This is a genomic window from Nocardiopsis sp. FIRDI 009 (assembly GCF_003386285.1).
Taxonomy (GTDB): Bacteria; Actinomycetota; Actinomycetes; order Streptosporangiales; family Streptosporangiaceae; genus Nocardiopsis.
This window is the reverse complement of the sequence record NZ_QPNC01000024.1, coordinates 1-55,358: the sequence shown is the minus strand read 5'-3', so window position 1 is coordinate 55,358 and position 55,358 is coordinate 1. Positions and strand designations below refer to the sequence as shown.

Annotated in this window: 52 protein-coding genes, 1 tRNA gene, 1 other RNA gene and 1 pseudogene (1 of these 55 running past the window's edge); 28 read left to right on the top strand and 27 right to left on the bottom strand. The window is 70.4% G+C overall.

Translation table 11 applies throughout. The features are described from left to right. On the top strand, positions 1 to 204 hold the end of the coding sequence (locus tag DVR05_RS20380; RefSeq protein ID WP_198659270.1) for an NUDIX hydrolase. The gene continues 258 nt to the left of window position 1, outside the view; 204 of the gene's 462 nt are visible here — the last part of the coding sequence; the start codon falls outside the window, past its left edge; its stop codon occupies positions 202 to 204. A 38-nt stretch (positions 205 to 242) separates the two neighbouring features. Continuing rightward, positions 243 to 764: a flavoprotein gene (locus DVR05_RS20375; protein ID WP_369974563.1), complete on the top strand. Its 522-nt coding sequence runs from the start codon at positions 243 to 245 to the stop codon at positions 762 to 764. A gap of 135 nt (positions 765 to 899) precedes the next feature. On the opposite strand, the gene DVR05_RS20370 is transcribed toward DVR05_RS20375, so the two are convergent. The 3 genes from DVR05_RS20370 to DVR05_RS20360 all read right to left on the bottom strand — a co-directional run bounded on the left by DVR05_RS20370 (position 900) and on the right by DVR05_RS20360 (position 4,378). Beyond that, complete coding sequence (locus tag DVR05_RS20370; protein WP_116247504.1) at positions 900 to 1,775, bottom strand: SLATT domain-containing protein; 876 nt, start codon at positions 1,773 to 1,775, stop codon at positions 900 to 902. A 933-nt stretch (positions 1,776 to 2,708) separates the two neighbouring features. Beyond that, positions 2,709 to 3,464 carry a hypothetical protein gene (locus DVR05_RS20365; RefSeq protein ID WP_116247503.1) on the bottom strand — a complete coding sequence of 252 codons (756 nt, stop codon included), beginning with the start codon at positions 3,462 to 3,464 and terminating at the stop codon, positions 2,709 to 2,711. Next, positions 3,461 to 4,378: an ABC transporter ATP-binding protein gene (locus DVR05_RS20360; RefSeq protein ID WP_116247502.1), complete on the bottom strand. Its 918-nt coding sequence runs from the start codon at positions 4,376 to 4,378 to the stop codon at positions 3,461 to 3,463. Before DVR05_RS20360 ends, DVR05_RS20365 begins: the two co-directional genes overlap by 4 nt. Before the next feature lie 307 nt (positions 4,379 to 4,685). Between DVR05_RS20360 and DVR05_RS20355 the strand changes: the two genes are divergently transcribed. Next, positions 4,686 to 5,375: a response regulator transcription factor gene (locus tag DVR05_RS20355; protein ID WP_255423100.1), complete on the top strand. Its 690-nt coding sequence runs from the start codon at positions 4,686 to 4,688 to the stop codon at positions 5,373 to 5,375. Here the strand turns inward: DVR05_RS20355 and DVR05_RS20350 are convergent. The 8 genes from DVR05_RS20350 to DVR05_RS20320 form a co-directional block, all read right to left on the bottom strand. Then, entirely contained in the window at positions 5,356 to 7,143 is a 1,788-nt protein-coding gene (locus DVR05_RS20350; protein ID WP_116247501.1) for an ABC transporter ATP-binding protein, read from the bottom strand. The genes DVR05_RS20355 and DVR05_RS20350 overlap by 20 nt on opposite strands. After that, positions 7,133 to 8,884, bottom strand: coding sequence for an ABC transporter ATP-binding protein (locus tag DVR05_RS20345; RefSeq protein WP_116247500.1), 1,752 nt, complete (start codon positions 8,882 to 8,884; stop codon positions 7,133 to 7,135). Before DVR05_RS20345 ends, DVR05_RS20350 begins: the two co-directional genes overlap by 11 nt. Before the next feature lie 72 nt (positions 8,885 to 8,956). Next, the gene (locus tag DVR05_RS26715; protein WP_157982487.1) at positions 8,957 to 9,127 is read right to left on the bottom strand and encodes a hypothetical protein; all 171 of its coding nucleotides are present in this window, start codon (positions 9,125 to 9,127) and stop codon (positions 8,957 to 8,959) included. Positions 9,128 to 9,175: 48 nt separating this feature from the next. After that, positions 9,176 to 9,304 (bottom strand): SapB/AmfS family lanthipeptide, encoded by a 129-nt coding sequence (locus DVR05_RS20340; protein WP_116247499.1) that lies wholly within the window; start codon positions 9,302 to 9,304, stop codon positions 9,176 to 9,178. Between the two features lie 86 nt (positions 9,305 to 9,390). Continuing rightward, entirely contained in the window at positions 9,391 to 9,516 is a 126-nt protein-coding gene (locus DVR05_RS20335) for a SapB/AmfS family lanthipeptide (protein WP_116247498.1), read from the bottom strand. 373 nt (positions 9,517 to 9,889) lie between these two features. After that, positions 9,890 to 10,012, bottom strand: a complete 123-nt coding sequence (locus tag DVR05_RS20330; protein WP_116247497.1) for a SapB/AmfS family lanthipeptide — start codon at positions 10,010 to 10,012, stop codon at positions 9,890 to 9,892. Between the two features lie 102 nt (positions 10,013 to 10,114). Beyond that, on the bottom strand, positions 10,115 to 12,715 hold the full coding sequence (gene lanKC / locus DVR05_RS20325; protein WP_116247496.1) for a class III lanthionine synthetase LanKC: 2,601 nt from the start codon (positions 12,713 to 12,715) through the stop codon (positions 10,115 to 10,117). Positions 12,716 to 12,993: 278 nt separating this feature from the next. Next, entirely contained in the window at positions 12,994 to 14,253 is a 1,260-nt protein-coding gene (locus DVR05_RS20320; protein ID WP_198659261.1) for a sensor histidine kinase, read from the bottom strand. On the opposite strand from DVR05_RS20320, the gene DVR05_RS27985 reads away from it, so the two are divergent. After that, a complete protein-coding gene (locus tag DVR05_RS27985; protein WP_116247628.1) occupies positions 14,221 to 14,790 on the top strand; it encodes a metalloregulator ArsR/SmtB family transcription factor in 570 nt (189 codons plus the stop codon). The genes DVR05_RS20320 and DVR05_RS27985 overlap by 33 nt on opposite strands. Next, a complete protein-coding gene (locus DVR05_RS20310; RefSeq protein ID WP_116247494.1) occupies positions 14,774 to 15,499 on the top strand; it encodes a hypothetical protein in 726 nt (241 codons plus the stop codon). Before DVR05_RS27985 ends, DVR05_RS20310 begins: the two co-directional genes overlap by 17 nt. An 87-nt stretch (positions 15,500 to 15,586) precedes the next feature. Here the strand turns inward: DVR05_RS20310 and DVR05_RS20305 are convergent, their stop codons facing one another. The 4 genes from DVR05_RS20305 to DVR05_RS20290 form a co-directional block, all read right to left on the bottom strand. Beyond that, complete coding sequence (locus DVR05_RS20305) at positions 15,587 to 16,153, bottom strand: PadR family transcriptional regulator (RefSeq protein ID WP_116247493.1); 567 nt, start codon at positions 16,151 to 16,153, stop codon at positions 15,587 to 15,589. Between the two features lie 20 nt (positions 16,154 to 16,173). After that, on the bottom strand, positions 16,174 to 18,189 hold the full coding sequence (locus tag DVR05_RS20300; protein ID WP_116247492.1) for an NADPH-dependent 2,4-dienoyl-CoA reductase: 2,016 nt from the start codon (positions 18,187 to 18,189) through the stop codon (positions 16,174 to 16,176). Positions 18,190 to 18,305: 116 nt separating this feature from the next. Beyond that, the gene (locus tag DVR05_RS20295; protein ID WP_116247491.1) at positions 18,306 to 19,232 is read right to left on the bottom strand and encodes a PaaX family transcriptional regulator C-terminal domain-containing protein; all 927 of its coding nucleotides are present in this window, start codon (positions 19,230 to 19,232) and stop codon (positions 18,306 to 18,308) included. After that, positions 19,229 to 19,885 carry a GNAT family N-acetyltransferase gene (locus DVR05_RS20290; RefSeq protein ID WP_116247490.1) on the bottom strand — a complete coding sequence of 219 codons (657 nt, stop codon included), beginning with the start codon at positions 19,883 to 19,885 and terminating at the stop codon, positions 19,229 to 19,231. The genes DVR05_RS20295 and DVR05_RS20290 overlap by 4 nt, the downstream gene beginning before the upstream one ends. Positions 19,886 to 19,994: 109 nt before the next feature. On the opposite strand from DVR05_RS20290, the gene DVR05_RS20285 reads away from it, so the two are divergent. Both DVR05_RS20285 and DVR05_RS20280 read left to right on the top strand, forming a co-directional pair. Beyond that, positions 19,995 to 21,044 carry an alpha/beta hydrolase family protein gene (locus DVR05_RS20285; protein ID WP_369974561.1) on the top strand — a complete coding sequence of 350 codons (1,050 nt, stop codon included), beginning with the start codon at positions 19,995 to 19,997 and terminating at the stop codon, positions 21,042 to 21,044. Continuing rightward, entirely contained in the window at positions 21,041 to 22,258 is a 1,218-nt protein-coding gene (locus DVR05_RS20280) for a DUF418 domain-containing protein (RefSeq protein ID WP_116247489.1), read from the top strand. Before DVR05_RS20285 ends, DVR05_RS20280 begins: the two co-directional genes overlap by 4 nt. Positions 22,259 to 22,302: 44 nt before the next feature. On the opposite strand, the gene DVR05_RS20275 is transcribed toward DVR05_RS20280, so the two are convergent. Continuing rightward, complete coding sequence (locus DVR05_RS20275) at positions 22,303 to 22,671, bottom strand: maleylpyruvate isomerase N-terminal domain-containing protein (protein ID WP_116247488.1); 369 nt, start codon at positions 22,669 to 22,671, stop codon at positions 22,303 to 22,305. 203 nt (positions 22,672 to 22,874) lie between these two features. Between DVR05_RS20275 and DVR05_RS20270 the strand changes: the two genes are divergently transcribed. Next, entirely contained in the window at positions 22,875 to 23,261 is a 387-nt protein-coding gene (locus DVR05_RS20270; RefSeq protein ID WP_116247487.1) for a DUF1304 domain-containing protein, read from the top strand. A gap of 210 nt (positions 23,262 to 23,471) precedes the next feature. Here DVR05_RS20270 and DVR05_RS20265 read toward each other — a convergent pair. Next, a tRNA-Ser gene (locus DVR05_RS20265) sits at positions 23,472 to 23,559 on the bottom strand. A gap of 93 nt (positions 23,560 to 23,652) precedes the next feature. Further along, entirely contained in the window at positions 23,653 to 24,999 is a 1,347-nt protein-coding gene (locus DVR05_RS20260; protein WP_116247486.1) for a DUF2252 domain-containing protein, read from the bottom strand. 100 nt (positions 25,000 to 25,099) lie between these two features. On the opposite strand from DVR05_RS20260, the gene ffs reads away from it, so the two are divergent. Together ffs and DVR05_RS20250 are read left to right on the top strand one after the other, a co-directional pair. Then, positions 25,100 to 25,195: signal recognition particle sRNA small type (ffs, locus tag DVR05_RS20255), an RNA gene on the top strand. 105 nt (positions 25,196 to 25,300) lie between these two features. Then, entirely contained in the window at positions 25,301 to 27,448 is a 2,148-nt protein-coding gene (locus DVR05_RS20250; RefSeq protein WP_116247485.1) for a DNA polymerase III subunit gamma and tau, read from the top strand. 45 nt (positions 27,449 to 27,493) lie between these two features. On the opposite strand, the gene DVR05_RS20245 is transcribed toward DVR05_RS20250, so the two are convergent. Beyond that, complete coding sequence (locus DVR05_RS20245) at positions 27,494 to 28,111, bottom strand: TetR/AcrR family transcriptional regulator (RefSeq protein WP_116247484.1); 618 nt, start codon at positions 28,109 to 28,111, stop codon at positions 27,494 to 27,496. A gap of 115 nt (positions 28,112 to 28,226) precedes the next feature. Here DVR05_RS20245 and DVR05_RS20240 point away from each other — a divergent pair, with 115 nt between their 5' ends. Further along, positions 28,227 to 28,424, top strand: a complete 198-nt coding sequence (locus tag DVR05_RS20240) for a DUF6243 family protein (protein ID WP_116247483.1) — start codon at positions 28,227 to 28,229, stop codon at positions 28,422 to 28,424. 91 nt (positions 28,425 to 28,515) lie between these two features. On the opposite strand, the gene DVR05_RS20235 is transcribed toward DVR05_RS20240, so the two are convergent. Continuing rightward, positions 28,516 to 29,661, bottom strand: coding sequence for a methyltransferase domain-containing protein (locus DVR05_RS20235; RefSeq protein WP_116247482.1), 1,146 nt, complete (start codon positions 29,659 to 29,661; stop codon positions 28,516 to 28,518). A 519-nt stretch (positions 29,662 to 30,180) separates the two neighbouring features. On the opposite strand from DVR05_RS20235, the gene DVR05_RS20230 reads away from it, so the two are divergent. The 4 genes from DVR05_RS20230 to DVR05_RS20215 all read left to right on the top strand — a co-directional run bounded on the left by DVR05_RS20230 (position 30,181) and on the right by DVR05_RS20215 (position 33,759). After that, positions 30,181 to 30,528 (top strand): YbaB/EbfC family nucleoid-associated protein, encoded by a 348-nt coding sequence (locus tag DVR05_RS20230; protein WP_116247481.1) that lies wholly within the window; start codon positions 30,181 to 30,183, stop codon positions 30,526 to 30,528. Between the two features lie 123 nt (positions 30,529 to 30,651). Next, positions 30,652 to 31,251, top strand: coding sequence for a recombination mediator RecR (gene recR / locus DVR05_RS20225; protein WP_116247480.1), 600 nt, complete (start codon positions 30,652 to 30,654; stop codon positions 31,249 to 31,251). Positions 31,252 to 31,432: 181 nt separating this feature from the next. Then, the gene (locus DVR05_RS20220; RefSeq protein WP_116247479.1) at positions 31,433 to 32,704 is read left to right on the top strand and encodes an aspartate kinase; all 1,272 of its coding nucleotides are present in this window, start codon (positions 31,433 to 31,435) and stop codon (positions 32,702 to 32,704) included. Next, positions 32,701 to 33,759: an aspartate-semialdehyde dehydrogenase gene (locus tag DVR05_RS20215; protein ID WP_116247478.1), complete on the top strand. Its 1,059-nt coding sequence runs from the start codon at positions 32,701 to 32,703 to the stop codon at positions 33,757 to 33,759. The genes DVR05_RS20220 and DVR05_RS20215 overlap by 4 nt, the downstream gene beginning before the upstream one ends. 85 nt (positions 33,760 to 33,844) lie before the next feature. On the opposite strand, the gene DVR05_RS20210 is transcribed toward DVR05_RS20215, so the two are convergent. After that, positions 33,845 to 34,591: a GntR family transcriptional regulator gene (locus DVR05_RS20210; protein ID WP_116247626.1), complete on the bottom strand. Its 747-nt coding sequence runs from the start codon at positions 34,589 to 34,591 to the stop codon at positions 33,845 to 33,847. Positions 34,592 to 34,932: 341 nt separating this feature from the next. On the opposite strand from DVR05_RS20210, the gene DVR05_RS20205 reads away from it, so the two are divergent. From DVR05_RS20205 to DVR05_RS20200, 3 genes are all read left to right on the top strand, one after another. Continuing rightward, on the top strand, positions 34,933 to 35,277 hold the full coding sequence (locus DVR05_RS20205) for a PLD nuclease N-terminal domain-containing protein (RefSeq protein ID WP_116247477.1): 345 nt from the start codon (positions 34,933 to 34,935) through the stop codon (positions 35,275 to 35,277). Positions 35,278 to 35,396: 119 nt separating this feature from the next. Continuing rightward, positions 35,397 to 35,555, top strand: coding sequence for a DUF5993 family protein (locus DVR05_RS26705; protein WP_157982485.1), 159 nt, complete (start codon positions 35,397 to 35,399; stop codon positions 35,553 to 35,555). 16 nt (positions 35,556 to 35,571) lie between these two features. Beyond that, on the top strand, positions 35,572 to 36,132 hold the full coding sequence (locus tag DVR05_RS20200) for a disulfide bond formation protein B (RefSeq protein ID WP_116247476.1): 561 nt from the start codon (positions 35,572 to 35,574) through the stop codon (positions 36,130 to 36,132). Between the two features lie 139 nt (positions 36,133 to 36,271). Here the strand turns inward: DVR05_RS20200 and DVR05_RS20195 are convergent, their stop codons facing one another. The 4 genes from DVR05_RS20195 to DVR05_RS20180 form a co-directional block, all read right to left on the bottom strand. Beyond that, positions 36,272 to 37,546 carry a dihydrolipoamide acetyltransferase family protein gene (locus DVR05_RS20195; RefSeq protein WP_116247475.1) on the bottom strand — a complete coding sequence of 425 codons (1,275 nt, stop codon included), beginning with the start codon at positions 37,544 to 37,546 and terminating at the stop codon, positions 36,272 to 36,274. A gap of 11 nt (positions 37,547 to 37,557) precedes the next feature. Then, on the bottom strand, positions 37,558 to 38,571 hold the full coding sequence (locus tag DVR05_RS20190; RefSeq protein WP_116247474.1) for an alpha-ketoacid dehydrogenase subunit beta: 1,014 nt from the start codon (positions 38,569 to 38,571) through the stop codon (positions 37,558 to 37,560). Between the two features lie 15 nt (positions 38,572 to 38,586). Continuing rightward, the gene (gene pdhA, locus DVR05_RS20185) at positions 38,587 to 39,690 is read right to left on the bottom strand and encodes a pyruvate dehydrogenase (acetyl-transferring) E1 component subunit alpha (protein WP_116247473.1); all 1,104 of its coding nucleotides are present in this window, start codon (positions 39,688 to 39,690) and stop codon (positions 38,587 to 38,589) included. A 483-nt stretch (positions 39,691 to 40,173) separates the two neighbouring features. Further along, entirely contained in the window at positions 40,174 to 40,857 is a 684-nt protein-coding gene (locus tag DVR05_RS20180; protein ID WP_116247472.1) for a GntR family transcriptional regulator, read from the bottom strand. Between the two features lie 730 nt (positions 40,858 to 41,587). Here DVR05_RS20180 and DVR05_RS20175 point away from each other — a divergent pair. Next, the gene (locus DVR05_RS20175; RefSeq protein WP_116247471.1) at positions 41,588 to 42,349 is read left to right on the top strand and encodes a phosphatase PAP2 family protein; all 762 of its coding nucleotides are present in this window, start codon (positions 41,588 to 41,590) and stop codon (positions 42,347 to 42,349) included. Between the two features lie 77 nt (positions 42,350 to 42,426). On the opposite strand, the gene DVR05_RS20170 is transcribed toward DVR05_RS20175, so the two are convergent. Continuing rightward, on the bottom strand, positions 42,427 to 43,614 hold the full coding sequence (locus DVR05_RS20170) for an FAD-dependent monooxygenase (protein WP_116247470.1): 1,188 nt from the start codon (positions 43,612 to 43,614) through the stop codon (positions 42,427 to 42,429). Between the two features lie 86 nt (positions 43,615 to 43,700). Here DVR05_RS20170 and DVR05_RS20165 point away from each other — a divergent pair, with 86 nt between their 5' ends. The 9 genes and pseudogenes from DVR05_RS20165 to DVR05_RS20125 all read left to right on the top strand — a co-directional run bounded on the left by DVR05_RS20165 (position 43,701) and on the right by DVR05_RS20125 (position 54,885). Next, entirely contained in the window at positions 43,701 to 44,297 is a 597-nt protein-coding gene (locus DVR05_RS20165) for a TetR/AcrR family transcriptional regulator (protein WP_116247469.1), read from the top strand. A gap of 127 nt (positions 44,298 to 44,424) precedes the next feature. Further along, entirely contained in the window at positions 44,425 to 45,837 is a 1,413-nt protein-coding gene (locus DVR05_RS20160; RefSeq protein WP_116247468.1) for a DUF6177 family protein, read from the top strand. Between the two features lie 338 nt (positions 45,838 to 46,175). Then, positions 46,176 to 46,502: a cell envelope biogenesis protein TolA gene (locus DVR05_RS20155; protein ID WP_116247467.1), complete on the top strand. Its 327-nt coding sequence runs from the start codon at positions 46,176 to 46,178 to the stop codon at positions 46,500 to 46,502. Further along, complete coding sequence (locus tag DVR05_RS20150) at positions 46,499 to 46,870, top strand: DUF6507 family protein (protein ID WP_116247466.1); 372 nt, start codon at positions 46,499 to 46,501, stop codon at positions 46,868 to 46,870. The genes DVR05_RS20155 and DVR05_RS20150 overlap by 4 nt, the downstream gene beginning before the upstream one ends. Continuing rightward, entirely contained in the window at positions 46,867 to 49,401 is a 2,535-nt protein-coding gene (locus DVR05_RS20145; RefSeq protein ID WP_116247465.1) for a hypothetical protein, read from the top strand. The genes DVR05_RS20150 and DVR05_RS20145 overlap by 4 nt, the downstream gene beginning before the upstream one ends. After that, positions 49,398 to 49,898, top strand: coding sequence for a hypothetical protein (locus DVR05_RS26700; RefSeq protein WP_157982484.1), 501 nt, complete (start codon positions 49,398 to 49,400; stop codon positions 49,896 to 49,898). The genes DVR05_RS20145 and DVR05_RS26700 overlap by 4 nt, the downstream gene beginning before the upstream one ends. Before the next feature lie 123 nt (positions 49,899 to 50,021). Beyond that, positions 50,022 to 50,784: pseudogene (locus tag DVR05_RS20135) on the top strand (transposase family protein). A 330-nt stretch (positions 50,785 to 51,114) separates the two neighbouring features. Continuing rightward, on the top strand, positions 51,115 to 53,115 hold the full coding sequence (locus tag DVR05_RS20130; protein ID WP_116247463.1) for a heavy metal translocating P-type ATPase: 2,001 nt from the start codon (positions 51,115 to 51,117) through the stop codon (positions 53,113 to 53,115). A 252-nt stretch (positions 53,116 to 53,367) separates the two neighbouring features. Next, positions 53,368 to 54,885, top strand: a complete 1,518-nt coding sequence (locus DVR05_RS20125; RefSeq protein WP_116247462.1) for a cellulose binding domain-containing protein — start codon at positions 53,368 to 53,370, stop codon at positions 54,883 to 54,885. 89 nt (positions 54,886 to 54,974) lie between these two features. Here the strand turns inward: DVR05_RS20125 and DVR05_RS27120 are convergent, their stop codons facing one another. After that, entirely contained in the window at positions 54,975 to 55,136 is a 162-nt protein-coding gene (locus tag DVR05_RS27120; protein WP_198659260.1) for a hypothetical protein, read from the bottom strand. Between the last annotated feature and the right edge of the window lie 222 nt (positions 55,137 to 55,358).

The following is a 55,358-nucleotide window of genomic DNA, read 5'->3' as shown; positions in this document are numbered from 1 at the left end:
ATCGTTGCCCTCGTCTTCCTCTGCAAGCCGTCCGGGGGCGAAGCGCGGGTCACCCCCGAGGCGACCGCAGTCGAATGGCTCACGCCCGACCAGGTCGAAAAGCACATGGGTGAGGTCTACGCCGTGCGGCTTCTGGACGCAGCCACCCCGGGAGTTCCACACGTCCGACATCATGACGGCGTGCATCTCAGCTCACCGAGGTAGAAGCCGAAATCTTGAGCGAACTCCGCACTCTCTACACGGTGGTATGTGCTGCGGGACCAGCTTCGGGGGTCGGCACGCTTGTGCGCTTGGCCAGGAATCGGGGTTGGGTCGTACAGGTGATGGCAACCCCAGCGGCGGTCGCTCACATCGACGTTGAGGCGCTAGAGGAGCAGACAGGCCGCCCGGTTCGGAGCCAGCACCGTGTGCCGGGAGACCTCCGCTCTCCTAAAGCGGATGCCATCATCGCCCCGGCCACATTCAACACCATCAACAAGTTGGCTAACGGTATCGCCGACAACTACGTCTTGGACGTGGCGAACGAGGCGATCGGTCTTGGAGTGCCAACCGTGATCCTGCCCTTCGTTAACTCCGCCTACGCTGCCCGTGCCCCGTTCCGTCGGAGCGTGGAACAGCTACGTGACGAAGGGGTTCCTGTCCTCCTCGGCCCAGGCGCATTCGAACCACACGAGGCAGGTACCGGGGCTGCTCTGCGCAGCGGTTTTCCATGGCAGCTCGCTATGGACCACGTCGAGAAGTCTAGTCCTAGAGCACCTGGCTAGGGGTGCGGATTCCGCCACTCAAGAATGCTCTCCGCGTCCAGGTATACCAGTGAGGAGAAAAAGGTACGGGGCGGCGGTTAATATTATCTACATTGTCCAATTGTCCACTCGAGAAGCAGTCGTCCGCCTGTCGGCCTACGATGAACCTCCTTCGCTGCCTCCAGAAGAACGCGCTTCCGGCCCTTGCTCCATTTGCTGCTCCCTCTTTCGTTGCTCGCTCTTGATTACTTCTGCGCGTTCAGCGAAGTCCTTCAGGCGCTTGATGATCACCTCGTCGGTAATCGATCCGTCGTCGGGATTCCGGTAGGAATTGATTCCAAGTTCGGATGAATTATATTCATACTCCAGGTCATCAGCTGCCCTCTGCATATTAACCCCCCTTTCGCGGAATTTGAAGTATCCGATGATACCAGTGGCGGCGGCAACCAGAAAACTCAGGAAAGCAGCGACCCACTCAAGTCCTTCGAACTGGGCGGAGGCGGTCGTTACTCCGGTGACTAGAAGAGAAAAGATGATAATGAAGGTCTGGAAGTAATTGTGCCTGGTCCTGTATCGCCTAGCTCCTGCCCTGTAGTCATCGATCTCCGCTGCTATGTCCGAGTGGTAGTTCCATAGGGTCTGGACAGATCCACCCACGGAGAGCCTGATTTTTGCGTTCTTCTCGGCGTCCCTGAGCTTCCTCCTGTCTATCCAAAGGGACTTGATTCGGCGATTTCGTCGAAGAATTTCCCAGGCCGACCAAGACAGCGAAGCGAGTGATAGAGCCGCGACGCCCACATTGATCCAAAGGAGCGGAGTCCTAGGGGGATTGAAGAAATTCAAAAACGCCACCACTGCAAGTAGTGGGGGCAGGAGGAAGAATGTGACGTAGGCGTATTTCTTGCCTAGTTCTTCGGCATGGATTTTTCCCTCATTTTCATGCAAGCGAAAGCGAGCATCGGCCAAGTCGTACACTGCGACGCCGATGCCCTCGGATTTCTCTGTAGCGCCTTCTGGTGATTCTATGGTCATGATCGCCCCTCGTCAGCAAAATAGACAGAGACATGTTACGAAAATCCACGTCTCGCGAAACCCCTTTGGCCAGGAGTGGCCAAAGGGTGAAGAGATGACCATGGTCCCAAAGTTGCAAATATTGCCTGGATGCCGACAATCGGTAATACATTGCCGAGTTGGGCTGTATGGGATCAAGGCGACGGCGCGAGCGCTGTCGCGCGGCCCGGCGCCCGTCTCGGGCTGCGGGCTGCCGCCCGGTCCCGAGACGGGCGCCGGGCGGAGCGGAGGACCAGCGTAGGGGCTGATCCGACAGGACCAGTTCCGGCCCCGCGTGGCGCACGGTGGTTGCTGGCGTGTTCGGATCCCGAGGCACCCGATGGCGCGACTCGGACTGTCTGGGGTGACCGGCTCCGGCGCCATCGGGTGCCTCGGACCGATACCGTGGTTGCCGAATACTGGGGCTGAGGAAGCCGTGGCGAGGGCTCCCGGAACGTGCGGCCTACCTGAGGTTAAGGCCCTTGGCGGTCGTGCGGAGCGATGCACATTCAGTGCACATGGCGTCCGGAGGGCGCCGGGAACGTTGGGAACCGATGGGGGTTCCATCCCAGGTCAGCACCGGTTTCCGAGTCCGCGCCGCTGGCAGCCCCCACCCCCCGGTAGGCCAACCCTTCGAGGGTTCAAATCCCTCCTCCACCGCCACCAGCCGTCCCCGGCAGCGCCGGGGGCGGCTTTTTCGTGCCCGGTCGGCGCCGACTCCGGAGCCGAAGACGAGGTGGAGCGGTTCGACCGGTCCCCGGTCGGGGCAGGGGCCCGCGCCCTTCCCCGGACCTCGGAGCCCGGGCGGTTCCGGGCGTTCCAGGGGAAGTCGCGCCACCGCAGTCACCCCCGCCATCGGCTCCACACCGCGGTCAGTGACACGCCCGCGTGCCCGACCCTCCCGGGCCGGTACGGCTAGACCTCCCGCCGGGAGCACAACCAGGCGGAGCCGACCACGCAGGCCACGTCGAGGACCAGCGTGGTCACCAGCCCGGGGACGAAGTCCGCGAGCGTTCCCGAGCCCGGCAGGACGGCCTGAGCCCCCAGGAGCGCCTGTGGTGTCCACTGGGCGAGGGCCGGGATCTGCGCGGCGACCGCCACGGCGACCAGGAAACCGATCGCGACACCCAGGACCGCCAGGACGTTGCGGACCAGCCCGGCGGCGAGCGCGACGACGGCCACGACGAACGTCAGGTAGCCGCACACCAACGCGGTACCGAGCAGGTACTCGCCCAGGGGCAGCGGACCCAGCACCAGGGTCGTGCTCGACCAGGCGCCCAGCGCCCCCACCGTGTAGGCGACGCTCACGGCCGCGGAGGCGACCGCCCAGCGCGGTACCACCAGGTCGCCTGCGCGCCGCACCCGCGTGCGCAGGAACAGGGCCCGCGACGGGCGGCCGTCGAACGCCAGTGCCGTGGCCGCGACCAGGACGGTCGCCACCAGCAGCGGCCCGACAGTGTTGTCCATGAACGTGGTGACCGCGATCCGCGGGGTCGCCTCGGGCGCGGCGGGCGCCGCGCCCATCGGATCCATGGCCGCGATGATCGCGTCGGCGTGCAGCGCCATGAACGGGGAGCCCGCGCCCAGGAGGACCATGAGGGCCGCCGTGATCGCGAAGCCCGGTGTCCGTCGCGTGCGCAGGAGTTCCAGCTGCCACAGGGCGGTGTTCACGCTTCCTCCGCTCGGGTCAGTGAGACGAAGGCCGATTCGAGGTCGGCCCGGTGGGCGGCCATGCCCACCAGGCCGACGCCCGCGTCGGCCAGGACTTTCGGGGCTCCGATCTCCCCGGCTTCGGTCGACGTCGCCTCCAGGAAGAGGCAGTCCTCGTCGACGGGTTCGGCACGGGTCACCCAGTCACACTGAGCGAGGCGGGCGGCCACCAGGCGGGCCCGGCCGCGGGTCCACAGGTGCCAGGCGGGACGCAGGTGCCGTGCCACCAGTTCGGCCACGGGGCCCTGGTGGACGAGGCGTCCGGCGTTCAGTACTGCCACCTCGTCGCACACCCGCTGGACGTCGTCGAGCAGGTGGCTGGAGAACAGGACGGTCTGTCGCCCACCCAGGCTTGAGATGAGGTCCATCAGGTCCCTGCGGCCCTGCGGGTCCAGGCCGGACAGCGGTTCGTCCAGCACGACCAGGTCCGGGTCGCTCACCAGCGCGGCCGCCAGGCCGAGACGCTGTCGCATGCCGCGGGAGAAGGAGCGGTTGCGCCGGTGCGCGGCGCCGGAGAGCCCCACCTGTTCGAGCGTCTGGGCCACCTTCGCCTGCGACACCCGGACACCGCGCAGTCCCGCGCCGAAGGCGACCACCTCGGCCGCGGTCAACCAGGGTTCGAAGTCGGGGACGTCCGGGCACAGGGCCACGCGTTCGGCGTGCACGGTCACGGTCCCGAGGTCCGGTCTGCGCACCCCGCAGAGCAGGGAGATGAGGGTGGTCTTGCCCGCACCGTTGGGGCCGACGAGACCGAACACCCTCCCCGCCCCCACCGTGAGGTCCACGTCGAAGACGCCGACACCGCCCCCGTAGTCCCGGGTGAGCCCGGTGGCGACCACGGCGTCGGCCGTCGTCCGCTGCGCCGTTCGCGTCATCTGCCCTTCTCCTTTCCGGCCGGCGAAACCCCTTCGGAAAAGGGGAGGAAGTCGCGTGTGTGAAGTGCCGGTGGCCCAGATTAGGTTCGGGAAATGGCCGGCGGCATCCACTGGCAGGCACGTTCGGATCATGTGTCTGCGGCACACCCGGCCAGCGCCGCCATGACGGGAGGCATGCCGCTCCCACTGCCCAGCAGGGGATACGCGGTGAGACGGGAGCTAGAATGCACGCGAAATCGGCGCGTTCCATTCGGCGGATGACACCCGTAGGGCCGGCGCCCGTACACCGTTGTGAAACGAGGTTCGTGTGGTTGACGAAACGTCGCCGATTCGGGTTCTGATCGTCGATGACCAGGTCCTCATGCGGGAAGGTCTGCGCAAACTCCTGGAGATCGAACCCGGAATCGTGGTCGAGGGAACGGCGGCCGACGGCCGGGAGGCGCTGGACTCCCTGACGTCCTTCCCGCGGACGGAGGCGGACATCGTCCTGGCCGACGCGCGGATGCCCGTCATGGACGGGGTGACGTTGATCGAGCGGCTGCGCGACGCGCGCCCCGAGCTGCCCGTGGTGGTTCTGACCACCTTCGACGAGGACGAACTGGTCCTCGGGGCGCTGCGGTCGGGGGCGAAGGGCTACCTGCTCAAGGACACCCCGCCGGACCAGCTGGTGGACGCGGTGCGCAGGGCGGCACGAGGCGAGACGGTTCTGGGCAACTCCGCCGCGGAGCGGCTCGTCGCCGCTCTGCGCGAGTCGCCGGCCGAGGACGGCGACGAGGCGCGGGAGTCCGGGACCGGGGGCGCCGAGGAGGGCCTGTTGTCGCAGCGCGAGGAGGAGGTGGCCAGGTTGGTGGGCGACGGTGCCAGCAACCGCGAGATCGCCCGCAGGCTGTTCATCTCGGAGGGGACGGCCAGGAACCACGTGACGAACATCCTGCGCAAGCTGCAACTGCGCGACCGGACCAGGCTGGCGCTGTGGGTCAACCGACAGGGCGGGTGACCCCGGCCTCCCAGCGCCCCACCAGGTCGGCGTACAGGCCGGACACGGACAGCAGCTCCTCGTGGGTGCCCACGAGCGGGCGCGCGCCGTCCAACAGGAGCAGGGTGTCGGCCCGGCGCGCCGAATCGATCCGGTGCGCGATGACGATCAGGGTTCCGCCGCGTTCGCGGAAGGCGGTCTCGGCGCGCGCCTCGTCGGAGGCCGCCAGGTGGCACGTCGCCTCGTCCAGGATCACCAACGGCGCGGGGGAGACGTAGGCGCGGGCGAGGGCGATGAGCTGCTTCTCCCCGGCGGACAGAGCGCCGGGCTCGACTATGGAGTCCAGTCCGCCGAGCCGTGCGGCGAGCTCCCGCGCGCCCACCGCGGTCAGGGCCGAGTCCAACCGGTCGTCCGGGGAGTCCGGGCGCAGGTAGCCGACGTTCTCGCGCAGTGTTCCGGTGAACACGTAGGCCTCCTGGGGCAGCAGGCACACCAGGTCCGTGCGCCGGACGCCCGACGCTGCGGGGTCCGCGCCCCCCACGTGCAGCCGACCCCGGTCCGGCCTGGCCAGCCCCGCCAGCAGGAGCGCCAAGGTCGACTTGCCGATACCGCTGGGTCCGATGACGGCCAGGTGCGCGCCGTGGGGCAGGTCCAGGCACAGATCGTCGAGCACGGGCCGGCTCCTCGCCCCGTAGGCGAAGGTGACGTTCTCGACGGTCACGGAGGCACCGGACTCCCGGCCGCCGGGTGCGGTGGACGGCACCCCCTCCGGACCGTCCCCGCGGGACCGGCCGGGTTCGGGGCAGGTGTCCGCCAGCCGCCGCAGGGTCACGACCAGGGTCAGACCGGATCCCCCGAGGACCTCGGTGAGCAGCCGCATCACCGGCTCGATGTTGCCGGCCAGGTAGCTCACCGCTCCCACCACGACCCCGGCCGTCAGCCCGCCCGAGCCGCCGATGAGCAGCGGTGCCGCTGCCAGCACGCACAGGACGGGCACGTGGGAGCCGAGCGAGGTGAGCGCGCCGCGGACGGCCACGGCCCTGGCCAGCGCCAGGTCGGCCGACCGCTCCGCCAGAACGTCACGGCCCACCGCCTCGGCCACGGGTTCCCACGAGCGCGTCGCGGTGATGTCGCGGCCCCCCGTGAGCGCCTCCCCGACGGAGTGGGCGACCACCTCGTTGGCGATGACGGTCGCGTACCTGCGGCGCACCAGCACCCTCAGGAGCGCCACGAAGAGCACGGCGGCCACCAGTACCGGCGGCAGGGCCACGGCCAGGACCGACGGAGCCAGGGCGAGGAGACCGGCCGTGGTGGCGACGAGGGTGAAGACGAACCTCCGGGCGCCGCTGAGGAGCGTTCCGGTCGTCCGCCGCACCTCCTCCACCTGCTCGGTGATGCGGGCCACCTTCGCGCTGTCGGGGACGCCGTGCGCGGACTCCTCGCTCCGGACCGCAGCAGCGACCACCACGCGGAGCAGGTCGTCGCGGAGCGGTTCGACCACGGTGCCCGTCGCCGACAGGGTGAACCGCGCGGCGGCGGCACCGATGACGTGCACCGCGAACAGGGCGGACAGCCACAGCAGACCCGTTCGGAAGCTCCCCGCGAGGAAACCGTCGTCGATCGCCCTGGCGATGAGGAGTCCGGACAGGGCCATGGGCAGCGCCTCCGCGCACGACCACGCGCCCAGCCGCAGGAGCGCCCTCCGCTGTCGCGCCAGCGACCGGAGCATGAGCGGCCACCCCGGCCGCCCGGGTGTCGGACGCGCGGCGCCGCCCCGGCTAGACCGCATGGTGCACCTCCTCGATGTCCCGGTTCGGCTCGGCGTCGGTGTCCGTGGGGGAGCCGTCCCGGGTGTAGCCGAAGAGTTCCCGGTAGCCGGGGACGCCGAGGAGTTCGGTGTGCGGAGCGAACCCGCGTACGCGCCCGGCCTCCAGCCACAGCACCAGGTCGGCTCGGGCCGCCCGGGACATGCGGTGGACGAGGACGATCCGGGTGCGGTCGGCCAGGGCCTCGTCGAGCACGGAGGTGATCTCGTGCTCGGTGACGCTGTCGAGGCTGGACGTGGCCTCGTCCAGGATCAGCAGCCGTCCCCCGTGCGCCATCGCCCTGGCCAGCCCCAGCCGCTGCAGCTCGCCGCCGGACATGGGCGCCTCCCGCGGGGGCGTGTCGTACCCCCGGGGCAGGCGGCGGACGAAGCCGTCGGCGCGGGCCCGGCGCGCGGCCTCGACCACATCGGGCAGGCCGAGGTCCCCGTTGCCCAGACGGATGCCGTCGGCGATGGAGCGTCCCAGGTGGGCGGGGCGTTCGAAGGCCCACCCCACGGCCGCGCGCAGGGCGTGGGGGGAGAGTTCGGGCAGGGGTACGCCGTCGAGTTCGACGCTTCCGGCGTCCGGGTCACGGAGCCGTCCGGCCAGGGCGCCCAGCAGGGTCTTGCCCGAGCCGGAGCGGCCGACGACCGCCACCACCGCGCCGCCGGGGATCTCCAGGTCCACGTCGGACAGCCACGGCCCGTCCGGTCCCTCGACCCGGACACCGCGGAACCGTACGGCTCCCGGGCCGGGCGGGAGTTCGCGCTCTCCGTACCGCATCACGGGTTCGCGTTCGAGTTCCAGGAGCCGCTGCGCGCCCGCTCGGGCCTGCGCCAACCCCATGAAGACCGACACCTGCTCGAAGATGCCGAGGGCGAGGAGGGTGTAGCCGGAGGCGGCGAGCAGGCTCCCCGGGCTGATACCGCCCCCCGCCAGCACGTACCCCGAGGTCGCCAGCACGAGGATCTGCATGGCGGGGGCGAGGAGACCCGTCTGCCAGCTCACCTTCGCCTGCATGTCCCACATCTCCTCGCCCGCCGAGCGGAGTTCGGGCAGGGGTCGCAGGACGCGCTCCGTCTCCCGGGTCTCCCCGCCGGCCGCACGCACGGACCGGATTCCGGACAGGACCTCCAGCAGGAGGCCGGAGATCCGGCCCTGTGCCGCGAGCTGGCGGTCGAGGACGGGGGTGACCCTCCCCACGAAGACCTTCATGAGCGCGAACGCCACCGGGACACCCACGAGGAAGGCGCCGGCGACCAGCGGATCGACGAGCCACAGCGCGACCAGTGCGCCCACCGAGACCGTGAGCGAGGACAGGAACCGGCCGGGCAGTGGGACCACCGACGCGGCCACCGCCGTCGCGGACGTGATCCGCATGGTCAGGTCCCCGGTGGAGAACCGCTCCCGCCGCGCGGCGCTCAGCCGCAGCAGGTGGCCGAGGAACCGGCGGCGCAGTTCCACGGTGGCGTCGGCGACGCACAGCGGGGCCATCAGCTGGGTGCCCACGTTGGTGAGGACGACGAGGAGGACCGCCGCGCCGAGCCACCACATGGCCCCGGTCCCCTCTCCGACGATGCGCGCGTCGACGGCGTCGGCGATCGCGGAGGGGATCAGCAGCGCTCCGGCGGACCCGGCCAGGGTGAGGAGGGTGAGGCCGAGATTGCGGCCCGGGCTCGCCCGGAGGGCGTGCAGCAGCAGGCGGTCGGCTGATCGGTCGGTCACGGAGGCGGCTCCCCGGGTGGTTCTGCGGGAACGGGCGGGGCGGTCCGCGCCCGGGGCGCGGACCGCCGTCGATCAGGCGCAGGCGACGACGCTGATCGTGCTACCGGTGGCGCACCCGGCGGCGCTGGCGGTGCTCGCCACGCACACGCTGAGGCTGGCCGTGCTGATGATGGTGCTGGCGGCGTCGGCCTGCGCGCGGTCGTTGTAGCCGACCTGCGCCTGGAGGTCGAGGACGAATCCCATGGGGTTTCCTTTCCGGGGTGGACGGGGATGTGATCGGTTTCGGGGTCGTCAGCAGAGGGCGACGCTGGCGGTGGAGAAGCAGCCGAAGCTGCTGATGGTGCTGCCCGGGCTCCAGCTCGCGGGGGCGTCGCCGGACGCGGCGGAGTCCATGGACTGCAGGTCGAGGACGTAGGACATGGTCTTCCTCTCTGTCGGGGGGTGTCCGGGGGCCGGACGGGGTCCCGGGGCGGGGGCGGTGGCCGGGCGCCCGCCCCGGGGAGCGGTCAGCACCAGAAGAAGCTGGTGCCGCTCTGGCAGGCGAAGACGCTCTCGGTGCTGAGGGGGCCGAGCCCCTCCTCACCGGTCGCGTTGTCGCTGTCCAGGCTCTGCAGGTTCAGTACGAAGGACATGTGCCTTCCTCTCCTTGCCGTGGGCGACGGTGTCAGCAGGCGGCGATGCTGGCGTTGCTGAAGCACCCGAACCAGCTCCAGGTGCTGGGCTTGAGCTGGGCCTGGGAACCGAGACGGTCGGGCATCGCCTGCAGGTCGAGGACGAAGGACATCGGGTCTCCTTGGGTCGGGATGTGGCGGCGACCGCGTGGGGCACGGGGCGCCGGCCGGTCACGGAGTGGGGGCGGGTACGACCGTCCCCTCACCTCCTGGGGCCTGTTCCCGGAACGGCCACCCGGGGGTGCCGTTCGGCTGCCCGAACACGGTGGGCACCGCGCCGCGGACGTCCGTCGAGGGCGCCGGCGGGCGTGGTCGAGGCCCCGGAGCACACCGCCTAGCAGGCGATGACCGACGTGCTGCTCAGGCAGAAGATGGGGCTGACGGTGCTCGGCCCCATGGCTTCCACCTCGTTCGCGGCGTCCACCCGCACGGACTGCAGGTCGAGGACGAAGGACATGGCTTTCCTCCTTTCCGTTCTCGGTGTGGGCCGCCTCCGGGTGAGGCGGGTCGATCGGCCTGCCGCTCCGTCGGCCGTTCCCCGGACGGCCGGAGGGAGGCGTCAGTGCCGGGTCAGGAAGGGCAGCATCGGCTGGCGGTCGTCCTTCACCGCCGCGAGGGCGAGGAGGATCCCCGCGCTGCCGGTGCCCAGGTCCATGGACAGGCGCATCAGCTGGTCCCCGGGGAAGGCGACGTTCCCGCGCAGGCCGACCATGTGGCGTCGCAGGTGGTCCCGCTGGGATCGCACGGCGTGCGCCAGGTCGGGGTCGGGCCGGCAGGGATCGCTCAGGTGGGCGAGGAAGGCCATCTGGCCCGCGGTGCCGTGGAAGAGGATCGGGCAGACGCAGAACTCGGGTTCGGCCGCTCTGCGGATGCGCGCCAGCGCCGTCGCGAACTCGGGGTTCTCCCGGTGGCGCAGGTATTCGGTGATGACGACGCCGATCCCCGCCGACCCCGTGCCGACGTAGGGCATGCTGCGCCAACCCTCGTTCGACAGGAGGGTGTCGTCCTCCTCCGAGTGGATGCAGGTCTCCAGGTCGTGCTCGATGGCGAGGGCGGCGTTGTCCAGGTGCGCCTGATCGCCGGTCGCGTCGTAGAGCCGCAGGGAGAGCAGTGCGTGACCCGAGGCGCCGTACAGGAGACCGGCTCTGCGGTGCCTTCCCTGCTCGTCGATCAGCGGCGGCGGGTCCTGCCGCAGCCGGTCGGCGATCGTCTCGGCGTCGCGCTCGGCCTGACGCAGCAGATCGCGGTCGCCGAGGCGGTCGGCGAAGTGCAGGCGGTTGAGGGCCACACCGCTCAGCCCGCCGAAGAGTTCGTGGGACATGGCGACGTTCCCGTCGGCCTGCGCCATGTCCAGGACCTCCTCGGCCTCCGCGCGCCGGCCCAAGTGGTCGAGCGCGTAGGCGATGCCGTGCAGGCCGTCGTAGAAACCGAGCCGGTGCGGGCCCCTGTGTTCGCGGACCCGCCGCATCAGCCAGTCCTCGTGCTCGGGTCGTGTGCCCTGGCCCGCGACCGACATCGCGTACAGCACGCCCGCGGCTCCGTAGGCCATGCCGAGGCCGCCGAAGTCGAACTGGCCCACGTCGCCGGGGAAGAGCCGGTCGGTCCGCTGCGGTGTGGCGCTCGCCCAGACGGCGCGGCCCACCGAGTCCTCCAGAGCCGACCAGTCGGGTCGGCGTTCCTTCCCCCCGACGATGAGTTCGTGGCTGCGCCGCATCTCCGCCGGTGTGCCCGCCCACCCGGACGGGCCGAGGTCGAGGTCGGCGAGAACGGCCCCGCCCCACCCCTCGGGCACGGGGAAACGCTGTTCCACCTCTTCCACCAGCCGCTCCGCGCTGTGGCCGTCCAGGGTGAGCAGGACGGTCACGGGGAGGAACATCGCGAGCTTGATGCAGGCCAGCGCGTAGCGGTCGGCGGCGACGGCGCCCCGTTCGTCGGGTGGGATGAAGCCGGGCGCGCCCATGCCGATCCGCTGTTCGCTGTCGGTGTAGGTGGAGATCTCGAAGTCGACCAGGCAGACCCTGCCGTCCTCACGCAGGAGCACGTTGTTGGGGTGCAGGTCGCCGAAGGCGATGCCCGCCCGGTGCAGTCCCGACACCGCGTCCTCGACCTGTGCGGTCACGTCCAGGGCCCAGGAGGTGTACTCCGCGAGCGCGGCCTCGTTCTGGTGCGGTCTGATCAGCGGCAGGCGGGCCACCATCTCCTTGTTGAGCGTGGTGCCCTCGACGTACTCCTGGACCAGGAAGTGGTGCTCCCACAGTTCGAAGTAGTCGTGGACGTCGACCACCGTCTCGACGTCGGCGAGTCGCTTCAGGAAGTCGTACTCGCGCTTGAGCCGGGTGACCGCGTCCCGGCCGATCTGGTCCAGACCGGCATGGGGACGCGCCTCCTTGAGGACCACTTTGGGCCCGTCGGGGTCGTCGACCCGGGTGGCCAGGTAGATGCCCCCGCCGTTGGAGAAGTGCAGGGCGGAGTCGATGGTGTAGGGGAACCCGTCCGGGGGCGTGCTCCGTGAGCGCTCCTCGACCGCGGGGCGCAGGAACTCGGGGACGGTGACCCAGTCAGGGCAGGTGAAGACGGGGTCGCGCCGGTCCGGGACGAGGTCGCCGTCCGGCGTCTCGATCGCGGGGACGGGTTCGCCGAGTTCGTTGCGGGTGTGGCGTTCGGCGAAGCCGCCGTAGCGGACGTAGAGGGGGCCCTCCTTCCACCGCAGGTCGCTCAGGATGTAGGCCCCGCCGAGTCCGCTGAGCGGCCCCTCCAGGTCCTCCAGGATCCGCTGGAGCTGCGTGTCGTCGGCCGGGTAGACGGTGATGAACTTCCCGCTGCCTCCTCGGTCGGCGTACTTCAGGTTCCGGGAGATGAGTGCGGACTCGCCGACCAGGAACTTGAACGGGATGCCGTGTGCGAAGCAGTACTCGGACGTGATGTCGAGGACTTTCTGCGCGGATTCACGATTGGCCGAGACATGGACCTTCCAGCCCTGATCGCGGAGCGCCGAATCCTTCCGCAGAAAGTTGAACCAAGGGCCTCTGACCGCGGTGACCCAACCTTCGGGAACCGGTATGGAGGACTGATGGTAACCGCCGCGATCGGCGTTCCATCGGTTCGGCTCGTCGTAGAAGAGTCTGTCCGCCAGACAGTACTCGAAATATCTGAGCTTCATCGTCCGCCCTGGTGGTCGGGGGTCCTGTTGGCCGAGCGTCACTCTAGGGGGATTTGTCGTTCTCGGTCAATTGAATTAATCGGGGGCGAAAGTCCACATCAGGCCAGCCGTCCCCCTTGTGGGCGGGCGTTGTTTCTGCCATTCATTATTGTTCGTGAATCATGAAAATATCCATTCGTGCACGGCCCGTCACACGGCGCTCGTCCGCGAGGCCACACGGTCGGGAGCCGGGGCGCGCGCCCCGGCGTCGGGGGCCGCGCCGACACGTGCCCGGGCGGTCAGGAGGCGTCCGGCGGGCGGGCCGGGAAGCGGGCGAGCAACCGTACGCCGCCCGCCGCTCCCCTGCCCTCGACCCGCAGGTGCCCGCCGACCGCGTCGATCCGTTCCCGCAGCCCGCGTAGCCCGTTGCCCGCGTCGAGCGCCTCGGGGTCCGCCCCCACGCCGTTGTCGCCGACCTCCAGCTCGATGCCGTCGGAGCAGCGGACCCGCACGAGCACCCGGTCCGCCCTGGAGTGGCGCAGGGCGTTGGTCAGGGCCTCCTGGAGCGTCCGATAGCAGGAGAGCTCGACCTCGTCGCCCGTGTCCGGCCACTCCCCCTCCTGGGTGAAGCGGATGTCGATGTCCGGTCCGGCCAGCGACTCGGCCAGCGACCGCATGGCCTCCACGCCCGCCCGGCCCTCCAACTTCAGCGGACGCAGCGCACGGACCCAGCGTCTGGTGTCCCGCAGCGCCTCCCGGGCGAGATCCTGCGCGCTGCGCACCTCCGTCCACGCGTCCTCGGGCCGCAGCAGGCGGAAGCGCTGCGCGTTGGACAGCGACAGGTTGATCACCGTGAGGTAGTGCCCGACGGAGTCGTGCATCTCGCGGGCCATGCGGGTGCGCTCCGCGGTGACGGTCAACTCACCTATGCGGTCGGCGTTGCGGCGGAGTTCGGTGTGCGCCCGTTCCAGTTCCCCCATCAGCCGTTCCCGTTCGATGGCGCCCTGACGGGCCTGCATGAGGGCGAGGAAGACGATGAGGATGGTCAGGGACTGGAAGGCGACGAGCGCCATGCTCAGCAGGGCGGCGACGGGGCTCTGCCCGGGGCTGAAGACGACCGTGACGAAGGCGGAGAGCGCCACGGTGGCGATGTAGGCGACGGCGGTCGGGGTGCCGAAGACCAGGACGGCGTTGCAGATGGCGAGCATCATCAGCACGAACGACGGGAAGCCGCCCCACAGCAGGAAGTAGAGCGTTCCGACGTAGAAGAGGAGCGCCGCCCCCCGAGCCCCCGCTCCCGCGCGCGTCGACCACGGGACCCGGAACCAGAGCACGGCGAGCACCACCACCACCGCGAAGCCGGAGATCCGCAACGACGTCCCGGCCTCGTTCGAGAGGCGGCTGAACTGCCCGGCCTCCTCGTACAGCGCCGGGGGCACCGCATTGAACAGGAGAAACCACACCATCGCGCCCCAGAAGAAGAGCGAGAGGGCCCGGGGCGCGCGTTCACCGTCGAAACCGAGCCAATGCGCGGACACGCTTTTTCTGCCGTCGGCCATGTCCCACAACATAACCGGGACGGACGGCGCGGCCCGGGGCCGGTGCGCATCGCGCGCCCCGTCCATGACATCAGGCATACGCGGGCGTTCGGCGGCCCGTGCACGATCGTGCCAGCAGGGGGATGTGCGACCGTCCGGCCGCTTCCTAGGATGCGGGAAAAGCGTTCAGCGGGAGAGGGACTCATGTCTCAGGAAGCGTTCTACCCTGCGGTTTCCCATCCTTCTCGGCGTAAGCTCCTCAAGCTTCTCCAAGAGGAACCGAACATGACCGCGAGTGCCATTTCCGAGCACCTGGGGATCAACAAACCGACGCTGTCGGCGCACCTGCGCACGCTGCGTGAGGCCGGCCTCGTCGTGCCCACCAGGGCCGGGGTGCGCATTCACTATCGCGTGGACAAGGGGGCCCTCATGGAGGGGGTGAACGGAGTCCTGGACCTGGCGGGGCTGGGTGGTCTGCCGTCCGTGCGCAACGGTCGGACCCCCGGGGAGGACGCGGACCCGGAGACGAGGAGGGACCTTCGTGGCACGGCCGTCTGAGGGGCGCCACCGTTCCCTGCCCACGATCGGCCTGGGTTGCACGCTGGTGTGTCTGGTGGCGATGGCCGCGATCACCTGGGCGGCCTGGGACCTGTTGCCCGCGATGGTGACCACGCGGGAGGCGTCCGATCCGCGCGGGGCGATACGGGTGCCGCGCGCGCTGTTCGTGAGCCTGGCGCCCGTCGCCGCCGTGCTGGTGTCCGCTCTGGTGGTCGCGGCCGCCCCCCTCGACCGGGCCATCGAACGGAGGCTGGGGCTTCAGGTCGGCGGGGACGCGCGTGCCAGGGCCCGCAACCTCGACGCCGTCCTCGCGGTGATGGGGGTGCTCTTCCTCGTCGTGCACTGCCTGGTCGTCATCGTGGGCACCGGGGAGTCGTTCCCGGTCCTGCCCACGGTGGGGATCAGCGTCGGCGTGCTGCTCGCGATCATGGGCGTGCTCACGTCCTCGGCCGCGCGCTCGTGGTCGACGCCCGCGGACCCCGGCGTCCGGGCGTGGGCCGGGGCGTGGCGGCGGGTGCAGCCCCTGGCCGGGCGGACCATGATCGTCTCGGGTCTCCTCCTCGCCCTGGTCGCGCCCGCCGTGTTCGTGCTGCTCCCCGGAACCCTCACCGGCATGCTCGTGACGGCGGTCGCGACGGTGGCGGCGACCCTGCTCCCCTTCGGGGTCGCCCTGGCCGCGATGGTCGCCTCGGGGCGGCGGCCCGACTGAACGGCGCGGTCCCCGCCCCCGCCCCGGGACGGGGACCGCCCGTGTGGGACCCGGGCCGGAGCGGGGCGGTCACGGGCGCCCACCGGGTCATGCCCGCGGCCGGCGCTCCCCGGCGGCGCCCCCGAGCCCCTCCAGTTCGCCGATCGCCTCGTCCAGCCAGGCGACCCAGAAGGTCTCCATGTCGATTCCGGCCCTGAGCACGAGGCGCTGCACGCGGTCCTGCTCCGTGCCCCGCTCCCGGGCGGCGTCGCGCTTCTCGATCCCCCGGTACTCCTCCAACTGGGCGGCGTGCAGGGCACGGTGGCGGCGCAGCTCCCCCACGAGGCCCCCGATACCCACGACCCCCGCCGCGCGCAGCCGCAGCGGCAGGGGGTCGCGGAGCGGTCGGGGATCCTCCGACTCGCCCACCCAGCGCTCCAGCTCGGTGCGGCCGGTCGGCAGCACCTCGTAGGCCTTCCTCTTGCCCCGGGCGGGGGTGTCGGACGGCAGCTCCCTGATGAGCCCCGCCTTCTCCAGCTTCCCCAGCTCGCGGTAGATCTGCTGGTGGGTCGCGGACCAGAAGTAGCCGATCGACCGGTCGAACCGGCGGGTCAGCTCCAGCCCGGAGGACGGTTTCTCCAGCAGGGCGGTGAGGATCGCGTGGGGCAGGGACATGAGCGCATTCTAGGTTCGGCTCACAGGGCGGCGGCCAGCTCCGTGCCCTGCTTGATGGCGCGCTTGGCGTCCAGTTCGGCGGCCACGTCGGCGCCCCCGATCAGGTGCGCCTCGCGTCCGGCGGCGGCCAGTTCGTCGGCGAGGTCGCGGCACGGGTCCTGGCCCGCGCACACCACCACGGTGTCCACGTCGAGCACGCGGTGCTCACCGTCGACGGTCAGGTGGAGGCCGTCGTCGTCGACGCGGTCGTAGGTGGCGCCCGCGATCATCTCCACGCCCCGGTGGCGCAGTTCCAGGCGGTGGATCCAACCGGTGGTCTTGCCCAGTCCGGCGCCGACCTTGCTGGTCTTGCGCTGGATCAGGTGGACGGTGCGCGGCGGGGTGGGCCGCTTCGGCTCGGTGAGTCCGCCCGGGGTGGTGTGGCCGGTGTCCACGCCCCACTGCCGGAAGAACTCGTCGGAGTCCAGGCTGGCCTGCTCGCCGCCGTCGGTGAGGAATTCCGCGACGTCGAAGCCGATGCCGCCCGCGCCGATGATCGCGACACGCTCGCCGACGGCGGCGCCGCCCCGCAGGACGTCGACGTAGCTGACCACCTTCGGGTGGTCCACGCCGGGGATCTGGGGGGTGCGGGGCGTGACGCCGGTGGCGAGGACGACCTCGTCGTAACCGTCGAGGTCGGCTGCGCTGACGCGGGTCTTGAGGCGCACGTCCACGCCGTGCCTGTCGAGCTGGACGCGGTAGTAGCGGAGGGTCTCGTCGAACTCCTCCTTGCCGGGCACCCGGCGGGCCATGTTGAGCTGGCCGCCGATCTCGTCGGCCGCGTCGAAGAGGGTGACGGTGTGCCCGCGTTCGGCGGCGGAGACGGAGAAGGCGAGACCGGCGGGTCCGGCGCCGACCACGGCCACGTTCTTGCGGGTGCGGGTGGGGGAGAGGACGAGTTCGGTCTCGTGGCAGGCGCGGGGGTTCACGAGGCAGGAGGTGATCTTGAGGCTGAAGGTGTGGTCCAGGCAGGCCTGGTTGCAGCCGATGCAGGTGTTGATCTCCTCGGGGGCGCCCGCCTCGGCCTTGCTGACGAACTCGGGGTCGGCCAGGAGGGGGCGGGCGAGGGAGACCATGTCCGCGTGGCCCTCGGCGAGGATCTCCTCGGCGACGGCGGGGGTGTTGATCCGGTTGACGGCGACCAGGGGGACGGACACCTCGCCCATGAGCTTGCGGGTCACCCAGCTGTAGGCGCCGCGCGGGACGGAGGTGGCGATGGTGGGGATGCGCGCCTCGTGCCAGCCGATGCCGGTGTTGATGATGGTCGCGCCCGCCTCCTCGATCGCCTTGGCGAGCCGGACGACCTCGTCGAACGTGGATCCGCCGGGGACGAGGTCGAGCATGGACAGGCGGTAGACGACGATGAAGTCGGGGCCGACGCGCTCGCGGACGCGGCGCACGATCTCCACGGGGAAGCGCATGCGGTTCTCGTAGGAGCCGCCCCACCGGTCCTCGCGTCTGTTGGTGGCGGACGCGATGAACTGGTTGATGAGGTAGCCCTCGGAGCCCATCACCTCGACGCCGTCGTACCCGGCTCTCCTGGCGAGCTCGGCGGTCCGGGCGAAGTCGTCGATGGTGCGCTCGACGTCGGCGTCGGTCAGCGCGCGCGGGGTGAAGGGACTGATGGGCGCCTGGATCGCGCTGGGCGCGACGGAGTTCTCGCTGAACGCGTAGCGGCCGGTGTGCAGGATCTGCATGGCGATCCGACCGCCCTCGCGGTGGACGGCGTCGGTGATCACCCGGTGCTCGTCGGACTCGGCCTCGGTGGTGAGCTTGGCGGCGCCCTCGAAGGTGACGCCCTCCTCGTTGGGCGCGATGCCGCCGGTGACGATCAGGCCGACACCGCCGCGGGCGCGCTCGGCGTAGAAGGCGGCCATCCGTTCGAAGCCGCCCGGGACCTCCTCCAGGCCCACGTGCATGGATCCCATGATCACGCGGTTGGGCAGGGTGGTGAAGCCCAGGTCCAGTGGTTCCAGCAGGTGCGGGTACTCGCTCATGTGGTCTCCTCGCGCGGTGCTTCGCGGGTCGGTGTCCGGCCGACCCGAACCACATTATGCAACAAGTTGCAAAATAAAGGGAGACAGCCCCCGCCGGAGCGCGGATGCGGCGGGGATCAGCCGGGGCGGTGCTCGCCGCCGTTCGGTTCGGGGTCGTCCATCACACCCTCGTACAGGGAGAACAGGCGCGGCCCGGAGGGGGAGGCGCCGTCCGCGGAGTCGGCCTCGGCGAGTTCGGACCAGCAGGCCGCGGCGAGGCGGCGTGCCTTGGTGCCCTCCCAGGGCTGGGGGAGCAGCTCCGGCGGCAGGAGGGGGTCGGGCTCCATGGCCTCGGTGAAGGCCGCGGCCAGACGCACGGCCATGGTCAGCCGCTCGGGTCCGGTGAGCGGCTCCGCCGCGTCGATCCGGTCGAGGCAGGCGCCGGCGAGGCGGGCCAGACGGGAGTGCCGCTTTGCGATCTCGTCGAGCGGCCACAGGGCGGCGGCCAGGGCGGTCGGGTCGGTGAGGCCCCCGACGCACAGGTCGTCGCTGGTGAGGTGGGTGAGCGAACCGGAGAGGCCCAGTTCGCGGGCGCGGATCTCGACGAGCGGCGTGATCGGGTTCGCGCAGACGTAGAGGCCGCCCTGGAGGGGGGCGGCGCCGAGGTACAGGAGGGTGTCGCGCAGGGCGTCCCGGGCGGTCCTGCGGGACTCGGACACGGCGAAGGCGAAGAGGTGCCAGGTGCCGTTCCAGGGGGCGAGCCCGTGGTCCTGGCGGTAGGCGTGGCGGACGAGGTCGACGTCGGGGGCGACGGCCCCCGACGCGTCGGGGGTGGCGCGGAGCAGGGCCTTGCGCCCCCGGCCCTCGTGGGTGAACCGGCCCTCCTTCACGAGGCGTTTGACGCAGAGCCGGACCTGTTGGTCGGTCATGCCGAGCAGCCCGGCGACCGAGTAGAGATCGCCCGCGTCGACGGTGCCGTCCTCGCGCACGAGGGCGTGGACGAGCAGGCGGGTCGGGATCGGGGGCCAGGAGGCGTCCTCCGGTGTGGCGGCCGTCGGGTTCATCGTGCGGTCCTGTCGGTCGTGGCGGCGGTCGGTGTGACGGGCCGGTGCATGGTGGTGACGGCCCCGAAGCCCATGATGCGGCGCAGGTACGGGGTGCGTTCGGTGTGGACGGCGCGGAAGCCATGCCGTTCGTACAGGGCTCGGGCGCGCGGGTTGACGTCGACGACGTCGAGCCGGACGCGGTGGCGGGCGTGTTCGGCGGCCACGCCCGCCACCGCGCGCAGGAGCAGGCCGCCGACGCCCCTTCCGCGGTGCCGGGGGTCGACGGCGATGCCGTCCATCACCAGTTCGCCGGGCTCGGGGCGGCGTTCCATCAGCGCGAGGAGGGCCAGGCGCGGCAGTCCGCGCAGCGGTCCGTAGGCGGACAGCACGTCGTCCGCGCCGCCGCCGACCAGCCCGCGGCCGTCGAGCTGGTATCCGGCCACCCCCACCACCTCGCCGTCGATGACGGCCACGATCCCCCGGTCGTGGTTCAGGTGGTCCGCGAGGAAGGACCGGGCCCTGTCGGGCGGGTTCAGGGCGGCCCCGAGCTTGCGTCCGAACGCCTCCCAGTACAACGCGGCCACCCGGTCCTCATCCCCGTCGGGAACCCCGCGGCGCACCCGTACGCCGCCGGGGGAGGCCGGTTCGCCCTTCCGCGTCGCCGTGTCCATCGCCGTCCCCTCGCTTCGGTCGGATGTACTGCCGGGCTTGCACTATCAATCCCAATACTATCATCATGAAAACGTTCGTTTTGAGTTTGATACTTCTTGGAGGTGTGGCATGCGGCAACGGAACGCGCCGCCCCGGCGGCGTTTACCGGTGTGGGCGACGGCACTCGTGCTGCTGGTGGGAGTGGGACTGGGCACTGTCGTGACGTGGCAGAACACCTACGCTCTGCGGGAGGAGCGCGTCACGGTGCGGCATGAGGGCCGGGAGCTCGACGGTGTGCTCGCCCTGCCGGAATCGGGTGAGGGGCCGTTCGGTCTCGTCGTCTTCGTGCACGGGGACGGGCCCGTCGACGCCACGCACGACACCTTCTACCGGCCGCTCTGGGAGGCGTTCTCGCGCGCCGGATACGCGTCGCTCTCGCTGAGCAAGCCCGGAGTCGGCGGTTCCGAGGGCGACTGGCTGGACCAGAGCATGGACGACCGCGCGGAGGAGACCCTCGCCGCCGTGGCCTGGGGGCGTGCGCGCCCGGACATCGACGACCACCGGGTCGGGCTGTGGGGGGCCAGCCAGGCCGGATGGGTACTGCCCAAGGTCGCGGCGCGGGACGGCGCCCTCCGGTTCGTCATCGCCGTCTCCCCGGCCGTGGACTGGCTGCGGCAGGGGCGCTACAACCTGATGGCGGAGCTGCGGGAGAGGGGCGCGACGCCGGAGGAGACACGGGAGGCGCTGCGCCGCCGGGAGACGACCCTGCGCCTGCTCCGGGAGGGGGCCGACTTCGAGCGGTACCGGGACGCGGTCGGCGGTCCCCAGACCATGACCGCCGAGCGGTGGCGGTTCGTGAGCCGGAACTTCCGTTCCGACGCGAGCGCCGACCTGCGCTCCATGAGCGGCACACCCACCCTGCTGGTCCTCGCCGGTCACGACCTGAACGTCGACGTCGCGGACACGGAGGCCACCTACCGACGGCTGCTGCCGCCCGACAGTCTGACCGTCCGGCACTACCCGGACGCCGCCCACTCCCTGGTCAGGAGCGACCTCGACGGGGAGCCGGTCCCCCTCACGCTGACCGCGCTCCTGGCCCCGCGCCAGTTGTTCGCTCCCGGCTTCCTCGACGACCAGCGCCGGTTCCTCGAGCGGGTGTCCGGCGGGGAGGCGACATGACCACCGCGTCCGACGTCCGCCGAGACCACGCGTCCGGTCGGCTCCCCCAGATCGACACGCTGCGCGGATTCGCGCTGCTGGGCATCCTGCTCGTCAACATCGGCTACCTGGCCTCCGCCTACCACGGCAGCGGGGTGGAGGACCCCGCCTTCCGCGCCCCGCCGGACCACGGGGTCCGCGCGTTCGTGGCGGTGTTCCTCGAGGCCAAGTTCTTCCTCCTGTTCTCCTTCCTGTTCGGCTACAGCTTCACGCTGCAACTGGCCTCCGCCGAGCGGCGCGGGGTCGGCTTCGTCCCCCGGTTCCTCCGGCGCCTGGGCGGCCTGTTCGTCCTCGGGGCCGCGCACGCGGTGCTGCTCTTCCCCGGCGACATCCTCACCACCTACGCGGTGCTCGGCCTCGTCCTCCTCGCCGCCCGACACCTCCGCCCCCGAACGGCGGTGTCCGCCGCCGTCGTGATCCTGGCCGTCGTCGGGGCCGCGTACGCCCTGCTCGCCCTCGCCCTCCACGCGGCGGGCGGAGCCGGAGTGGAACCGGGCACCGCTTCGGCGGCGGAGGTGGCCGCCGAGGCGCTGCGCGGCGACCCCGCGTCGGTCGTCTCCGCCCACCTGCGGCAACTCCCCGACGTACTGTTCCTGCTCGTCTTCTTCCAGGCACCCTCCGCGCTGGCCGCGTTCCTCCTCGGTTTCGCCGCGGGGCGCCGCCGCGCCCTGGCGGACCCCCTCGCGCACGGGCGGACGCTCGTACGCCTGCAGTGGCTCGGCTTCACGGTGGGTCTGCTCGGCGGTCTCGTGTACGCCCACGCGTCCCTCACGGCCCCGGGCGGCGCCTACCAGGTCCTCGCGCTGGGGCTCGACGTGGTCACCGCCCCGCTGCTGGCCGCCGCCTACGCCGCGACCGTGCTGCGGCTGTCGTCGGGACGGTTCGGCCCGTGGCTGACCGCCGCGCTGGCGCCGCCCGGACGCATGGCGCTCACCCACTACCTGGGCCAGTCCCTCGTCTGCGCCCTGCTGTTCACCGGCTACGGGGCCGCCCTGGTCGGCCGGGTCTCCCCGCTGGGGACCGTCGCGATCGCCCTCGCCTTGTTCGCCGTCCAGGCCGCGATGAGCCGCTGGTGGCTGCGCCGACACCCCTACGGCCCCGTCGAATGGCTCCTTCGGGTGTGGACCGCCCTGGCGCGGCAGCCGTTCCGCCGCCGTGCCACCGCTTCGGAGTGATCCGTCCGGGACGGCGGACGGGGCGCCCCGGCCCCTCGGGTCGGTCAGCGACCTCCGTCGCCCCGGGCCGCCCGGCCGGTCGAGACAGCGAGACAGACGGCACGCCCGGTGAGGGTCATGAGCAGGGCCTGGAGGGGACCGCGCACCTCGGTTCCCTCCCCCACCGCCCAGTCCGTGTCCTCGGCGGTGAGCCGCAGCCCCCGCATCCGCTCACTCGCCAGGAACGGGAAACCGATCGCCCAGACCTGGTCGGCGGCGGTCCGGGCGGCCACGTCGCGAACCCGCCATCCCGCGCAGGGCGAGGGGATGTCCCACCGCTCCTCGCCCACCCCGTCGGACAGATCGGCGATGCCGCGCCGCTCGGCCTCGATGAACCGCCCGTAGTCCTCGTGTTCCCTCGTGCTCCCCCGCACCGTGGTGACGACGAGAGCACGTCAGCCCCTCCAATCGGTCAGGGACGCCGGAGGCCGTCAGGGACGGGGGTGATCGGGCAAGGCGGGAGAAAGGCGGCCCCGAGCCGGTGGGCCGAGAGCACGCGCGAGGCCGTGGCCACCGCGGGCGGCGTCCTTCGGGCAGACCGGGAGCGGACGCCCACCGAGGGGCCTAGGATCCCTCCATGATCATCATCGGCCTGGCGTTCGCCGTCCTGAGCGCTCTCATCCACGTGTACATCTTCGTTCTGGAGTCGGTCCTGTGGACCTCTCCGCGTGGGCGCGCCGTGTTCGGCACGACGGAGGAGGGGGCCCGGGCGACGCGCGAACTCGCGTTCAACCAGGGGTTCTACAACCTGTTCCTCGCGGTGACGGTGTTCGCGGGTACCGCGTTGGCCCTCGCTGGCGTCTTCGAGGCCGGGGCCGCCCTGGTCTACGCGGGGGCGGGGTCGATGGTCCTGGCCGGAACCGTGCTCGCGGCCACCTCCCGGGACAAGCTGCGGCCCGCGCTGATCCAGCTCGCCCCGCCTCTGGTCGGTGTGGTGCTGCTGACGGCCGGGATCCTCGTGTGAGGACCGCTGGAGACCGGCGTCGACGCGGGAGGCGGGGCGGGCTCCTCGGACCACGCGCCATGACTCCCGTGGGGAGCCGGGTGCGCCTGTAGCGCCGAAGCGTGTCGACCGGCTCCGTCCGGTGACGGGTCACCGTACGTGCCGGGCACCTCCGAGTGGCGGTACGAGAAGAGGCCCTGACCCGCGTCGCCGCGGATCAGAGCCTCTGTCTGGCGGAGGATAGGGGATTTGAACCCCTGAGGGATTGCTCCCAACACGATTTCCAATCGTGCGCCCTAGGCCACTAGGCGAATCCTCCGCGAACAACTCTACATGCTGTCAGGGTGTGGTCCGAACAGGTTTCTCCACGGTCGTCCGGTAGGGCGCGGGGCCCGTTCAGCGGCTTCCGGAGTCAGGCCCGACTCGACCGGACGCCGCTGACGGCGTTGTTGCGGAAGGCGTCGACGAACAGGGAGTGGTCGGCCCGCGCCTGGGCGGCGTAGGCGTGCGCGAAGTCCGTGCACCACGCGGCGAACTCCTCCTCGCGGCCGTCGAGCACCGCCATGAGGGCCTCCTCGGTCTCGCCGCTCACCAGGGTGGTGTCCGCGTGGGAGTCGGACACGCAGTGCGCCTTCGCGGTCGCGCGGCCCAGGTAGTCCAGCACGGGGCCGATCTGCGAGGGCTCGGTGAGACCGCCCCAGTCGAGGTCGTTGGTGTAGGGCGAGATCTCACTCACCACGAAGCCCGCGCCGTCGAGTTCGGTGTGGCCCAGCAGCGGATCGGCGTGTGCCTGGAGCGCGCGCTGGGACACGGCGGTGCGGTGCCCGTGGTGCTCGAAGGCGGCCATGATGCGCCGGTCGGTCACCACCCGGGACGGCGCGGCCACGTTACCCTGCTTCATGGACAGGACGATGTCGTTGTCCCACGCCTCCGACCGCCCCTCGATGAGCAGTGAGTAGGCGGGCAGCCCGGCGGAGCCGATGCCGAAGCCGCCGCTGCCCACGACGTCCTTGACCCGGTAGTTCAGGGAGGTGAACCGCAGGTCCTCGGGGATGGTGTCCAGGTAGGCGTCGTAGGCGGCGAGGACCCTGGCCCGCTCGTCGTCGGACAGGCGGCGCACGCGCGGCCCCTCGCGGAACCTGCGCTCGTACCCGCGGCGCTCGGTCCTGGCCGTCAGCATCGCGGCGCGGCTGTTGAGCCGCGCCTCCTGGAGCACGTCGTGCACCGTGCCGTCGGTGTTGTCCAGCTTGAGGGAGAACGCGGAGTCGCCGCCCTCGGTCGCGAACTCGCGGACCTGGTCGGTGTAGGCGCGGACGTAGCGCCCCACCAGTGCGCCGATGTCGTCGTCGGACAGGGCCTTCTGCCAGCCCAGCAGGCCGATGCTGGCCACGAGGCGCAGGACGTCCCAGGTGAAGTGGCCCAGGTAGGCCTCGTCGAAGTCGTTGACGTCGAAGACCAGGCGACCGGTCGAGTCCATGTAGGTCCCGAAGTTCTCCGCGTGCAGGTCGCCCTGGATCCACACCCGCGAGGTGCGGTCGTCGGCCCACGGGTCGGTCATGGCGGCGACGTCGGCGTAGAAGAGGGCGGCGCTGCCCCGGTAGAAGGCGAACGGGTTGGCGGCCATCTTGCGGAACTTGACCCGGAACGCCGCCGGGTCGGCGGCCATCAGGTCGGAGAAGGCGGTCTCCAGGGTGTCGACGATGAGGTCGCGGCGCTCCTGGGAGTGATCGGTGGGGGCTGTGGGGTCGAACATGTCCATGAAGACGTCCGGAAAGTCCGGAGGGTTCCGTGTCCTGGCCGTTTCCGGGGCGCGGCGGTCACGGGTTGCCGGGGCACTCGGGGGTTCGGATACACTCGGAGCAGACCCCTCGTGCGGCGTCATCCTATGAACCTCCCCAGGGCCGGAAGGCAGCAAGGATAAGTAGGCTCTGGCGGGTGCGCGGGGGGTCCTTGTCTTTCCCGGGTCCGGACGAGCCCCCCGGTTTCCACGATCCCGTCCGAGTTGTCGCCGCGTGCGGGTTGAATGGACCCGTGGCAGGGACCAGGGGAGTGATCACACCGTGAGCATCGCGCTGTACCGCAAGTACCGTCCGGCGACGTTCGGTGAGGTGCGCGGACAGGAGCACGTGACCGATCCGCTGCGCCAGGCGCTGCGCAGCGGCCGGATCAACCACGCCTACCTCTTCAGCGGCCCGCGCGGCTGCGGGAAGACGACCAGCGCCCGCATCCTGGCCCGCTCCCTGAACTGCGCGGAGGGCCCCACCCCCGACCCGTGCGGAACGTGCGACTCCTGTGCGGCCCTCGCCCCCGACGGCGGCGGCAGCATCGACGTCATCGAGATCGACGCCGCCTCCCACGGTGGTGTCGACGACGCCCGCGACCTGCGTGAACGCGCCTTCTTCGCCCCGGTCAGCTCGCGCTACAAGATCTACATCATCGACGAGGCGCACATGGTGACCCGCGAGGGTTTCAACGCGCTGCTCAAACTCGTCGAGGAGCCCCCGCCGCACCTGAAGTTCGTGTTCGCCACGACCGAGCCCGAGAAGGTCATCGGGACGATCCGGTCGCGCACCCACCACTACCCCTTCCGGCTCATCCCGCCCAGCACACTCAAGGACCTGTTCGAGGACCTGCTCAAGGAGGAGGGCATCCCCTACGATCCGGCCGCGCTGCCGCTGGTCGTGCGGGCCGGCGCCGGTTCCGCCCGGGACGGCCTCTCCGTGCTCGACCAGCTCATCGCCGGTTCGGGGGAGGAGGGCATCACCCGGGAGGGCGCCGTGTCCCTGCTCGGGTACACGGACTCCAGTCTGCTCGGCGACATGGTCGACGCGCTCGGCGCCCGCGACGGGGCGGCGGTCTTCTCGCTCATCGACCGCGTGGTCGAGGGCGGTCACGACCCCCGCCGCTTCACGACGGACCTGCTGGAGCGCTTCCGTGACCTGGTCGTCCTGGCGGCCGTCCCGGACGCCCTGGACAAGGGGCTGGTCAACGCCGACCCCGAGGCGGCCGAGCGGATGAGGGAGCAGGCCGCCCGGCTGGGCCCGGCCGAGCTCACCCGGGCCGCCGAGATCCTCAACCAGGGGCTCACCGACATGCGCGGCGCGACCGCCCCGCGCCTGCTGCTGGAGCTCATGTGCTCGCGGGTCCTGCTTCCGGGGACCGACGGAGCCGACGGCTCCGCCCTGTTGGCCCGCCTGGAGCAGATGGAGCGCCGGGTCGCCTCGGGGGCCGTGGCGCCCGCCGCACCGCAGGCCGCTCCGGTGGCCCAGGCGGCCCCGGCCCCGGCGACGCCGCAGGGCGCCCCGGAACCGGCGCCCGCTCGGCCCGCACCCCAGCCCGATCCGGCCCCCCGGAACTCCCCGGCCCCGGTGGGCCCGGAGCGACCGGGCGCGCCCGAACCCGCTTCCGGCGCCACGGGGGAGTCCGGCGGATGGTCCGAACCGCCGCGTCGGTCCGCTCCCGACCCCGCGCCGCGCCCCGCGTCCGCTCCGCCGGGTTCCGGCGGAGCACTCGACCTGGGCCGTATCCAGGGAGCCTGGGGGCAGATCCTGGAGGCGGTCAAGGGCCGCCGCAGGTTCACGTGGATGGTCCTGACCGGGAGTGACGTCCGCCCGGTCGGGGTGGAGGGCAACACCGTTCTGCTGGCCTTCAACCGACCGAACGAGGCCAAGGGGTTCGCCAACAGCGGCAGCGACCAGGTGGTCGCCGCCGCGGTCCAGCAGGTCCTCGGCGTCGAGGTGCGTGTGGCGGCGGCCGGTTCGGGGCCGGGCGCCCCGTCCGCACGGCGTCCGGAGCCCGCGCCCCGTCCGGTCGAACCCACCGGCTGGGACCCGCCCGCGCCGCAGCCCGCCCAGCCCGCTCCAGTGGAGGACTCCGCACCCCGGGAGCCCGCTCCCGCGCCCGAGCCGACCGCTCCGGCCGGTCCGCCGCCGGACAGGATCGTCACCGGCCTCCAGGAGCCGCCGCCGGACCCGTTCGAGGACGCGTCGGCCGCGCCGCCGCCCGAGTCCGTGCCCGCCTCCCCGGAACCCGAGCGGCGGCCGGAGCCGGCGCCCGCACGACAGCGGACCGACCGTCCCGCGGCGGGCGGTTCGGGGTCGGCCGGCGGGTCCTCGTCGGCGCCGTCCGGGAGCGGCGCCGCACTCATCGAGACCGAGCTCGGCGGTCGCGTCATCGACGAGATCGAGCACGAGGCGCCCGCGGAGTAGCCCGCTTCCTCGACGGGCGCCTTCGGCGCGGTGCCTCCGGCTCCGTCAGCGCGGGCGGAGAGCGCGTAGCGCGGCGGTCAGGAGTTCGTCCACGTAGGCGTGGGTGAGCGGCGCGGTGCGCATCAGCCACCGTCGTGTGATCGGCCCGGTGACCAGCTCCAGTGCGAGGTCCAGGTCGACGTCCGGGGCGAGCTGTCCGACGTCGCGCGCGGCGCGCAGCCGTTCCCGGAACGCCTCGTCGTTGGGTCGCGTCAGCCGTTCGGCGACGGCCTCGGCGAGTTCGGGGTCGTGCTGGATCTCGGCGGTGAACGCTCGGGCGACCCGGTCGGTCCCGGGGTCGGTGAACTCGTCGACCGTGGCGTACAGGACCGCGCGGAGGTCCTCGACCAGGTCGCCCGTGTCCGGAAGCGGGGTGCCGGGGGTGCTCGTCCGCCGTTCGAAGACGTCGAGGACCACGGCCGCCTTGGAGGGCCACCAGCGGTAGATGGTCTGCTTGCCGACCCTCGCCCTGGCGGCGATCGCCTCCATCGTCAGCTTCGCGTAGCCGACCTCGCCGACGAGTTCGGCGGCGGCGTCGAGGACGGCGCGGTGCGCGCGTTCACTGCGGCGCTGGGGGTCGGGTGCCCGCCTCTCCCTGGGTTGTTCGTCCGTGGGTGTGTTCATGCCTTCACGGTAGGGGGAGAAAAGAACGAGACGTCTCGTCTTGTTTTGGTTACGCTCCTGTGGACCGACCACGGAGGCGGGACCCCTCGTTCCGCCGTGAGGAAGAGGAGGCCCCATGGCCAGGAACAGCGACAACCTTCTCGGGTTGGGCGGCCAGCGCGCCACGGTCTCGCGCGGGGCGCTGAAGGGCGGTGGCAAGGGCGGTCCGAGCGGACCCAGCGCCGACGCCCGCCAGCACCGGGACGAACTCCTGCGCAAGCTACGGGAGAAGAACGAGAGGGCGAGGTCCGAGGAGGACGGGCACCAGGGGTGACCGAGGGGGCCGTCGGCCCGGGGCCGCGCGGGCCGACGCGGACGGCCCGCCGGTCCCGTGCGGTCCCCGGCCCCGCCGGGAACCCGGCCGGTCACACGGTCCATCCGGGCCCGTCGGGGGAGTCCAGCCACACCCGGTGGCCGCCCTCGGCGTCCACCGACAGCCCGAAGCGCTCCGGTTCCGGCCGGTCCAGCCGCTCCCACTCCGCCAGCGCGTCCTCGAACTCGTCCCAGATGCTCCTCGGGCCGCCCTGCTCGATCATCCACGACGTGCCGTAGGGGTAGACGCGCACCCACGACTCCCCCGACCGGTCGCACACCCACACGCCCGACCCCGTGCCGATCCACCTCCGCCGGACCCGCCAGTCGGGCACCAGGACGGACAGCGCGAACGCCGAGGTGAACGCCGTGAGCGGGGCCAGGGGGTCGGTCTGGGTGAGCCGGTACTCGTCCGGCTGCTGCCCCGAGTCCCGCACCGGGGGCGCGGCGGGTTCCGGGGTCCGCAGGGACACGAACCCCACCCCTCCGTGGAAGGTCCCGGTCGCGGTCCCGTCCTCGGCGCACTCCACGCGGATGATCACGCCGGCGCCCTCCAGCAGCCCCCAGGGGCAGACGAGCAGTCCGCCCGCCCGGGTCTGCCGCGTCCAGGCGGGGGGCAGGCGGCGGACCCCGCAGGTGGAGATGATCCGGTCGTAGGGGGCGTCGGGCGGCCAGCCCTCGTATCCGTCGGCGTGCTGGATGGCCGGGGAGTAGCCCTCGGAGCGCAGCGTCCCGCGCGCGACCGCCGCCACGTGCGAGTCGATCTCCACGCTGGTGACCGCGGAGTCGCCCAGACGGTGGGCGAGCAGCGCCGTGTTCCACCCGGTCCCGGTTCCGATCTCCAGCACGTGCTGACCGTTGGCGAGGTCGGCCAGCTCCAGCATCCGCGCCAGGACCGTCGGCGCGGAGCTGGAGGAGGTGGCCGACCTCGGCCCCCGGCCCGCCTCGCTCCGCTGCCTGGGCAGGCCGACCCCTTCGACCCGGGTGCCGATCGCGTCGTCGGTGTAGACGGCGGCGAGCCACAGTTCGGGGTTGTTGACGGCGCTGAGCGGGGTGCCGTGGTGGGTCAGGGCGCCGGACTCCGGGATGTAGCGGTGCCGGGGAACGGCGCGGAAGGTGTCGATGAGCGCGGGATCGGTCAGTGTGCCGTCCGCGATCATCGCCTCGATCAGAGCCGCGTGGCGCTCCCTGGCGGTCAACACGTCGTCCCCCGTGACTGTCGGTGATGCCGTCGGTGTCGTCGGGACACCAACGGGACGTTTGTGCCCCGCAGGACACTTCTTCAACCGACAGTGACGCCAAGGCTACTCTTCGCCTCGGATCTGTCCTGGTCACGACCGCCGTTCACCGCGCCGCGGGTGGTCGGCGCGGCCGTGCGGACCGGGTGCGCGGTGGGCTTCGGCCCCTGGCCGGGCGCGTGGCGGCGGCCGCTGGCGGCATGCGCGCGCGGGGCGGGCCGGGGGCCGCGGCCGATGCCGGACTCCACTGCATATGGCGTGCGTCACATCACGGAGGGTGGGCCGATCACGGCCTCCGCCGACCGCCTCCAGCGCGTCCCCGCGGCGCCCGACGCCGCGACCGGCGGCCGTACCTGACGCTCGTCGGCGGGAGCGGCGGTGTCGGCGGGGACGACCGGTTAGTCTCGCAGCGAGAGTGACACGACAAGCGACACCCAGCACCACGAGTGCGGCGAGGAGACGGCCGTGAACCCTGGCGGAATGGACATGCAGGCCCTGCTCCAGCAGGCCCAGCAGATGCAGCAGCAGTTGGTCGAGGCCCAGCAGGCGCTCGACGAGGCCGAGGTCGAGGGGACCTCCGGCGGCGGCCTGGTCAAGGTCAAGCTGAACGGGCGCGGGCAGGTCGAGGACATCACCGTCGCCCCCGAGGCCGTGGACCCCGGCGACGCCGCGGAGACCGCGCAGACCGTCGCCGACCTGGTCCTGGCGGCCATCCGCGACGCCGAGTCCCAGGTCGAACGACTCCAGCAGGAGAAGATGGGCCCGCTCACTCAGGGCATGGGCGGGATGCCCGGTGGCGGCGGGATCCCCGGCCTGCCGGGTTTCTAGTTCCGGTGCGGACCGGACGGCGCGGGGCCTCGCCGTGTACGCGGCAGGCCGCCGCGCCGGATACGGTGGACGGGAGGGGTGACGGACCGCCCCGCAGTTTCGGTCCGACCGAGTGGGTAGGCGATGTACGAAGGCGCGGTGCAGAATCTGATCGACGAGCTCGGGCGGCTGCCCGGCGTCGGTCCGAAAAGCGCGCAGCGCATCGCCTTCCACGTCCTGTCCGCGGAGAACGCGGACGTCAAACGCCTCGTCGACGCGTTGACCGAGGTGAAGGAGAAGGTGCGCTTCTGCTCCGTGTGCGGCAACGTCGCCGAGGAGGAGCAGTGCCGTATCTGCCGTGACGCGCGCCGCGACGCCGCGGTCATCTGCGTCGTCGAGGAGTCCAAGGACGTCGTCGCCATCGAGCGCACCCGCGAGTTCCGCGGGCGCTACCACGTGCTGGGCGGCGCGATCAGCCCCATCGAGGGCGTCGGCCCCGACGACCTGCGCGTCAGGGAACTCATGACCCGTCTGGCGGACGGCCAGGTCACCGAGCTGATCCTGGCGACCGACCCCAACCTCGAAGGGGAGGCCACCGCGACCTACCTGGCGCGGTTGGTCAAACCGATGGGTCTGAAGGTGACTCGTCTGGCCAGTGGCCTGCCGGTCGGCGGCGACCTGGAATACGCCGACGAGGTGACGCTGGGACGCGCCTTCGAGGGCCGTCGCAGCCTGGAGTTCTAGCTCACACTCGGCCGTAATCTGTCCGAAACACGAGTAACCTCCGTTTCTCGGGGTAAGCCCGAGTGCTGGTGTGTCAAGTCGCCACGCGCTCCCGTCGCAGGTCGGACGGGGTGTGAGAGGCGTGGCTGGCTACACTCCAATTGTCTGTTGACTTGATCCCAACTCCTCAGGAGCATCGATCGTGGCCCTAATCGTGCAGAAGTACGGTGGGTCTTCCGTGGCTGACGCGGAAGCCATCAAGCGAGTAGCCCAGCGGATCGTCGCTCAGAAAAAGGCGGGATATGACGTCGTCGTCGTCGTGTCTGCCATGGGCGACACGACCGACGAACTGCTGGACCTGGCCGAACAGGTCTCCCCGATGCCGCCGGCACGCGAGCTCGACATGCTCGTGACCGCGGGTGAGCGCATGTCCATGGCTCTCGTGGCGATGGCCATCGAGAACCTGGGGTACGAGGCCCGGTCCTTCACCGGTTCGCAGGCCGGTGTCATCACCACGTCGTTGCACGGCAACGCGAAGATCATCGACGTGACCCCGGGTCGCATCCAGGAGGCCGTGGACGAGGGCGCGATCTGCATCGTCGCCGGATTCCAGGGCGTCTCCCAGGACACCAAGGACATCACCTCCCTGGGCCGGGGCGGTTCCGACACCACGGCGGTCGCGCTGGCCGCGGCCCTGGAGGCCGACGCCTGCGAGATCTACAGCGACGTGGACGGGGTCTTCACCGCCGACCCGCGCATCGTCCCCTCCGCCCGGCGCATCCCGCAGGTCTCCTACGAGGAGATGCTGGAGATGGCCGCCTGCGGGACCAAGATCCTGCACCTGCGGTGCGTGGAGTACGCGCGGCGCTACAACATCCCGCTGCACGTCCGCTCGTCGTTCAGCCAGAAGCCCGGAACCTGGGTCGTTTCGGAAGTCGAGGAAAGCGAAGGCATGGAACAGCCGATCATCTCCGGGGTCTCCCACGACCGGAGCGAAGCCAAGATCACCGTCGTCGGCGTCCCGGACAAGGTGGGTGAGGCCGCCACGATCTTCAAGGCGCTCGCGGACGCCGAGATCAACATCGACATGATCGTGCAGAACGTGTCGGCGGTCTCCACCTCCCGTACCGACATCTCCTTCACCGTCCCGAAGGAGTCGGGCAAGCTCGCCGTCTCCTCCCTGAAGAAGGTGCAGGAGAAGGTCGGCTTCGAGTCCCTGCGCTACGACGACAAGATCGGCAAGGTCTCGCTGATCGGTGCCGGCATGCGCTCCTACCCGGGCGTCACCGCCCGCTTCTTCGACGCGGTCGCGGGTTCGGGCACCAACGTCGAGATGATCTCCACCTCGGAGATCCGCATCTCGGTCATCGTCGAGGAGTCCCAGATCGACGCGGCCGTCCAGGCCGCCCACAGTGAGTTCCAGCTCGACGCCGACCAGGTCGAGGCTGTCGTCTACGGAGGTACCGGCCGATGAGCAACCGTCTTCCCACCCTCGCCGTCGTCGGCGCGACCGGCGCCGTCGGCACCGTCATGCTCGACATCCTCACCCAGCGTGAGAACGTCTGGGGCGAGATCCGCCTGGTCGCATCCCCGCGCAGCGCGGGCAAGGTGCTGCGGGTGCGCGGCGAGGACGTCGTCGTGCAGGCTCTGGCGCCCGAGGTCTTCGACGGCGTGGACGTCGCCATGTTCGACGTCCCCGACGAGGTCTCCAAGGAGTGGGCGCCGATCGCCGCCGCCCGTGGCGCGATCGCCGTCGACAACTCCGGCGCCTTCCGGATGGACCCCGACGTTCCGCTCGTGGTGCCCGAGGTCAACGCGGACCAGGTCCGCAACCGTCCGCGCGGCATCATCAGCAACCCCAACTGCACCACGCTGTCGATGATCGTCGCGATCGGCGCGCTGCACCGCGCCTTCGGCGTCACCGACCTCGTGGTCTCCTCCTACCAGGCGGCGTCCGGCGCGGGCCAGGAGGGCATCGACACCCTGCGCGACCAGATGGCCAAGGTCAGCGCGGACCGCGGCATCGCCGAGAAGGCCGGTGACGTCCGCGCCGCCGTCGGCGAGCTGGGTCCGTTCCCGGCCCCGCTGGCCTACAACGTCGTGCCGTGGGCGGGTTCGCTCAAGGAGGACGGCTGGGCCTCGGAGGAGCTGAAGGTCCGCAACGAGTCCCGCAAGATCCTCGGCCTGCCGGACCTGCGCGTCTCCGCGACCTGCGTGCGCGTCCCGGTGATCACCACCCACTCGCTGGCCGTGCACGCCACCTTCTCCCAGGAGGTCACCGCCGACGCCGCCCGTGAGCTGCTCGGTTCCGCCGAGGGCGTCGTGGTCCAGGACGACCCGGCCAAGGGCGAGTTCCCGACCCCGGCCGACGTCGTGGGCACCGACCCGACCTGGGTCGGCCGCATCCGCCAGTCGCTGGACGACCCGAAGTCGCTCGACCTCTTCCTGTGCGGGGACAACCTGCGCAAGGGCGCCGCGCTGAACACCGCGCAGATCGCCGAGGTCGTCGCCAAGGAGTTCACCGGCTGACGTCCGAGCCCGAGACGGCGGTGGCCCGCTCCCGTGTACGGGGGGCGGGCCACCGCCGTTCTTCGTCCGGAGCCGCTGCCGGGGGTCAGGTCCGTCCGCGCGGGTCGCCGGGGCGGCGCGGCCGGGCGAGGGACAACTTGTAGAGGAGTCGACACTGCTCCGCCGCGCCGATGAGGTCGGAGGTCTCCACGGGACGGCCGCCGCTGTAGTGCGTGCGCTCGATGGTCATGACGGGCAGCCCCGGCGCGCAGCCGAGGAGGCTGGCCTCGGAGTCGCGCAGCGAGCGCACGGCCACCTCCTCGACCACCCGGTCGACGGGGTGGCCCGCGGCGCTGAGCCGGTCGAGCAGGCCCAGGTCGGGATCGGCGTCGAAGGGTGTGCGCAGCGTCCCCGCCGTGAGGGCGGCGGGCTCCCAGGACAGGTGCAGGGCGATCGGCATGTGCGTCGACAGGCCGCGCGAGGTGGTGCGGTACACCGGGTCGCCGTCGCGCAGGCGGAGTCGGCCGCTCAGCGGGGCCTCGCACCGCTCCTGCTCCGTGCCGAGCGTCTCCCGGCTGAGGTGCCCCAGCCCGGACCCCGAGTCGGCGTCGGTGCGGCACAGCCGGAACACCTCGGGGACGTCGCGGACGAAGTACCCGGAACCGGGCCTGGCCTCGACCAGCCCCTCGGTGACCAGGAGCCGGAGTGCGGCGCGGGAGATCTGTTCGCTGACGCGGTAGGTGCGCGCCAGCCGGGTCCGGGAGGGCAACCTGGTGCCGGGGGACATCTCGCCGCGCAGGATCGGGTCGCGGAGCCGTTCGGCCAGCCAGAGGTACCGGGGCTGCCTGACCACGGTCACTCGATTCCGGTGGCGCGGCCCCCCGTCATCCGGTCCGCTCTGTGTCCCCGCGGAGGCGCCGCGGGTCGGACGGTGGGGTGGAGACCCGCGTCCGGCCGGAGGGAGGGAGTGGACCTGCCAGTTCGCCGAAGCTCGCCCATGACCCCAGTAAAGCAGTCGAAAGCGCAGGTGGGGGGCGCTACCCGAAAGTAGTCGGTTCCGGACGTCCGCGGACCGTCGATTCGGAAGCGCGCGGCGCGGTCGGGGAAACGCCCGAATGCCACGGAATGTCAGGGAGGGAACACCACGTGTGATTACTCTTCGTGTTGGTGGTACCACTGCATGTTGGGAGAGTCATGTTCACGTACCTCGCGGACACCACGGACACCGCCTATACCTGGGCGACGGGGATCATCGGGGTGATCGTCCTCATCATCGGACTGGTCCTGGTGGTACTGCTCATCGCGGCGGTCATCTCCACCCTGATCCACCGGGACACGACCGCCGGGGGCAAGCTCCTGTGGATCATCTTCGAGCTCTGGTTCCCCCTGCTCGGCTCGGTGGCCTGGTTCGTCGTGGGACGCAAGGGGCACCTGAACCGCTTCCTCGGCATCTCCAAGGACCGCGCCCGGCACTCCGCGCCCAGCGTCGGGCAGCACAGCAACATCGCGGTGAACCAGGAGGGGCTCGGGCACGCCTGACCCCCATCCCTGTCCACAGCCTGTGGACACAGGGTTCTCCCCGTCGTGCTCCGGATCACCTTCCCCGGCCTGGCGGACCGACGGAACGGACGCGGCGGAACACGCCGTCAGGAGGTCTCATGGACACGCTGATCTTTCTGGTCATCACGGGCGGGCTGGTCGCTGTCGCCCTGGACAGGGGACGGCTGGTCTCCCTCGGGATCCTCGGCGTGGGTCTGTTCGCGGCGTTGCTCATGTTCAACCACCACGTCACCGATCCGCTCGGCTACTTCTACTGACCGGGGAACCGCCGTCATGACCACCAACCGGTTCGGATACCTCGCCGCCCACCTGTTCGTCCTGGCGTACTGCGTCGTTCTGCTGATGAGCCTGGGTATCCAGCTCCTCCAACACGAACTCCCGTGTCCGCTGTGTCTCGTCCAGCGGATGGCCATGCTCCTCGCCGCCGGAGGGGCCGCCTACGTCATCGTGCGTTCCCGTGAGGGGGAGATCTCCCCGGTCGACTACATGGCCGGGTACGGGTTCGCCGTGCTCGCGGCCGTCGGCGGCATGGCGATGAGCGCGCGCCAGGTCATGCTGCACCTGACGGACCCGGTGGGCTACGGCCCTCCGGTCCTGGGGCTCCACTTCTACACGTGGGCCCTGATCACGTTCCTCGTCGTCATCGTCTTCTGCGCGCTCAGCTTCGTGTTCGCGCCCCGGCTGATGCCGAAGGGGGTGAGCTACGGCGCCGCCTCCAAGGCGGTGGTCTGGCTCCTCGTCGCCATCGCCGCCGTCATCGTGGTCATGACCTTCCTCCAGGAGGGCTTCCACTGGGTGGTCCCGGACGACCCGACGGAGTACGCACTCCTCTGACCGCCGCGTCCGCCGCCCGTTCCGGGAGGTCAGCCCGGAACGGGCGCCGATGCGCCCGTCGTCCACACCCTGTGGACACCGACGCACGAACGCCCCGGCCGGGTGCAGGATCCGGTCGGGGCGTCGTGGGACTGGAGTGCTACAGGATGATCCGCATGGGCTCTTCCAGGATCTCCGCGAGGTCCTTCAGGAAGGCGGCGCCCACGGCGCCGTCCACCGCGCGGTGGTCCACCGACAGCTCCAGGGAGATGCGGTTGCGCACGGCGACCTCGCCGTCCACGACCACGGCCTCCTGCCTCATCGCGCCCACCGCGAGGATCGCCGCCTCCGGCGGGTTGATCACGGCGGAGAAGCTGTCCACGCCGAACATGCCCAGGTTGGACACGCTGAACGTGCCGCCGCTCATCTCCTGCGGCTTGAGCTTGTTGTCGCGTGCCTTGCCCGCCAGCTCACGCGTGCGGGTGGAGATCTCCGACAGCGTGGCCTTGTCCGTGTCGTGCAGGACCGGAACGACCAGGCCCGCGTCCACGGCGACGGCCACGCCGACGTTGATCCGGTGGTGCTGGAGCAGCTTGTCGTCCACCCACGAGGTGTTGACCGCCGGGTGCAGCTTGAGCGCGGTCGCGCAGGCTTTGACGATGAGGTCGTTGAAGCTGACCTTCACGCCCGTGCTCGACAGCTGTTCGTTGATCTGGGCCCGGAAGTCCTTGAGGGCCTCGGCGTCGATCGTGCGGCGCAGGTAGAAGTGCGGCACCTGCTGCTTGCTCTCGGTCAGGCGGCGCGCGATCACCTTGCGCATGTTGCTGACCTTGAGTTCCTCGGAGTCCCGCCCGTCCTCGAAGGCCGGGGCCTGCGGGGCGGCGGCCGGGGCGGCCTTCTTCTCCGGGGCGGCGGCCGGGGTCTCGGGGCCCCCGGCCTTGGCGGCGGCCTCGATGTCGGCGCGCACGATCCGGCCCTTGGGCCCGGAGCCCTGGATCTTCGTGATGTCCAGGCCGTACTCCTTGGCCAGCCTGCGGGCCAGCGGGGAGGTGCGCGGACGCTCGCCGTCACCGGCCGGGGCGGCCGGGGCGCTCGGCTCGGCCGCCGGGGCCTCCTCCTTCTCCTCGGCGGCCTCTTCCTTCTTCTCGGCCTTCTCCTCCTCGGCGGGGGCCGGGGCGGACTCCTCCGGGACGGCGTCGGGGCTGTCGGCGATCACGCCGATGACCTCGCCGATCGGCACCGTGTCGCCCTCGGCCGCGGTCTGCTTCACCAGGAAGCCGTCCTCGTAGGCCTCGTACTCCATGACGGCCTTGTCGGTCTCGATCTCGACCAGGACGTCACCGGCGGCGACCTTGTCGCCCACGTTCTTGACCCAGGTGCTGATCACGCCCTCTTCCATGGTGTCGGAGAGGCGCGGCATCTCGATGTTGCTCATGGAAAACTCCTCTACCCGACCCGCTTGCCGACGGCGCTCAGGGTCTCCTTGATGGCGGTGCTGATCGACTCCACGGAGGGCAGGGCCGCCGTCTCCAGCGGTTTGGCGTAGGGCATGGGCACCTCGGCCATGGCCACGCGCCGGACCGGGGCGTCCAGGTAGTCGAAGGCGCCCTCCTGGATGGACGCGGCGATCTCCGCGCCGATCCCGTAGGTCAGCCAGTCGTCCTCGCAGATCACCGCGGAGCCGGTCTTCTTCACCGAGTCCACGAACGTCTGGCGGTCGAGCGGACGCAGACTGCGCAGGTCGACCACCTCGACGCTGATGTCCTCCTCGGCCAGCTTCTCCGCGACCTGGTTGGCCACCATCGCCATCCGGGAGTAGCCGATGAGGGTGATGTCGCTGCCCTCACGGGTGACCGCGGCGCGGCCGATCTCGGCGACGTCGTCGTTGTCGGCCTCGGCGTAGTCCTCGGCCACCTCGCCCTTGGAGTTGTACAGGCCGAGGTTCTCCAGGAAGAGGACCGGGTCGTCGTCGCGGATCGCCGCGCGGAGCATGGCGGAGGCCTCCGCCGGGGTGCTCGGGGCGAGCACCTTCAGACCCGGGATGAAGGAGTAGAACAGCTCGATGTTCTGCGAGTGCGTCGCACCGAGCTGCTGGCCGCCGCCACCGGGGGTGCGGATGACCATGGGCACACTGGTCTGGCCGCCGAACATGCCGTAGATCTTGGCGGCGTGGTTGATGATCTGGTCGATGGCGATCAGCGAGAAGTTGATCGTCATGAGCTCGACGACCGGGCGCAGGCCCAGCATGGCGGCGCCGATGGCGGCGCCGACGAAGCCCTCCTCGGCGATCGGGGTGTCCTTGACCCGACGGGGGCCGAACTCCTTGAGCAGCCCCTCGGTGATCTTGTAGGAGCCCTCGAAGACACCGATCTCTTCGCCCATGACGAGGACGTTCTCGTCGCGGAGCATCTCGGCGCGAAGGGTGTCCCGCAGAGCCTGGCGGTAGGTGATGACAGACATGTGCTGGTTCCTTCTCTACTCCGCGAACACCGGGTCGGCGGGCATGCGCCGCGACTCGTTCGGAACCGGGGTGGCGTACGTGTAGTCGAAGAGCGTCGAGACGTCGGGCTTGGGGCTCTGCTCGGCGAAGTCGGCGGCCGCGGTGACCTCGGTCTTGACCGCGGCGGCGATCTCGTCGCGGATCTCGTCGTTCAGGATGCCCGCCTTGGTGAGCTTGGCGTCGAACAGGGCGATCGGGTCGTTCTCCTTCGACCGCGCCGTCTCGCGCTGCTCATCCGTGCGGTACTTGGCCGGGTCGACGACCGAGTGGCCCTTCTGCCGGTAGCTCCACGCCTCCAGGAGGAACGGGGTCTGCTCCTCGCGGGCGCGTTCCACGAGGCGGGTGGCGGCGTCGCGCACGGCGAGGACGTCGCGGCCGTCCACGCGCTCACCCTCGATGCGGAAGGCGGAGCCGCGCTTGTACAGCTCGGGCTCGGCCGAGGACATCTCGACGGTGGTGCCCATCCCGGTGAAGTTGTTGATCACCACGAAGACGATCGGCAGGTCCCACAGCTTGGCGATGTTGAGGGACTCGTGCCAGGCGCCGATGTTGGTGGTGCCGTCGCCCATCTGGCACATGACGACCTCGTCGCCGCCCCTGTAGGCGACGGCCAGTGCCGCGCCCGTGGCCAGCGGCAGCTGACCGCCGACGATGCCGTAGCCGCCGAGCATCCGGGACTCGGTGTCGTACATGTGCATGGAGCCGCCCCAGCCCCTGGACACGCCGTCGCTGCGTCCGTAGAGCTCGGCCATGACCCGCTTGGGGTCCATCCCCTTCTCGATCGCGTACCCGTGGTCACGGTAGTTCGTGAAGAGGTAGTCGGTCTCCTTCAGGGCGGTCATCAGGCCGACGACCGTGGCCTCCTCACCCAGGTTCAGGTGACAGTAGCCGCCGATCCTGGCCTGGGTGTACGCCTGGGCGGTCCGCTCCTCGAAGCGTCGGACGAAGAGCATCCGGCGGTAGTAGTCGAGGAGGGTGTCGGGGCTCTCGTTGCTGAGGCTCGGGGAGGTGTCCTTGCGGGACCGCCGCCGGGACCCGGAGGACCTGGCGCCGCCCTTCGGCTTGGCCGTGTCAGCCATGGTGTGCCTTTCTACGTCCGAGAAGGCCTGTCGCCCGGGCCTGTGGGCCGGAGCGCGAGGCCCGCCGTGGCCCGCTGTCGGGCGTGGCCGTGGCGTGCGCCGCCGCCGGGCTCATTCGGCGGCGGCGCTCTTGTGGCTGTCGCGGGGCGCGTCCGGGGGACCGTGGCTCGTCATCTCCGGACGCGAAGCGATGGTGGGGTCTCGTGTGCAGTTGTCGCCCGGACCCTTGACCGCATTGCTTCCCGGTCTGGGGTGCCCTATGCATCCCCCGACGGTCGGCTCGGCGGCCCGTGGTCACCCGGGTTCGTCCACCGGCCGGATGAACGACACCGTGCGCCCGTGGGACACGTGCGTGTGACGTGCGTCGCGCACACTCTACGGACTGATCGATGATCGATCAATACGACTTTACGGTAGATCTCCGAACTTTGGTGCGAAGGGCCAGGTCACCCGGGGCCGGGGCGGAGGCGGTCCCGGGGCGGGTCACCGGGCCACGGCGCCACCGTGGGTCTTGAGGGCCGCCTCCACGTAGTTGAGGACGTGGTCGCTCACCATCTCGCCCACCGACGGGTCCCCCTCGCGGAAGGCGCGTGTGATCTGGTCGTGGTCGGCCGCCTTGGCGTGCAGTTCCATGTCCAGCCAGCGCACGGACAGGGCGGTCCACACCTCCACGCCGAGCGACTCCCACGTGTGCAGGAGCACGCTGTTGTCGGCGGCCCGCACGATCTCGCGGTGGAACTCCACACTGTGCCGGATCTGCTCGGAGACGTCGCCCTGGGCGGTGGCCCGTTTGAGCGCCTCCACCTCCCGCTCCAGCGGGGACGGGTCGGAGGCCAGGCGGGGGGCCGCGAGGCGCGCGGCGACCAGCTCCAGACCGGCGCGGACGGGGTAGATCTCCGCCATGTCCTGGACCCCGAACGCGCGCACGCGGGCGCCCTTGTTCGGCACCGTCTCGATGAGGCGCAGGGTCTCCAGCTCACGCAGGGCCTCGCGGACCGGGGCCTGGCTCACCTTGAGCTCCGTGGCGACGCGGCGTTCCACGATCCGCTCCCCGGGCTTCCAGCGTCCGGACAGCAGCCCCTCGACCAGTACCTGCCGGATCTGCTCCCGGAGCGGCTCACGGGCCAGCTTCGAGGGATCATCCGGCAATCGCGGGAGGTCGACCATCCAGGGCCCTTCCGTTCCTCGGCCCACGCGCCCCGTGCGCGCGGACCCGTCCGCTCAGCGTCGTACAAGCTCCTTGAAGGGTGCCACACCGGTGCGGGTCGAGTGGACCACGGGCATCGAACGCCTAACGGAAACGTCACGAACGCGTCTCTCGACAGTGAACCACGCCCGGCCGTTGGTGGGTCGTGGGGCAAAGTCCGTGGTGAAAGGGGGTGCGGTTGGTCGACCGGGGAGCTCTTGGGCGGAAGTGTCCAGGTAGGCTCGTCTGTCGGCAACATGCACACACGTCCCGGCGGAGAGTGCTCCGCGCCTGGGTAAAGGACCCGATGACAGCGCCTTGACCTGCGCTGATGACCATATCCGACAGGTATGGCGCGCTCACGGGCGCCACAGCCGTCCAGTTTGTTCCTTGGACGCCGAACCTGCCCGAGACCGGACGCGACGTCGTGAACCGGTTCCAAGGTTCGGCCGTCGAACGGGGTGACGGGGCACGGCCCCGTTCTGAGTGACGATCCCCGAGTCGGCCCTGAGGACGTCAGGATCAGTACCAGCAACCGCGGCTAGCCCGTCCCCCGCGCTCCGGGAGCGCCAAGGCGAGCCCCCGAGAGACAGCACTGAGCACATGACGCACTCTTCGCGGACCCGGCACGCACGGTCCAGCCACGTGACGAAAGCACACGACGGGCAGCGGCGGTCCCCCGCACCGGGGCCGTACAGCGGTCCCATTCCGGTGGTGCGCACCTCGGGCACCACCCCGGGGGTGCCGGTCGTGCGCGCGGTCACGTGGCCGAGTGTGAGCGAGATCGCGTGGGGCCTGGCCTCGGACCGGATCGCGATCATGCTCGCGGTGGCGCTCATCGTGATGACGATGCTGGCCGCGGGGCCGATGCATCCGGTCGACGTCTTCCTCAACGAGCTGCCGCGCCCCTACTGGGACGTGCTGCGCGAACCGCTCATCTACTGGCCCGACACGGTCGCCTCGCGTGCGGTCGCGCTTCCGGTGCTCGCCGTGACCGCGATCCAGCTCGCGTACCGGCACCGCAGCTGGCGGCCGATCGTGCTGAGCGCGGTCGGGGTCGTGGGCATGATGTCCCTGGTGTCGGTGATGAAGCTGGGCTTCAACCGGGGTCACGCCAAGAACTTCGACCCGGACTTCTTCCAGGGGATGGGCAACGTGGCCTTCCCCTCCGGGCACGGGGCCAACGCCATCCTCATCTACGGTCTGGTGCTGTTCCTCATCATCCGGTTCGCGGCGGCCAGGCCGCACATCATTCGGAGGCTGGCCTACTGCATCGTCGGTATCGCCCTGTTGCAGTCGACCGTCTCCGTCTACCTGCACTTCCACTGGTTCACGGACCTGCTGGCGGGGATGGTCGCGGGCGGTTTCGCGCTCCGGGTGACCATCCGCCTGGACCGGATGTTCCCGCACGGCCGCACGGTCGAGTGGTGGCCCTGGTACGGGAGGAAGGCGCCGATCGACACCGGGGCGTGAGCGTCCCGCCTCCCCCATCGTGGACGGCGCCCGTCGGAGGAGATCCGACGGGCGCCGTTTCGCGTGTACGGGGCGCGTCAGCTCCGGTCCGGCGAGGACCGGGCGGAACGGTTCCCGTCCGCCGGGGGACGCCAGCCGAAGGTCTCCTCCAGGGGGCCGAAGAACAGGCGGGGCAGGAGCCGGGTGGTGAGGGCGATCCCGTTGTCGCGCAGCGCCCGGGCCATCGGGTTGCCGATCATCGACATCCGGCCGACGCCCGCGGAGCGGCGGACGACACCCGAGGCGCGTGGGAGCCGGGCGGAGGTGTAGGCGGCCAGGCCGGCGGGGACGGCGGAGCCCCCGCCGACGGCGTGGGCCAGGACGACGGCGTCCTCGATCGCCTGGCAGGCGCCCTGCCCCAGGTTCGGGGTCATCGCGTGCGCGGCGTCGCCGAGCAGCGCGACCCGGCCGCCGTGGTAGGCGGGCGGCGGGGTGGGCAGGTGCCAGACGTCGTTGCGCAGCACCGCCCTCGGATCCGCCCGGCGGAGGACGGCCGGGATCGGATCGTGCCAGTGGCCGAATCGCCGGAGGAGTTCGGCGCGCTCGTCGGGAACGTGCGCGTCCGGGAGCGCCCGGCTCATCGCGTACAGGTACACGCGGCCGTCGGCGAGCGGCATGACTCCGACCGATCCGCCCGGCCCCCACGACTCGGCGGACACCGAGACACCGGTGCCGTCGGTGATCAGGCGCCAGGTGGTGGCCCCGGAGTAGACGGCGCCGGGGTGGTCGGGGAACAGCTCCGTGCGGGTGGCCGACCGGATGCCGTCTGCGGCCACGACCAGGTCGGCCGTCCACTCGCGGCCGTCGTCGGAGGTGACGCGGGCCGGACGGTCGGGCCCGCCCGCGTCGGTGAGCGCCGCGTGGGTGTGCGTGTGGACCACAGGGGCGCCGCTCCCGCCGGACAGCAGGCCCAGCAGCTCCGCACGGGGCACCACCGCGATGGTGTCGCCGAAGCGTTCGCGTACCTCGTCGACGTTGGTCGGCGCGAGCCACCGGCCGCGCCAGCTGCGGATGCCGCCCGAACCGACCGCCGCCCGCCCCCGCACGGCGTCGCCGAGGCCGACGGTGTCCAGCGCGCGCAGGGCGTTGGGCGCGACCGCCAGCCCCGCGCCGACCGGCGCGAGGTCGTTCCTCTCCAGGACCTCGACGTCCCATCCGCGCGCCAGCAGCGCGCGTGCGGCGGTCAGGCCGCCGATGCCGCCCCCGATGACCACGGCTTTCCCCATGACTTCCCCCTCGCCGGGCTTGTCCTCTACATCTGTAGAGCCATTACTCTACAAGTGTAGAGACGATGGGGGAAGGAGGTCGGCACGTGCCGAACCCGAGTGAGCGGGTGGAGTTGATCGCCGCCACCGCACTGGAGCTGATCGCCGACCGGGGGCTGCGCGGCCTCACGCACCGGGCCGTGGACGAGGCGGCGGGGCTGCCCCCGGGCTCGACCTCGTACCACGCGCGCACCCGGCTGCGGTTGATCGAGACCGCGCTGACCTGGCTGGTCGAGCAGGAGGAGAGGGATACGGTGCCGCTCCTCCGGCTCGCGGAGGTGAGCCGGGAGGAGACGGCGCGGCTGGCGGCGGTCTTCCTGAGGGCGTCCGTCACCCGGGACCGGAAGCGGTCGCTGGCCCGCTACGAGCTGGCGTTGGAGGCGGGGCGGAACCCGGAGCTGCGGGAGATCTACGACCGGTTGGGCGAGCGGTTCCGTGACATGCTCGACGGGCTGATGGCCGCGCTGGGCTCTCCGACGCCGAGGAGGCACACCCGCGCGTTCCTCAACTGGGTCGAGGGGGCGCTGTTCGACTCCCTCGCCGGGGTCGGGGCCGCCGATCCGCTGAGGGAGGAGGAGCTGCGGACGACGGCGCTGGCCCTGCTCAACGGGTTGCTGGACGCCGACCCGGCCGACGCCGGGTAACCGGGGATATGGGGGCGAACGGGGCGTTGATGACGCTTTGGCTATGCTCCTTCGCGAACAGTGACCCGCTGCGCGCCCCCGCCGACGGGTCCGAACCTCGCGCACCTCACCCCCGTAAGGAGTGCCGTTGAGCTACGACGTGGTGGCGCTGGTCGTCGGGAAGCCGGACGAGCGGACGATCCGCCAGGCCCTCCAGGACGTCGATCCGGACCTGTGGCTCCACCGGCACGAGGACACCCATGTCCTACAGATCCGGGACGGGGACGAGCGGCTTCTGGCCACGCTCGAACCCGGTCGCCTGGTGGAGGAGCCGGGCGAGGTCGTGCGCCTGCTCGGTCCGGACGTCGTCGCCGGTCTGCCGGAGCGGTTCTGGTGGGTGGAGACACGCGCCCGTCCCGACGAGGCGGGGAGGGAGGTGGCGCACCGGTTCGCGGACGGGCTCGCGTCGCGGCTCGGGGGAGCGGTGTGGACGTCGGGGACGGCCGACTTCGGGCTGTGGGAGGAGCCGGAGCACCCGGCGGTCGAGCGCACCGCGACCAGGGCTCTCGTCGTCGCCCAGGATCGCCCCGTGGTGCCGTTCTCGTCCTGGATCAGCGATGTCGTGGCCACCCGTGGGGACAAGCTGCTCCAGGTGCTGACCCCGTCGACGGCGCGGCTGACCTACGGGGTACGGACCTACCTGACCGGGCCGATGGGCCGGTGGGTGGTGCGTGACGAGGAGGGCGGCCACTACGACGGGATCACCGGTTTGCCGGTGCATTGGGACGACGGGCTCGGATTCCGTCCGGAGAAGGAACCGGTCGGACTGAACTGGGGTGCGAGGGAACCCGACGCCGAGCCAGTACAGGGCTTCGTGGAGGACATGTCCGAGTCCACAGGGGTGCAGCTCGTGGTGGACGTGTCCGCGATTCACCGTCCGGAGGACCCTCGGCGGCCGGGGCGGATCGTGGAGATCCTGGCCGAGCATCTGGCCGGACCCGGGCCCACCGCGTGGGGTCCCCACGAGCCCGCGGTCCGGACGTGGGACCGGGAACAGCTGACCGAGTTCGTCCGTCGGCGCGAACCCAGGGCCGTGGTTCTGTTCTTCGCCGGGCCGCTGGATGTCGGCCACCCGTTCTCCGGTCAGCTCAGGGTCGCGTGGCGGGAGCAGGGAGTCCTGGAACGGGCCTCCGTGGTGATCGGTTTCTCCGGTGAGGACGCCGTCCCCTTCGATGCGCTCCCCTCGGTGGTGGAGGCGCTCGCGCGGGAGGATCTCCTGGACGGACTGCGGGTGCGCCGCCTCGCGGGGCGGCGCGACACCACCTTCGAGCCCAGGTGGACGGGCACGGCCGTTCAGGTCGGGTTCGCCATCGGCCCCGGGCGCCTCGCGGAGATCGGCCGCGGCTATGCCCAGGCGGGGCCGATCAGGGGCACCGTCCTGGGCGAGGGGGAGCGGCAGGCGGTCTGGTACCCGGTGTTGGGCGACGCCGAGGCGCCGCTCCAGGATCTGGCGTTGGTCGAACGTCAGACCGCCCACCTGGCTGCGGCCGGTCGAAGGTGAACTGAGCAGCCGGATACTCACCCCACGCGGTTCCGGGGGTCGTGTCTTCTGCCAGCCACCGCGCACCGTCACGGCCTTCGCCCGAATGACATGAAGGGATTTCGCGCTCTGTCCGCTTCGTGTCCACATGCGGTCAGGGAAGTGGTGTGCGTCACCGAAGGGCTCCCGGCCAATGGTTTCTCGGTATACCCGCTGCTCAGCGTGCATTTTTCCGGCTCGTGAGGCCCTCCGTCGGGAGCGGAACCGACGAGAGGCCGTCATCGTCTATGTGCATACTGCTGCGGAATTCTCCATAAAGCGGATGCAATGTCCGTAAAGCGGTGAAGGAGAGCGACGGGATGAAGTTCGAGCTGGTGGAGCCGCCCGAGGAAGGGGTCGTCCCCTCCGAACAGACAGGTGAGCGTCACTCACTCTCGGCGGAGAACGGACCGGGGGCATTCCGCCCCACCGGCGCCGAGGACCGGATCGACGTCCTCCGCCGACCCGTACGCGAGCGCATGGCCAGGCCGCTGGAGGGGGTCCGTGCCTCGCTGGATCTGCTCAGGGCCCGTGCCACCGAGCAGAGCATGGCGGAGGCCCGCGGCACGGTCTCCCCACCGGCCGACGTCGTCCCCGAGTTCGCTCCCCACCGGTTCACCACCTCCATTGAGGGAGGAGCCCGATGAGCCGGTGGAACATCAACGTCTACGAGGTGGCGCTCCTCCTGAACGATGTGAGCGACCAACTGGGTCTGGACGGTGGCGGTTTCACCTCGACCATCGATTCCACGTCGGACGGGATCGAGATGGCGCTGACCAACGCCAAGAGTCCTCCGGTGGAGGAGGCCCTGTCCAGCTTCCTCGGTCACTTCACCAGCGAGACGGACGCGATGCTCACCCGCGGCCTGTCCTGTGTCGTGGGAGCCAACGAAGCCACCCTCGCCTATCAGGACGGTCAGGAGGAGATGGCGCTCACGGCACAGCAACGGGCCGGGACCGGCGCCAACCTCGATCTGGGTGAGGACGGACCCGCCCGCATGGGAGGCCCGGTGTGACCACGTCCGGAGGCTTCGAGCCCACCACCCCCCAGGACGGGGTAGACCCCAACCCCTTCACCCTCATCGATCCGGAAGCCATCCCCTATCCCCTGACCGACACCTGGTCACTCAACTTCGCCGCCGAGAAGCTGCGCACCGGCGGAGAGAACCTCGCGGGTGAGGCCGAGGACATGCGCTCCACGTGGCGGGGGCTGCAGGCCCACTACGAGGCGCCGGAGAGCGAGGAGCTCTTCGCCAAGATGAACCCGATGGTGACCCGGGGCGAGGACCTCCAGGCTGACCTGGACACCGTCGCGGGTGCGCTGGAGGACCTGGCCGAGGCCGCCAAGACCGCCCGGCGGTCCCTGAACAACCTCAGGATGCAGGCGCAGAGCTTCGTCAACCGGCACAGTGACAGGAAGTGGTGGTGGCTGACCAACGACGAGGAGACGGATTCCCTGGCGATCCAGGAGAACATCCGGCTCAAGTCCGAGGTCAACACCGCCTGGGAGACGTTCAACGAGGCGGAGATCACGTGCGCCAACACGATCGCCGCGCTGTGCGGAGGAACCCTCTACGCTGCGCCCGGCACGACGCACGGGCCGGAGATCGTCGAGTACGGGCTGCCTCCGGACGCCGGTGACATCACCGTTCCCAGCCCCGAGGCCCTGCTCGACGACGCCACGGCCTGGGCGGGAACCGAGTTCCACCCCTCCCTCATGACCTTTGAGGACAGTACCGGTCAGGCCGCCTGGGACGTCTTCATGGTCGACGGCCTGTGGGGTACCGGAGTGGGGCTGGCGACGACCGTGGGTGTGTGGAGCCCTGACCGGGGGTGGACGCTCACTCCGTGGGGCCAGGTGCGTAACGCCGGGGTCAATCTCGGGGACGCGGGGATGAATGCGGCCGCCCTGGTGGGGATCCATGACGAGGAGGGGTGGCTGTTCGACTGGAGCAGGCGGGACGAACCCTGCTGGGGCGCCTCCTGGGATCGGTGGACTGACAACATCCAGAACACCGGTGCGGAGTTCCGGGAGGGTTTCACCGCATGGTCTCGGCGTGAGGAGGACCCGGAGTACCACCAGGCCACGACAGTCTTCAACACGGTGATGCTCACCGGTGGGCTTCCGCTCAAGCTCATCAAGACCGTGTCGGGTCTGGGGGCCGTGGCCAGCATCGAGGTCGATGTCCCCACAGGTCGGGACGGCTTCTTCTCCGGCCACGACAGGAACGGTCCGTCCACGTCTGGTGGACACTCCTGGGGCGAACCGGTCAGGGAGCAGTCGGACTTCGAGGCTGGGGGAAGCTCGACCAGTGAGCGGTTCGACGGTGAGATGGAGGGGGCACGGGATTCTCTGCTGGACCCGGAGAAGTTCCGGCCCGCCCCCGATCCCCGACCGGACGCGCCGTCCCCGAACCCGAACGGCTCGACGTCGACGGGTGGGGATGGAACGTCGATCACACCGAACCCGACCACCCCGCGATCGGATGAGGGGTCCCCGCCCCAGAACGGCGGTACACCCCCGAACCGGTCTGACGACGAGGACACCTGGCCCCGCTCTGATGGGGAGGGTCGGCCTGAGCGGGAGGAGCGGACAGAGGAACTCAGGGACGGTCAGGAGACTGGTGACGGTCCTCATGAGAAGACTGGACGTCCAGAATCCACCATCGACGGTGGCAGCGACGGCGGTGGCGACCAGCCTCCCAGGGATCGCACCGGGAGTGGCGGCGATGATGACGGCCACGATGATGATGACCGCGCCCCTTCCCCGGATGAGGGCGAGGCCCTCTCGTCCGGGGAACCGCCCTCGCCAGAGCCGCAATCTATAACCGAAACAGACGGCACGGTTACTGGGGATAAACCAGGATCACCGGACGGGCCTGATCCGAATACGGTTGAGCCTGCCATGGTCAAGGACAAGTGGGGTGATCTTGTTGAGTTTGGTAGTACAGATGCTTCCGGAAGATGGTTTGACGAAGACGGTGTGGCATACATCGAAATCCCTGATAGCGTTGAACACGCTAAGGCTTATGAGCGAATCAGGGAGGCCACCGGTGATGTTGAAGCCATTTCCGAACTCACAGGTGTCGATCGGGGTGTAGTGAATCGCATTAAAGAGCACATCTTTTTGAGGGACCATGATGTTGCCGTCGGGGCAAATGAGGTCAGTCGGGGTAGATTCACTCCGATGGGTCACATTGCGAACTGGTGGGAGCAGGCAACACAGGGGAAGGTTCCAGATTCTGAGAAAGAATTCTTCAGAAGGTGGATCGAGCACGAAGCTATTGAGAGCAAGCTCATGGAGTGGGGCATGCCGTACAATTCCTCGCACCCATCAAATTGGGAGTGGGACGATGTCTATGAAGAGGTCGTCTACAGGCCCAACTCAGAGTACTATGGAGCCCACGATGTTTCTCGGTCCGAAGGGAAGGCGGATCCCTTCGGGCATTACCGAGGGCGGTGGAATGAGCCCGACATTGCTCTTAATGAGGACCTGACAAACGCGGAAGAGGTTGCTTTGGCCATCTTTGAGGGGTATAGAAAATGAGTGAGTTCGAGAACTTTTGCAACTGGGCGAAGGAGATTATGTGGGATTCCTCGGCCGATTCGAGGAAATCCCAGGTGCGCCTTTTTCAAGAATATCTGAGGAGGGCTGCACTTTGGGCTTCAGAGTACAGGGAGTCCGGTTGGCCATTTTATGATATCGCCGAGTCTGTTGATCCAAGTTTTCGTGCGCCCGAGGCGAAGGTTCGAGATGTGGTCAACTCGCTGCCGGAAGGGGGTACATACTACACGTTCAAGACGATAGAGTGGTCTCTGCATTTTGCTGCTTTGCTGGACCGGGGCGATGAAATGCCCGAGTTCGCGAATCCCTTCGAGCCATTGTTGCTGATCTACAGGAGAGGGAGCGTGGTCAATCTCAGCCCCTCTGGGTCGATTGAGGTCGGGGAGTACTCTATCCCGCGAAAGACTCCGGAGAAGTGCAGGATACTGAAGCCGCTGTCGGACCTGAGTGAAGAATCCCTGTCGTCCTTTGATGAATAAGCCCTTTTCATCCTGAAACTGCTGGTCACAGCCGTGTACCGACCGCGCGGAACCCCCCTGACAGCAAGAAGCCCCTGGTAGGTGGGTTAACGACCAAGAAAACCTGCCACACCAAGGGCTCTGATGCTGTTCTGTCCTGCCGCGCTGCCGTTGTCACGCCGGACCCCGAACCTGGCCGCCCGCACCATCCGCATCCACCGCGAGGACACCCCTTTCCGGTGGCGGCGTCTGGACCCGGCACAGCAAGTCCTGCTCGTGCTGGTCCACCTGTACACGGGGGAGCCGTTCACTCAGGTCGCGGCAGGGTTCGGGGTGGGTACCACGACCGCCTGGCGCATGCGTGCGCGAGACCACGGTCCTGCTCGCCCAGCAGGCGCCCACCCTGGAACAGGGACTACGCCGCTCACGACGTCACGGCTGGGCCTACGTCATCGTCGACGGCACCCTCATCGCCTGCGACCGCGCGGGAGCTGACCGCCCGTTCTACTCGGGCAAACACAAGCAGCACGGCATGAACGTCCAGGTGGTGGCCGCACCGGACGGTGAACCCCGGTGGCCCTCGTGGTCGTTGCTGGGGTCGGTGCACGATGTCAGAGCCGCACGGGTGTGGAGGATCGCCGAGCGCATCGCCGCCGGGCTGCTGGGACCGGGCGACAAGGGATACGTGGGCTTGTCGCAGGTCGTGTTCTGCCCGTTCAAGGGCCGAGGAAATCCGCAGTGGAAGAAGGACGCCAACTCCGACCACGTCAAGCTCCGCAACACCGGCGAGAGGGCGATCGCCCAGATCAAGAACTGGGGTGTCCTGCGCCGGTTGCGGTGCTGCCCGTACCGGTCCGAGGAGATCACCCGAGCCGTGCTCGTGCTTCAACTCCGCGAGACAGGATGAAAAGCGCTCAGTGGGAGCCCGATTCTCGATTTGACAACGACGATCGCCCGCTTGTTCATCGACCGCTGCAGGAATGACTTCTGCGGTTGAGTAGTGCTGTTCCTTTTCCGTTCTGACGATGTTGGTTGCGGTCACATGATGGTGCCGTGGTGGCTCCGATGGCGGCGCAAAGCCCTGGTAGACGGGTTTCGACCAGGAGAACCTGCACCACAAAGGCCCTGGGTATCGATCGGCCCCTTGACCGGAGTAGCCGAGGCTCCTGACGGCGGCCCCGGCGTGGGAGCCCCGCCCGGCGGCGCCCTCTCCGTAGGTTGGCCCGGGGAGGTCGACATGTCAGCGGGTGAACACGCGTCGGGACACGGAGGACACGGGGACCACGCGGCGGTCTTCCGGGTCCGCTTCTGGTGGAGTCTGCTGCTCAGTCTCCCCGTGGTGCTCACCAGCCACATGATCTCCGGTTGGTTCGGCTACGACGTGCCCGACCGGTTCGGCTGGGTCGCCCCGGTGCTCGGCACCGTCGTCTACCTCTACGGCGGGTGGCCGTTCCTCTCCGGGGTCGTCGGCGAACTCCGCGACCGCAGGCCCGGCATGATGACGCTGGTCGCCACGGCCATCACCGTCGCCTTCGTGTCCAGCCTGCTCGCCACCCTGGGCGTCGTCGGGCGCGGGCTCGACTTCTGGTGGGAGCTCGTCCTGCTCATCGTGGTCATGCTGCTCGGCCACTGGTTGGAGATGCGGGCGCTCGGGCAGGCGTCCGGGGCGCTGGAGGCCCTGGCCGCGCTCCTGCCCGACCGGGCCGAGCGGATCGACGCCGACGGCCGCACCGAGGAGGTGGCCACCACCGACCTGCGCGAGGGGGACACCGTCCTGGTGCGCTCCGGCGGCCGGGTGCCCGCCGACGGGACGGTGACCGAGGGCACCGCCGCCGTGGACGAGTCCATGATCACCGGCGAGTCCCGCACCGTCACGCGCGCCGAGGGCGACCGGGTGGTCGCCGGGACCGTCGCGACCGACACCTCCGTGCGCGTCCGGGTCGACGCCGTCGGCGAGGACACCACCCTGGCCGGGATCCGGCGACTGGTCGGTGAGGCGCAGTCGTCGCGTTCACGGGCGCAGACGCTCGCCGATCGGGCCGCCGCCCTGCTGTTCTGGTTCGCGCTCGGGGTGGCCGTGCTCACGGCGGCCGTGTGGGTCGTCCTCGGCCTGGTGAACGAGGCGGTCGAGCGCACCGTCACCGTCCTGGTCATCGCCTGCCCGCACGCCCTGGGGTTGGCGATCCCGCTGGTCATCGCGATCTCGACCGCCATGTCCGCGCGCGACGGCATCCTGGTCAAGGACCGCCTGGCCCTGGAGCGCACCCGCCTGGTGGACACCGTCCTGTTCGACAAGACCGGCACGCTCACCAGCGGGACGCACGCCGTGCGGGACGCCGCGGCCGTGGCGGGGGAGTCCGCCGACCGGGTGCTGGCCCTGGCGGCGGCGGCCGAGTCCGACTCCGAGCACCCGCTCGCGCGGGCGATCGTCCGCGCCGCCCAGGAGGAGGCAGGCGTCCCCTCCGCCACGGACTTCCGCTCCCTCACCGGGCGCGGTGTCCGGGCCGAGGTCGAGGGGAGCACCGTCCACGTCGGCGGCCCGTCCCTCCTGGACGAGCTGGACCTGACCGTCCCCGACGAGCTGGCGGAACGGACCCGGCCGTGGCGGAAGCGGGGGGACTCCGTGCTGCACGTGGTCGCCGACGGCCGGGTCGTCGGCGCGGTCGCGCTGGCCGACGAGGTGCGGCCGGAGTCGGAGGAGGCGGTACGGGAGCTGCGGGCGGCCGGGGTGCGGGTGGCGATGGTGACGGGCGACGCCCGCAACGTCGCCGACGCGGTCGCGGAGCGGCTCGGGCTCGACGAGGTGTTCGCCCAGGTCCTGCCGGACGAGAAGGACGCCGTGGTGCGCGACCTCCAGAGCCGGGGGCACCTGGTGGCGATGGTCGGCGACGGGGTGAACGACGCACCCGCGCTGGCCAGGGCGGACGTGGGGATCGCGATCGGGGCCGGTACCGACGTGGCGATCGAGTCCGCCGGGGTGGTCCTGGCATCGGACGATCCCCGCGGGGTGCTGTCGGTCCGGCGGTTGTCGGAGGCCGGGTACCGGAAGATGCGGGAGAACCTGGTGTGGGCGGCCGGGTACAACGTCGTGGCCGTGCCGCTGGCCGCCGGGGTGCTCGCGCCGATCGGGTTCGTGCTGGCGCCCGCCGTCGGCGCCGTGCTGATGAGCCTGTCCACGATCATCGTGGCGCTCAACGCCCAACTCCTGCGGCGGGTGGAGCTGCGCCCGGCGGACTGACCTGGTGGCATGTGATCGAAAGTCTTCCGGTGGCGCGGGGACCACGGTCCTTCGCCGCGGAGGGGTGGTTGACACCGTTCCCCACGGCCCGTAGCGTCCTTCGCGCCCTACGTGATTCACGTTTTCGGCGTCACTCGATCCACGGGTGCGATAGGCCCGAAACCCCACTCCGGCCCCACACCGGAACGACGGCCTCCCCGTGACGCTTCGGGTGACCACTCTTCGAGCCCCTCCAAGGAGAGCACGACCCCCATGAGTAGCGATTCAACGCAGCAGAACCCCCGAAGGCGCGCCAGGTCCCGAGGCGGGAGGCGCCGCGCCCTCGTCCTCGCGGCGGGTGCCACGGCCGTTGTGGGAGCGCTCCCCATCGGCCTCATGTTCCTTCCCGACAACGACGACCAGATCGAACCCGTCTCCGCCGCGTCGTCGTCCACCGACTGCGAGGCCGACTACCGGGTCACCGACGAGTGGAACGGCGGCTACATCGGCGAGGTCACCGTGTCCAACACGTCCGGCGCCACGGCCGAGGGCTGGACGGTGACGTGGACCTTCCCCGACGGGCAGGAGATCGGCAACGCCTGGAACGGCGAGCACCTCCAGGACGGTTCGTCGGTCAGGGTGGGCGACGCCGGATGGAACGGGACCCTCGCGGACGGGGCGACGGCCGCGTTCGGCTTCCAGGCGTCCTTCCCGGACGGGAACGCCGAACCCACCGACGTCTCCTGCAACCTCGGCGCGGGGTCCGGCGCCCCGGCGGAGGAGCCCGCCGACGAGCGGCCCGAGGAACCGTCGGACGAGGGTCCGACGGCGGACGACCCCGCCGAGGATCCGGTCGACCAACCCGTCGAGGAGGCGACCGAGGAACCGGCCCAGGAGCCGAACGAGACGCCGAGCACCGAACCCACCGCGGCCCCGGCCGCCGCCGACCAGCCGATCGGGTGGGCGGGCGAGAACGGCGGCACCACCGGAGGTGAGGGCGGACCCACCGTCACCGTCTCCTCCGGCGGAGAGCTCCGCGACGCCCTCGACCACGACGGTCCCCGGATCATCCAGGTCAGCGGTTCCGTCGAACTGTCCGGGATGACCAAGGTCCCCTCCGACACGACCGTCATCGGTCTGGACGGGGCCGAGATCATCGGCGGCGGACTGAACGTCAGCGGTGTCGACAACGTCATCATCCGCAACATCGCCTTCGCGAACTGGGACGACGACGCCGTCAACGTCCAGTCGGGGTCGACCAACGTCTGGATCGACCACAACAGCTTCACCAACGGAGGCGACGGGGCCGTCGACGTCAAGCGCGAGTCGGACTTCGTCACGGTGTCGTGGAACCACTTCTTCGACCACCACAAGACGATGCTGCTCGGCCACTCCGACGGCCACACCGAGGACATCGGCCACCTGCGGGTGAGCTACCACCACAACTTCTTCGACGGCTCCCGCAGCCGCCACCCGCGCGTGCGGTTCGGCGAGACCGTGCACGTGTTCAACAACTACTACGTCGGCAACGACTACGGCGTGGCCTCCACTCAGGACGCGGGCGTGCTGGTCGAGGGCAACTACTTCGACGACGTCGAGCACCCCACACACGTGGGCTACGGGTCCTCCGACGACGGTCGCCTGGTGGCGCGGGACAACGTGTACGCGGGTGGTTCCGGGGAGCCGGAGACCAGCGGTGACGTCGATCCCGTCCCCTACGAGTACTCGCTCGACCCGGCCGAGGACGTCCCGGCCATCGTGGCGTCGGGGGCCGGTCCCGGCAACATCTGACGCGTCGTGGTCTCCCCGAGCGGGGAACGTGAGCCGGTGGCCACCGTCCTGACCGGATACGGGACGGTGGCCACCGCTTCGTGGGCGGCTCAGTCGCCCCACTCGACGTTGTCGAAGGGGTCCGGAACCGGCTCGCCCCGGGAACGGAGTTCCTCCTCCCAGGCGATGCGCATCGCCACCCAGCGGCCCTGGGTCTCGACGGCTCGTTCCTCCTCGGCCGTCAGCGGCCGGTTCTCCCACTCCTCGTTCATGGCTGCCTGCTCCCCTCCGTCCGGGAGCCGGGCACCCGGCCCTGGCGCGCCCGCCGGTGCGCCGTCGTGTCCGCGACCCGTACCAGGGTCCGCCACCTCACCGGCTGTCAGCGGTCGCGGCGCGTCCCGCACCGCGTCCCCACCCATCACCGGCCAGCTCCGTTCCTGGGTGGTGGGACCGGCCCGGGTCGGGTGTGGTGGGCGATGACGGTGAACAGTTCG

What these genes read in the sequence shown, in the direction of transcription:
- DVR05_RS20370 (WP_116247504.1), bottom strand. Translation starts at nt 1,775, where the DNA reads ATGACCATAGAATCACCAGAAGGCGCTACAGAGAAATCCGAGGGCATC.
- DVR05_RS20360 (WP_116247502.1), bottom strand. Translation starts at nt 4,378, where the DNA reads ATGACGCGAACGGCGCAGCGGACGACGGCCGACGCCGTGGTCGCCACC.
- DVR05_RS20350 (WP_116247501.1), bottom strand. Translation starts at nt 7,143, where the DNA reads ATGCGGTCTAGCCGGGGCGGCGCCGCGCGTCCGACACCCGGGCGGCCG.
- DVR05_RS26715 (WP_157982487.1), bottom strand. Translation starts at nt 9,127, where the DNA reads ATGGGATTCGTCCTCGACCTCCAGGCGCAGGTCGGCTACAACGACCGC.
- DVR05_RS20340 (WP_116247499.1), bottom strand. Translation starts at nt 9,304, where the DNA reads ATGTCCTACGTCCTCGACCTGCAGTCCATGGACTCCGCCGCGTCCGGC.
- DVR05_RS20335 (WP_116247498.1), bottom strand. Translation starts at nt 9,516, where the DNA reads ATGTCCTTCGTACTGAACCTGCAGAGCCTGGACAGCGACAACGCGACC.
- DVR05_RS20330 (WP_116247497.1), bottom strand. Translation starts at nt 10,012, where the DNA reads ATGTCCTTCGTCCTCGACCTGCAGTCCGTGCGGGTGGACGCCGCGAAC.
- lanKC (WP_116247496.1), bottom strand. Translation starts at nt 12,715, where the DNA reads ATGAAGCTCAGATATTTCGAGTACTGTCTGGCGGACAGACTCTTCTAC.
- DVR05_RS27985 (WP_116247628.1), top strand. Translation starts at nt 14,221, where the DNA reads ATGCGCGGACACGCTTTTTCTGCCGTCGGCCATGTCCCACAACATAAC.
- DVR05_RS20320 (WP_198659261.1), bottom strand. Translation starts at nt 14,253, where the DNA reads ATGGCCGACGGCAGAAAAAGCGTGTCCGCGCATTGGCTCGGTTTCGAC.
- DVR05_RS20305 (WP_116247493.1), bottom strand. Translation starts at nt 16,153, where the DNA reads ATGTCCCTGCCCCACGCGATCCTCACCGCCCTGCTGGAGAAACCGTCC.
- DVR05_RS20300 (WP_116247492.1), bottom strand. Translation starts at nt 18,189, where the DNA reads ATGAGCGAGTACCCGCACCTGCTGGAACCACTGGACCTGGGCTTCACC.
- DVR05_RS20295 (WP_116247491.1), bottom strand. Translation starts at nt 19,232, where the DNA reads ATGAACCCGACGGCCGCCACACCGGAGGACGCCTCCTGGCCCCCGATC.
- DVR05_RS20290 (WP_116247490.1), bottom strand. Translation starts at nt 19,885, where the DNA reads ATGGACACGGCGACGCGGAAGGGCGAACCGGCCTCCCCCGGCGGCGTA.
- DVR05_RS20285 (WP_369974561.1), top strand. Translation starts at nt 19,995, where the DNA reads ATGCGGCAACGGAACGCGCCGCCCCGGCGGCGTTTACCGGTGTGGGCG.
- DVR05_RS20280 (WP_116247489.1), top strand. Translation starts at nt 21,041, where the DNA reads ATGACCACCGCGTCCGACGTCCGCCGAGACCACGCGTCCGGTCGGCTC.
- DVR05_RS20270 (WP_116247487.1), top strand. Translation starts at nt 22,875, where the DNA reads ATGATCATCATCGGCCTGGCGTTCGCCGTCCTGAGCGCTCTCATCCAC.
- DVR05_RS20260 (WP_116247486.1), bottom strand. Translation starts at nt 24,999, where the DNA reads ATGGACATGTTCGACCCCACAGCCCCCACCGATCACTCCCAGGAGCGC.
- DVR05_RS20245 (WP_116247484.1), bottom strand. Translation starts at nt 28,111, where the DNA reads ATGAACACACCCACGGACGAACAACCCAGGGAGAGGCGGGCACCCGAC.
- DVR05_RS20240 (WP_116247483.1), top strand. Translation starts at nt 28,227, where the DNA reads ATGGCCAGGAACAGCGACAACCTTCTCGGGTTGGGCGGCCAGCGCGCC.
- DVR05_RS20230 (WP_116247481.1), top strand. Translation starts at nt 30,181, where the DNA reads ATGGACATGCAGGCCCTGCTCCAGCAGGCCCAGCAGATGCAGCAGCAG.
- recR (WP_116247480.1), top strand. Translation starts at nt 30,652, where the DNA reads ATGTACGAAGGCGCGGTGCAGAATCTGATCGACGAGCTCGGGCGGCTG.
- DVR05_RS20215 (WP_116247478.1), top strand. Translation starts at nt 32,701, where the DNA reads ATGAGCAACCGTCTTCCCACCCTCGCCGTCGTCGGCGCGACCGGCGCC.
- DVR05_RS20205 (WP_116247477.1), top strand. Translation starts at nt 34,933, where the DNA reads ATGTTCACGTACCTCGCGGACACCACGGACACCGCCTATACCTGGGCG.
- DVR05_RS26705 (WP_157982485.1), top strand. Translation starts at nt 35,397, where the DNA reads ATGGACACGCTGATCTTTCTGGTCATCACGGGCGGGCTGGTCGCTGTC.
- DVR05_RS20200 (WP_116247476.1), top strand. Translation starts at nt 35,572, where the DNA reads ATGACCACCAACCGGTTCGGATACCTCGCCGCCCACCTGTTCGTCCTG.
- DVR05_RS20195 (WP_116247475.1), bottom strand. Translation starts at nt 37,546, where the DNA reads ATGAGCAACATCGAGATGCCGCGCCTCTCCGACACCATGGAAGAGGGC.
- DVR05_RS20190 (WP_116247474.1), bottom strand. Translation starts at nt 38,571, where the DNA reads ATGTCTGTCATCACCTACCGCCAGGCTCTGCGGGACACCCTTCGCGCC.
- pdhA (WP_116247473.1), bottom strand. Translation starts at nt 39,690, where the DNA reads ATGGCTGACACGGCCAAGCCGAAGGGCGGCGCCAGGTCCTCCGGGTCC.
- DVR05_RS20180 (WP_116247472.1), bottom strand. Translation starts at nt 40,857, where the DNA reads ATGGTCGACCTCCCGCGATTGCCGGATGATCCCTCGAAGCTGGCCCGT.
- DVR05_RS20170 (WP_116247470.1), bottom strand. Translation starts at nt 43,614, where the DNA reads ATGGGGAAAGCCGTGGTCATCGGGGGCGGCATCGGCGGCCTGACCGCC.
- DVR05_RS20155 (WP_116247467.1), top strand. Translation starts at nt 46,176, where the DNA reads ATGAAGTTCGAGCTGGTGGAGCCGCCCGAGGAAGGGGTCGTCCCCTCC.
- DVR05_RS20150 (WP_116247466.1), top strand. Translation starts at nt 46,499, where the DNA reads ATGAGCCGGTGGAACATCAACGTCTACGAGGTGGCGCTCCTCCTGAAC.
- DVR05_RS26700 (WP_157982484.1), top strand. Translation starts at nt 49,398, where the DNA reads ATGAGTGAGTTCGAGAACTTTTGCAACTGGGCGAAGGAGATTATGTGG.
- DVR05_RS20130 (WP_116247463.1), top strand. Translation starts at nt 51,115, where the DNA reads ATGTCAGCGGGTGAACACGCGTCGGGACACGGAGGACACGGGGACCAC.
- DVR05_RS20125 (WP_116247462.1), top strand. Translation starts at nt 53,368, where the DNA reads ATGAGTAGCGATTCAACGCAGCAGAACCCCCGAAGGCGCGCCAGGTCC.
- DVR05_RS27120 (WP_198659260.1), bottom strand. Translation starts at nt 55,136, where the DNA reads ATGAACGAGGAGTGGGAGAACCGGCCGCTGACGGCCGAGGAGGAACGA.